The organism is Paenibacillus sp. 2RAB27 (assembly GCF_052115445.1).
Lineage (GTDB): Bacteria > Bacillota > Bacilli > Paenibacillales > NBRC-103111 > Paenibacillus_E.
The window spans coordinates 1-52,421 of the sequence record NZ_JBFRGR010000037.1; the positions used below are offsets into that span (position 1 = coordinate 1).

Below are 52,421 nucleotides of genomic sequence, written 5' to 3' on the forward strand. Positions count from 1 at the left end.
CTCCTTGATATGTTATTTGGATCTGTCGCTGGCCAGCAACTGGGATCCTTTTAACATCATACCAAGGAGTCTTTTTATTTTTCAAACCTCGTATTTCTACAAAATAGGAATGCTGCCCGTTAGTTGAACAAAGGCCGCAACCGGCTAATCCCATGAAGAATTCAATTGCTTGACGTACTCTTTAATAATCCGAATCACGAGACACAAATGTGTATTGTATTATGAAAAATGACCCTCAAATATGCATCGTTCAATTACCGCGGAGAAGATATCATCATTATGTCTATCAATGGAAAACAATACAACTTCTTGTCTTTTGGAAAAGACAAGAAGTTGTATCCATAAAATAAAAAAACCGCGTCATTCGCGGCTGATAATGCATAAATGTTTTTGTCCTCTTACATTAGCGTAGCGACATTAGGATTTAGTTTTGAATCCACATCAACTCTGTTTACATATTTGATTGTAATAAAATTAGAACTATCTGCTCTGTGAAGAATTTCTATTTTTGAACCTGATAATAACTCCACTTCAAACCCGTTATTATTAATTTGGCGATAGTTTTGAATCGTGCCTTTATCTTTTAGTTTGTTCAACTTTTCCTGATAGAAAGATTTAAAATCACGATCGTCTACATAAGACAAATAAAACGGCGAACAAATATTTGATTTTCCTTTAAATACAGTTCTTTTAGGAAGAGGGATTGCAATGTTTTTAAGTTCTTCTTCATATTCGCATTCAAATACTTTGCTTGGGAACAAATAACTTTTCACATAGTTATTATATGTTCCATTCCAAAAGTAACATTGAAAAATAATAAAAATAGGTATCGAAATAATCAAAAGAATAAAAGGAACTTTTTTACTTTTGGCTCCTTTTAAAATCACAATAAGAATAAACAGACCAATAATCATAATAATTGTATAAGGTATGTATAGAAAAATATTCCATGTCATTCTGTTTCTTCCTTTCAAAAATATATTATTATTGATCCTCCCACTTAATGCTCCTTCGAGTATAAGATTTGTAGTATTTTCCACAACGCCATTGCAGTATCCTGCCCTTTAGCTTAATCAAAATGGAGCAGTTGCCACAGCAATCTGCTCCATTATTCGTTCAACTATCGTTATCCGTTCCATTGCATATGGACATTTCAAATGTGGGTCAACTTGGATTAAACAAGCTATTAACCTTGTTCTACTTCCTGCCAAATGTTGAACTTGTTTCCGTCCGGATCTTTGAACTTGAATTGCAAACCACAGTTTCCTTGGTCGTTTAGCGGCTCGACGTAGACTCCACTTTCGCGAAGTCGTTTATGGACCTCTACAATATTCTCAACCTCGAACGTCAGAGAGAACATTTCATATTCGTCGCCTTCCCATTGATCCGTCATGAAGTTTGCCGTTCTCTTCTCTTTCGTTTCCAAAAGGAATAACCATTGCCCGTTGCCAAGCACAAGGATGGCTCCGTCGGCAGGCCCGCGGGGCTTAACTGTAAGTCCTAATGTCTCTTTGTACCACATGGAGGCAATTTCCACGTTAGATACGGGTAAGTAGTTGTGAGAGACTCTCTTTAACATCGGTGCTTTTGCTGCTTGTTGTTCTTTTGTTTTATTTAATTCTTTTTCGGCCATGTAAGCTCCACCTCTCATTATAATTCGTATTTCTATATATAGACGATTCGACTTCATCAAAGCCGTCGCATCCAATTTCTTTTTTCTATTTTTTTTCAACCGCATGATATAAGTTGCCGTCCGGGTCGTAGAAAACAAATTGCTTTCCGACAAAATGATTCGTATGGATCGACTCTGACTTGACTCCGTCACGTTGCAGCTTATACCAAAGTTGTTCTACATCGGACACCTCGAAAGCCAACAAGGGTAAATCGCTTGGCAGATGAGTATGGCACTCCAACAAATACAATTCATGTCCGGACCCTACTAATAGATTGCCACGTCTGCTGATTCCCAGCTGAAAATGACGGACGAACCAGTTTAGAACCGACTCTCGATGAAGTACGGGAATATAGAAATGTCCTGCACTTCTTAATACTCGTTCCGAGACTTTCTGTTCGAATTTCTGATCTAAACGGTGCATTCGAAAAAATTGTTCGAAATCGTCAGCGAGGTGACGCTTAAGCATTTCTCTGGCCCTCCGAATACGGCTTTCTACAGCGGACAGAGAAATATTCAAGAACTTACTAATTTCCCTCATTGACCATTCGCTTAAGTAGTGAAGTATGATTGCCATTTTGCTTGTCTGCTCTAGATTTTGAATGGCATTCCAGATCGTTTCTTGCATTAAACGCTGATCTAACCATGTATCAACATTATTTATGGAGGGGGCGACCTCATCTACATAAGGCAAAGTTCGTTTTTTCTTTTTCACGAAATCGAGGCTTGTTCGACAAACGATGGTATATAACCAACTACCCAATTTAGAAGGATCTTCGAGGGTATGCAGTCGATGATAGCATTTAAGAAAAGCTTCTTGTGTTGCATCCTGTGCTTCATGAAAGTCCCCGATAATACTGATGGCAACGGAAAACATAGCGTTAGAATATTGAAGCACGATCTGCCGATATGCATCGAAATTGCCATTTTGGGCTTCGATTACGAAACAATGATTATAGGACTTCTGCTTATCTTCATCCATACCAATACCGCCTTATAAAGAGTCATAAACATACCTTGTAGACTGTCTAAATATACCAGTAAAAATCCAATTCTGAAAATAGACTATTGATTGTGATTGGAGTAAAACCTACTTATTCAGTTAGATGGTACTGATGAGTCTAGCTGATTCCGCTTCATTGATACTGAAAATATTTCTCCGAATCCAAATCTAATCGAATCGAATTATTTTCACACATGACACCAAATACTTAAAATATATAAAATAAGAATTCATGTCATGTGTAACAATCCTGCCCGTTAGCACAACGAGACTGCCGATCCATACCGGCAGCCGCGTTTTAGTTATTTATAAACGTCTAAAATAATCTATTCATTAGGGCATTCGCCTACTCTAGCCATAATAATCACAGATAGATAATCATGTATCATTTCTCGGGAAACATTCATTTCAATAAGATATAAATCTGCCAGCGTTTTCTTGAACCGCAGAAGCTCTTCTCGATCATATGAACCTGCTGGAACTGGTGTATATTGCACCAAAAAAACAGTTCTTGCAACATCATATAAAAAAATCCCCGTGGCACACATTCATGAAATCTAGAACCAGTGTGATACCATTTGATAATATAATGTTACCTGGATGAAAATCACCATGACAAAGCTCTTCGCAACAAATGATTTATTTATAAAAGTATTTGCAAAGCGACTAAACTATCCTATCCATAGCGTAACGGACAGCATTATACCCATTTGCTAGTAAAAAATGATCGTACCAAATCGAGCTCGGGAATATAATTATATCCACGTTTGGAACGATTTATTGACCATCTTTACATTGTTCATTTTTGCCCAACTCTTTAAATCCGGAATACCTCTATCTTCATCCCTTGAATACCTAAATGCCATATCTAATGGGACGATCTTCCTCCTGTGAGGTAATATCCCGATAACAGGCTTAAAGTACCCCTTGGTCATTATCACTTTAATATCCCCCGAAGTAAATAGAACTCCATTTAATATGATCTTGTCATTGGATAAGCATAACTCGGTAGGTTTCTTGAAGAATGTTCTGTACAATGCGAGTAACAGTACAACTAAACAAAGAAGTATCACCGTTACCGAAGCATAATATACTCCTATCCGATCCCATGATCTCAGTACAAGAATAGATTGACTACATATAATAGCAATCATGCCTAAAATGGTTCCAACCCTTGGAGGACTCTTAACCAGATACTTTATTTCCATCAATATGGCCCCTCCCTTGTTTCAAATCCCTAATCCAAATATACCGCATATTGGAACTATCCTACCCGTTACTTTAATAAAAACAGGGAACAGCTGCCGCGGCAATCTGCTCCCTGTTTATGTGGTATCGTTATCTGAGGGAGTTTAACGAGTAATTGTACTGAGTGTTAGAGTTTCTATCTTCCCACTGTATTTTATAGTGAGTTTGAAAACGTCATCTGTAGTGAGTTTAATGGTAACAACATCTGCATTTGCTTCAGATGACGTGTGAAAACTTCTAACTCCTTGTAATTCCTGAGGATATTGGCTTTCAAACTTAAACCCTTCTCCGCCAACTAATTGATACTCAATTGGTCCGATTTTTGCTTCTCTGTTACCCCCAATATTTTGAATATATATCGAATCAAACAATGAATTTTTAACTTTAAATATTGAAAAGGTGGCAAGCCACTCTTCTCCTTCCCCATAATAAACAACCTCATCTGACTTTTCTTTTAAATTAATATCTGATTCTTTGTTTGTACAACCTGAAATAAATAAAAGAATCGATAAAGCAAGAGAAAATACAATTCGATATTTCATTAGTTCAATAACACCTCCTACTTCTACAATTACCAGTATTCCAAATTATACCATATGGGAAAACGTAATTTTAGTTAGCCTGCCCGTAAGGAGCTGCCGCGACGCAAGCCCCTTAACTATAGTTCCCAGTTAGTTCATCTATCCTTTCTTCAAATAACTTAAAGACAATAAGCCTTTGACAAAACATGCCATACTGATAGCCCAAATTACGCCGATCACAGCAATAGTTACAGAGTTATTTATTGAACTTGCAAAAGCCCTAGTTTCAAGTAATCTTATCCAAGTCAATGCACCAAAAGTGAATAATAGCAGATGACCCAAAAACCACCCAAAGCCATGCTTCTTAAATTTTATCATCAAGCCAATCACTAGCACTACAACAGGAATCATTACAATTAGTAAGCCTACTCTCAGTAATACAGTGACTTCTTCTTCCATAAGCATGAAAATCACCACCCCGATCTTAAACCTAACAAATAATTCCATATATGTAGACTCTGTAAATGCAATGAAAGTTGCGTTAATCTGCCCGATAAGCTTAATAAGCTGCCGATGAAATTTCACGGCAACCTCAAAATTCATTAGTAAAATGCGTTCGCTATTTCAATCCAAGAACCTATACCACATCTCGATTTACGGGACATAAGGGTGAATGGATTCCTAAAAAATGAACCATAAATACGTATTGTTCTGCTACTGTGGAGAACATATCACTTTCATGTTCTCCTTCGGATATCTGTGCAACTTCTTGTCTTTCGAAAAGGACAAGAAGTTGTATCCATAAAAATAAAAACCGCATAAACCGCGGCTTCTTATACATTTATGTTCTTGTCCTCCTACAAAAACTAAACCTGACCTCACGCAAGTTGGGGTATTCGCAGGATGACAAAGAAAGCACGGAGTATCGGGATACATTACGCAAAAAGGCTCTGACCTGTTCCGTTAGAAAGACCGACCTCCACCCCTTAGATAGATGTGACGAAGCTGACGAAGCTTAATCTCTCGTTGGTTAATTGACTAATCAAGATCATATTTTGCAAATGGTAAACTCCTTATTGAACCAACAAAATCCCCATCTGTTTTATTCAATATTTCTCTTTTAATGATTTGAAAAATAATTGACTCCCCCCACTCATCCTTTCCTTTTATCCCATTTGAAGACAACCAGTGTGTGTTTCATCTTTATCTCCTATACTGGGAGCGCTCCTTCAACTATTAGCTCCCCACTCCGTACCGAATCAATGTCCCCATCGTAGTTGATGGCGTCATGTAGCTTTCATAGGCCTCTTCTACACGGTCAATCGGATATATGCCGCTAATTAGCGGCCGAATACAGATGCATTTCTCAGCAAGCAGCCGTATGTATTCCCTTGTGTTACGGCCCTCCGTCCAACGTACATAACCTAATGGATAGTCCATATTTTCCCGTTCATACTGGGCGTCATAACGGCCGGGGCCTCCTGCTCGAGAAATGAGCACCTGAGCTTCTTTCCCGAACATCTTCCCTCTCGAGAATTCAGTGGTTAAATCCCCGACAACTACCACCTTCCCACGATCACGAATCCAATTAAACGAGCTGTTCATAAGCTCTTCACCATTCCCGCTTGCACATAAGAGGACACTATCTGCGCCACTACCTCCCGTAGCTTCCGCGAGACCTGCTTCCAAGTCCTCTTGCTTGTCGTAAGATCGGCTTACTCCACACTGCTTAAGGAACGCCACACGCTCGGTATTCAAATCATAACCAAGGGTGGGATAAGCAGCGGCAGCCGCAATTTGAGCAGTAATATTCCCCAGGATACCTAATCCAACCACGACTGCCGACTCTCCAAATCTCAGATCAGCTGTCCGTAAAGCATGAATGGCTATGGCTCCAAGTCCAGCGAAGGCTGCCTCTTCCGGGCTGACATGCCCGGGTACAATCGCGGTAAGATTAACCGGCACTGACATTAGCTCCGCATGTCGAACATAAGGGCCGCCATAGCAGGCGACCCTTTGTCCCGGATGCAGCGAAGTCACAGCTTTGCCCACTTTTTCTATGATTCCTACGGCGCTGTAGCCTAGTCCGATTGGTTTGTCTTTTGATCTGTTTGCAATCGTCAATTCCGTACCGGGACTGATAGCGGAATATTCAGTACGTATGAGGACGTGACCATCAAGAAGATCCGGCTCTTCTACGTCGATCGTTACGATGGATCCTTCTCTAGCGGCGATGGCTTTCATCATTTTTTCCTCCCAAGTAGTAATTGGTCAGTTGAAGCGCTCTTGCGAAATTCGCTCGGCGAGAAACCGAAGTATTTCTTGAATGTACTGGTAAACGTAGTGGAATTCAAATACCCGGTTTTTTCACTGATCTCGGAGACCGGCATATCGGTGTTCTTCAACAATTCTTTGGCATGTGACAACCTTACCTTGTTCAAATAATCAACAAAGTTGACCCCGAATGTTTTCTTGAAATAATTGGAGAAATACTTCGGAGATGTCTCCATTTTTTCGGCCATATGGTCCAAATGTAAATTGCTCATATAATGCTCTTCTATATACTGGGCAACGAAAGTAGGATTCAGCTTGCTTCTTTGTCCGTTCTTGATCTTGTCTGCAATGACCTTAACCGCTTGGATTAGGGTGCTTTGAATACCCTCATAATGGTAGGCGGCTTCCACTTGCGTATTAAATTCCAATTCCAACGCAAGGATGACTTTCGTTTCGATATTGCTCATTTCAAGATGCTTCAGTAAATAGTAAAACATCGTTTTCGCAACCGGCACCAACTGGTAATGGTGAATTCTCCGTTCTATATTTAAAGCAAAGATCTCATTGATAATCCTAATACATTCGGCAACATTGCCGCTTACAAGAAAGTTGGAAGATTTCTCAATCTCATCAAGAGGATAATAAACCTTCCACGTAAATCGGATAGAATCATAGTCGATAATTGGATCCTCAGAATGGATGTTTCGATAAACAAGGCAATGTGATAAATCCTGATATGCCTTATGGCAGTTCTCCGTTAAAGATGGATAAAGTCGGCTGACCGCAGTCAAGACGAAGCAATCTTTCCACAACTCTGTCTTCTCCTGCAGCACATAAGCGCGTAGTTGTTTAACAGCTAGCTCGCGCTCAGCCTGCTGCCCAAATCCTATCAACACCACAAACCTCAGATTTGATTGATGAAAAACAATCGCCTTTCCCGGTTGCTCACGTAGACCGTTCTGAATAGCTTGGGTATGTTCTTGGATGTTAAATGCCACTTTACCCGAATTGGGATGGAGATGAATAGTGGCTATAATAAAATATTTATTCTGAAAAAATTCAGTGAAATAATGCTGCAGTCGCTGTTCGGTTTCCCTTAAATGGTAACCATCGCCTAGAGCATTCAGAAAAGCGCCTTTGCGCATTTCTGAGTAGATGACATCTATCTGGGTTTTGAAGGATTCGTTCTCGTGCTGAATTTTGGCAATCCCGGTAAAGATGTTCCGAAAGTCCGCTCTTCCTTGATCCCATCCTCCTACTAGCTTGAGAATGTTCCGCACCGGCGTATATAAGTACATGCTGAGCAGAGCGGAAAGTAAGATGGCGCTCACGATGGCAATGATGATAATTTGTCGATTAGCATCCCCTACTGATTTCATATTCGCAAATTTGTAGGGAGCCTTGTTAATATACACAAAGTCGTTATAGTCCGATTTAAAAAGATTGTATTCGTAATTCTTTTTCTTCAGCGTTGCTTCTGGACCCTCTCCGACATTAAGATCATTCAGAACTTCAACGAGATCCCAGCTCTCCTCCGTGTTAAGGATCACATTCCGATTATGGTCCATTACGATCAGCGAAGTCCCCTGCATCATGGCCATTTGATTGACATGCTGGAGCAGCTTATCCGTATTTATAAAAACCAAAACATTCTGATTAGATAATTGATTACTTCCTAGAACGACAAGAAGCTTCCTGAGTGTATCCCCAACTCCGGAAGCCCCTATCTCCGAGTACCTCTCGGATGGAAACACCCGAAGTGGGTGCGTAGTTCCTGCAGTGGATTTCCAAAAATCGGCGTTATATGTTTTGTTGCTGTACTTTTGCCGAAAAAGGTCTTGCATTTGTATCGTACCTGCTGCCGTTATGGCAAGATTGGAATTGTTATTAAATACCACGACTTCTTCGATATAATCGATGGAGGAAACTAACGAACGAATGTCTTTCTGAGACAGATACACTTCGTGCATGTTGAGGATCCCGTCATCACTCTTATCCCAGGTATGGTAAGGCAACTGCTGAATTGAATAAATAATATCGTTAATATCTTTGAAGCTGTCGTCAAAGGAGCGGATCATGTTCTTGACAACCAGTTTGTTGTTTTCACTGACTTGGTTATAAACGCTAGTGAGTGAGTTTTTATAAACCAAATAATTAGAAACAAACATAAGGATCACCATCAAAAGAAGCGCGGAAAAAATTTGTAGAAATCCCTTATTGGCAATCATTTTCATTTTCCCCATCCGTGCACCCCCAACTATATACTTTCTATGAAGCGGGGCTTATCCCTTCTCTGAACCGAGCATAATTCCTTTGGCAAAATACCTCTGGGCGAACGGGTAAATTAAGAGTACAGGTACCATGGATATAAAAATAGTCGCGTTCTTCACAGCTTGAGGCGCAAGTGCCGCCTGATCAACCAATCCTGATTCTTTGGACATGTCAAAGAACAGCATGTCACGCAGAACGACCTGCAATGGATACAATTTCATATCATTCAAATAGATCATCGGAAGGAAAAAGCTGTTCCAATGCCCCATGAAATAAAATAACCCGATTGAAGCGAGCGCCGGCTTAGACAATGGAATGATAATGCTAAATAGAATCCTATATTCAGAAGCGCCATCAATAACAGCTGATTCTCGAAGAGAGCTCGACATTGCTTCATAGAAGCTTTTCAAAATCAGCAGCTCGATCGTCCATATTGCATTTGGAATGACAAGCGCCCACATGGAATCAATCAGATGGAGCTTCTGAACGATAAGAAACGTCGGGATCATACCACCGTTTAGAAACATCGTTAGCACAATAGCTATCATAAAGTATTTTCTCCCGAAAAAGCCGGGTCTCGATAAAGGGTACGCGGCGACGGCCGTCATAAGTAGGTTAATTGCAGTGCCTACCACGGTGTAAAGAATCGTGTTCATATAAGCTCTTGGAATTTTTGGGCTAGCCAATATTTCCTTGTACGCATCCAGATTAAAGCCCTTTGGCCATAGGAAAACCTTGTTCTGTACAATGCTAGCTGTATCGCTGAACGAGATCACCACGATATAAAGAACCGGATAAACCGTCACAATCGCAACGATAGATAGAACCAAGGTAAGGATCATATCGAACAGTGTCCATCTATTTTGGAATGGTTTTCTTTTTACCATAACCCTTTTCCCCCTGCTTTTTTGCTCACGATATTGGAAAACAGCAGCATGAGAAGGGCGATTATCGCTTCAAAAATCCCTACTGCAGCAGCATAGCTATAGTTAGTTTCCAGCAGACCCTTTCGATACACATAAGTCGAAAATACATCGCTAACCTCATATGTCATGGGGTTGTAAAGCAGGAGCACCTTCTCATAACCAATCCGAAACATCGACCCGGTTTTGATAATGAACAAAATGAGGATGGTAGGCATGATGCTGGGAATGGTGATATAACGTATCATTTGAAAGCGCGATGCTCCATCCACCTTGCCCGCTTCGTACAATGTCGGATCTATACTGGCAATCGCGGCCAAATAAATAATCGCTTCGTAGCCCATGTGCTGCCAGATTTCACTGGATACATAAATGGTCCGGAACCATTCCGGCGCAACCAAGAAATAGGTTCCCTTAAAGCCAAATGCATGTAAGACAGTATTCACCAAACCATGTGTCGGGGACAGAAAGTCAACAAGCATGCTGCTGACGATTACGACCGACAAAAAAGCCGGCAGGTAACTGAAAGTCTGCACCATCTTTTTGAACTTCACATTTCGAACTTCATTCAACAATACGGCAAAAATAATTGGAAACGGGAAAGCCCATAGCAGGTTGAACAGCCCAAGCAGCAGCGTATTTTTGAACAACAGGAAAAAATCGGGGCTGTTAAAAAATTGTCGGAAGTGCTTCAAGCCGACCCACTCGCTCCCCAAAATCCCTTGGTACACACTGTAGTCCTTAAAAGCGATAATTAAGCCGTAGAGAGGGCCATATCTGAATAGAATGAAGAAGACGATACAAGGAATAAATAGGATAAGAAGCTGACGATCACGCTTCATATGACTCCAAGTGGACTTAAGGCGAGAACTGGGAATGCGGTTACTCTGCCGCTGCGAAATCTCTGGTTGTGTCGCTCGCATGGGATTTCCTCCTATCATAAGGATAGAGCACCCGGATAGATCCCCACCCGGGTGCCGCTTCCTAGATCATTAATTTAACTGTATTATTTCGCTTCGTCGTAACGTTTTTGCGCAGCATTGTGGGCATCAATAAATTTGGTTGCGCCTAATTTTTCGGCATTTTGCTGCCATTCTTTCCACTCAGCTTCCCCAAACTCTTTTTTCATAACGTACTTCGTACTAAATTCGTTGGCCGCCTTCTCGAGTGATGCCTTAAGCTCCGCCAGTGTTTTAGTCTCCTGATCCGTAAACTTCAGGACAGGATCTGCAGGCTCAAACTTCTTATTTTTCACAATTTTATCTTGGGCTTCCTGCTCTTTCTCGGTAAAGCTGTAGTATACGCTGCGCTTATCTGGACGCAGGTACATGCCTTCAAGCCACAAGCCATACTTCTTCTCTAGGGCTTTGATATCTACGTTGGCTACATCCTTCAGCTCAGGATAAACGGGTTTGTTGTTTTCCATTTTGAAAGTTTCTCCCTCCACACCCATTGTAACAAGCGAGGAGCCGGAAGGACTGGTCAAGTAATCAAGCAGCTTTAAAGCAATTTCTTTATTACTGTTGTTCGCTACAACGATTCCGAAGTTGTCGATTTTCGGAAGGGTTCTAATATTGCCAGTAGGCCCGACCGGATTCCCATAGCGCAGGTTGTATGTTGGATTTTGAGCTTTTACTGAATTAGCGAACGCATCTAATCTTCCGATCCAGTCAAAAGTGACGAACGATTTATCGTTCGTGGTCATTTTCGCCGTCCAGGAAGCATCCGTGTCGGTAATAAACTCTGGATCCAGGAGTCCTTCGTTATAAAGCTTTTTCATAAATTCAAGCATATCTTTGTACTCGGGTTGGGTAGTGGCAAGTTTCCAAACCTTTGCTTTTTCGTCGTAATAAGCAGGTGTGCTCGCTCCGCCTACTCCCCATCCATATGACCAATCCCTGAAAATGAATTCCTTTGTTTTGGAAGCTACAGGATAGGATTGCGGATAGGTTTCCTTCAATTTTTTGAGTGCTTGATAAAACTCCTCGGTATTGCTCCACTCCTTAATACCTGCCTTATCAAATATATCTTTGCGGTACAGGAATCCGTGATTGACGTCACGCTGCAGGCCATAGAGCGGCCAAGCATACATGTTGTTCTTGTCATCAGACCAAGATTTCATGACCCAATTGTTCTCTTTATCATCAACATAAAGTTTTTTGAAGTTCGGAAGATCCTTCAAGTGTTGGCTAATTGGCTCAAGCGCCCCTTGCCCTCCCATCTTGTTCAGCTCGGCCAGCGTCTGTCCGTGAAAAATATCAGGAAGTTTCCCGGAGGCAACAATAACCTTTAACTTGTCTTTGTAGGTTCCCGAGGAATAGGCTTGAATGTCCAGTTTAATGCCTGTGCGTTTTTCAATCTCCTTGACAACCAATGAGTCGCCCAAATTCGGGTTATCGCTAACAAGCATCCAAGTAAGTGTCGTCGGTTTATCAACGATAGGAAGCTTTATTCCTCCAGTATCGCCGTAATTAGCCGTTGGTGCTGCCGATACTGGCGGTGCAGATGTTGGTGAAGCTGAAGCAATAGTGTCCTTAGGTTTATCGCTGCTACATCCTGCGACAAGCAAAGTTACCAGCGAAAGTGTTGAGAGTAAAGCAGTATTCTTTCTTTTCATTTTTCTTCCTCCCTTTAATTTTTTCTTGAGCCTAACAGCAAACAGCTTACTTGCCAATTCATAAACCAATGTAAAACCGTGCTGTGTAAAATTAGCATAAAAGCGCTTTCATTCAGCGTAAACAAAGCGTTTTCAGATGCCTTTTATTTTTCATAGGCATTCACCCCTATTTTCAAAAAAGGCTTATACATCGTGGGTTTGCACCGTGTGGAAAATCATAATACTGTAGAAAATAATAACATTCGGCTGACATTTGGCATTCTATTTATTACTTCCTACTCCTGCCTACTCTTGCTATTCCATCCATTGCAAGTTTGGCGGCTCCGATTAATCCGGCCCGATTACCTAACTGGGCCACCTCCAGCACCGTCTTCTGCCCTGATAGGGCATCCAGTTTCGACCTCAGATAGTCCCACCAAACATCGTGAGAATCGACCAGCCCTCCCCCAATAATAAACTTGTGGGGATCCAGCATATTGCGAATACTAATGATACCGGCAGCTAGATCAGCAGCAAAGACTTCAACTGCTCGGACTGCTCGTGGTTCTCCTTCCGTACACTGCTTTAGAAGAATGTGGCTATTCCATTGGGGTTCGATATTCCTTGCTATCCGGTTGAGAGCTGTCCCAGATCCATACTGCTCAAGACAGCCATTCTGCCCGCAATTGCACGGATGTCCTCCCAGAACCAGCAGGATATGACCGACCTCGCCCGCTCCTCCGTTTGCTCCATGAATAATTTCCCCCTTATGAACGATAGCACCGCCGACGCCGGTCCCAAGGGAAATAAACATAATAGGGCCTGTAAAGAAGGTGTCTCTCAAACCCATCCAAGTCTCTCCAATTGCTGCAGCATTCACATCATTATCGACAAAAGCAGGGAGTCCAAAGCTTCCTTCTACCAAATCCCTCAAGGGGGTCCCCGTCCAACCTGGCAGATTGTCTGTCGCATATAGAACGGTTCCTGCTACCGGATCAATTCTACCTGCAGATCCAATTCCTATAGCCCTCACATCGTCAGTGGAGATTTCCAACAGCTCTTCGATCAGTGTAAACAGCTCTCGAAGAATGCCTTCCCTGCCTTCCTTCACCGGCGTGCGTTTGACGAGTTCGGATTTAACTGTTCCGTCTAAGGACAACAGACCTCCCTTTATAGAGGTCCCCCCCAAATCAACACCTATATAATGTGATGAATTCTCTGTCATATTCGTCAACTGCCTTCCTGCATTGCGGAAAAATATTGCGCAGTTATCCACTGAGGACGTGTAATGGCTGAACCTACCACAACGAAATAGGCGCCATAACCCAGCGCTAATTTGGCATCTTGCGGCGTCGATATCCCACCCTCAGCCACTGTAGGGACATCCAGCGTCTGCGTCAATCGTTTCACCAAGTCTAAATTCGGAAGAGTGGTCTTGCTGTAAGGGGTATAGCCTGAAAGAGTCGTTGACACGTAATCCGCTCCCCATTTGGCTGCATTTACTCCTTCTTCATAGGTAGAAATATCCGCCATAACAGGGATTCCCAGCTGCTTCAGCTCTTGGATCACTTGGGACAACTCAAGTCCGTCTGGTCTGGGACGGGAGGTGGCGTCCAAGGCAACAATATTTGCTCCTGCCTGATAGACGGCGATAGCATCGGCAATAGTCGGTGTAATGTAGATGTCATAGCCTACGTAATCTTTCTTCCAAAGTCCGATGATAGGCAGATCTACAGCCTGACGGATTGCTCGTATATCTTCAGGACTGTTGGCTCTGATTCCCTGAGCTCCCCCTTCAAGGGCAGCCTTCGCCATAACCGCCATATGTTTAGAACCATAAAGCGGTTCATCCTGTAAAGCCTGGCATGAAACCACAAGTCCACCTTTTGTAATTATGCTGGTCATATTCATTCTAAATCTCTCCCTTAATCATCAATCAAAAAGTGACTCATTCAAAAGTCCTAATAGTAATCCCGACGAGGTGATAGCCTGGGTCCATCCGCTTTCCATACAATAGGGCCCCCAACCCGTATCTCCGTTGTTACCGAAGTATTCCTCGATTTTCAAATCATAAGCGCGCATCCACCCTCCATGATAACGGGGATCCGCACTGTTGATTTGGATGCGGCATATATAGGCAGACAAATCATCATATAGAGTCTTATACCTGGGTTGCCCAGTCGCCTTCCAAGCTTCCCAAATGTTCATCAAGAGAAAATTATTCGTGTAGAGCTGGTCGGCAATTCCTTCCCCATTATGAATGAATACGCCGGCATCTTCCTTCCCGAACCTGTCCGGATCCGGATTATCTGCTTCTTCGATCCCTCCGAGGCGGCTCTGATGAGAAAGTAGATATTCAACTATCCGCTCCAGTGTGGAAAGTGTCTCCCCGCTCTCATCGAATCGTCCTAAAAATCCAAGAGGAAGCACAAATCGGCTATACCCCGAGGTTCGGCTGTACATGAAAGTGAGATCTTCGATCCGAGAGGCCAGGTACAAGCTTCCTTTTAACGCTGTATCTACGTACTCCTGTTTTCCTGTCACCAAGTAAGCTTGGATGAAAGCGGCATGTGCGATGCTCTCAAAATGTGGATTTAAGCTGGGAGGCAGTTCCCCGGCTCCTGCTAGACCCAGCTTCTCGAGTTGTCTGCGGAATAATACGATTGGCCTGACTCCATTCCCATTCTGTGTGGAAAGAAGCGTTTCAGCAAGAGGCAGCCCCCGCTCCAGATACTCAGACCTTCCGGTTTTTCTATATAAATAAAGAAGGACTAAGCAAACCCAGGCGTTGTCGTCTGTGAACATTTGATCGGGGTAACGGCCTGGATAATCGTACCACTTAAACAAACCATAGGAAGGTGAATCCTTCTCCATATCCTGAAACCCGTTTTCAAACAAAGACGTCAATAGCTGATGAGACTTATCCAGATAGCGGGGATCTTTCTTCCATGTACCATACAAATAGAATAGAAGAGCCGTATGCGCCGTGCAGTCAGGCCTGCGATCCGAAGAAAGGGCGCCGGTTACGGAATGAATGTTCTCAAATACACCAGCGCTTCCGTCCATGGCAGGGAGAATACCGGAAGTCTCAAACCAACGGATACTGGCTTCCACGGCTTCGTCCGGGGAAGTCCCATTCGAAGTCTTTATAACTTCTGGCCAAACAATCAAAGGGAGCTTAGTTTTTGCCGCTAATGACTCTATGACCATTCCCCAACGGGAATAAGGTCTAAACGCTTCTTTCATTTCGCTAGAATAGAGAGAAAAGGAGCAGTGCACCACCAGGCCTGCACCCAAACGTCTTATGGATAAACCGGGATGTGCAGGAGATGACGTTCGTTCTTCCGCAAAGTGAGTCCCGTGAAACGAGCCAAATTCCAGCAAGGATTTGTTCGGTTCGTCTGGCATAGGAAATCCCAAAGCATAGGCTCCACTCCACTCCAGCAGCGCTCCTTGTTCGAGCCCGAACTCCTCATTTGCTCGTACTACCCTTAATTTTTCAAGCGTTCTGCGGGTCTTGGGGAAATCTTGCTTCCAGCCAAACAGCCTAGAACTAGAAAAATCAAAAGCTTCTAAAAGCTCCGCGTAGAGCAAACCTCCGCCCTCCACAAACCGCCATAAACGGGGCACCATGGGTGCGGGAATAATCGCAGGCTCGTCTATGCGGGATGATCCGATTAACAAGATTGCACCGTATTCTTCGATGTTTATGGATTCCAGTTCTTCCCACGGGAACCATCCAGCACCTTGACACGGGATATGATCGAGAGGATGTTTGGAACAAATTGCAATTTTCATGTGAAGCCTCCATCCTTTTGAATAAAAAATACGTTATTCCTACCAAGACAATCATTTGAACCTGATAAGTCACACGGCATGAATGGAAGGCCAAGTCAGCTCTACTCCAGCTTTTTTCAGCATCTCTTGAAAAGCGGCCAGTTCATTCTCTTGGCTGCGAACTTGATGCGGCTCTAGACCCCGGTCTAAAGCATACGCCGCCAACCACCCTGCTGCCTCTCCAATATTCCATTCAACGGGATGCAGTCGGTAGCAGCCATTCGTTATATGCGTCGTCCCTATATTCTTGCCGGCCGCCAGCAGGTTTCGCATGCGAATCGGCAGTAGAGCTCCCAAGGGAATATGGAATGGATAGCTGGAAACATCGATGTAAGAGCGCAGACCCGTACTCGGATGCAGATCGATTCGATAACAGCCAACTCCGACAGAATCCTTGTAGATCTCCGCTCCCCCTGTTCCTCTGAAAGCTGGGCTAAGATGCTGCTCTAGAACAGTCGTCACGGCTCTAATCCGTCTGGATTCCCTGATATAAGGGGCTTTGGCCAAACCATCTTCAGTTCCTACCACATCTGGACGCAGTCTAAGCCCAGGATACCCCTGCCCGCCGTCCGGGCGCGGAGCCTCTGTCTGCATCCAATAGAGTAAAGAAAGGCTGAGCTGCTTCGCGCCGTGAAGATGCTTCACCCGTTCCTCTTCAGAAACATCAATGATCGATCCTAGCCAATAGTCATTCTGCGGCCAATTGACCAATGTCATATCACTATCGAAAGTGCCTTCGGCGAAGTTTCGTTTGTCGATGATTCTTCTATACTTCCATAAGGAGAACGACTTTTCATCGGGAAAAAAGCTGTATCGGACAGGCTCCAAGGTATGAGGCACTAGCCCCATCCAGCTTAACTGGCGATCCGGCCAGAAATCAGCTTGATAGCCCCGCCAAAAGTCGTACTGCTCTGGCTTGGCAATGGTAAAGTCCTGACCTTCTATATGGTCAACTGCATAGCAGTAAGTGAAAGCTTGCATATCCATAGGATCAGGTGCCCCTGATAAAGCATGTGGCTCTCCCGTCTGATCTACGGATTCAGCCCCTGTTACATATTCTGTTCCACTTAAGGGCAGGAGCTCTCCAGTTTCTGTCGCGTCCAAGAAATAAGGAGCTTGAAGCACAATCTCTCCACCTTTGATCAGCTCCTTCACATGGACGGCTCTAATTCGGTCTCCTTCCGTTTCCACATGAATTGGGACATACCCCAAGAGAATTTCCAGCCGTCCGCTATGCACATAAGGGGCCAGCATATCCCTAAGAACAGCCAATGCTGCTCTAGGTTCATGAGCGATGCTGCTGACAATAGCATTCCCTGGATTGAAAAGAACTGCTGAGGGCGAGCCTGCTGCCAAAGGGAAATTGCGCTTATAATACTCACGGATTCGGTTCCTAAACTCCCTATAAGTTGCCGTACTACCAAACTGTTCTATCCACGGATGCTCATCAGGAGGCACTGCCTGATTCGTCAGTTGACCGCCAATCCAGTCCGTTTCCTCCGTCATAATGACCTTCCTGCCGGCACGCGCTGCCGCAAGTGCCGCTGCACACCCACCTGTTCCCCCACCGATAATGACGATGTCTGCCTTATGTTCATTCCTCATATTCCCAGCTCCTTACCCATTAAGTAGTCAACTGCAGCTTGCTGTAAAGAAGGCGCTCGATCGTACATCAAGAGCGCAGGTACATCTGGAAGGTGCCGCAGGTCATAGTTAGAACCGAAGTGAACGAGAATCACGTTCTTCCTCTCTCTAGCCATTCGATTAACCTCGGATAATACCTCAGGATTCATTAATTTATTGTAAGTGAGGGAAATAAGTAACGGTGCCGAGCTACAGGAATTCATCGCTTCCACGACTTCCTCGTAGCTCTCCAATCTCTTTTCCATAGCAAAGTCCGCATCCATACACAGTTGGTTACGAAATAGTTCAGTCTGCCGATCCCACAATAAACACCATTCCTTCGAACGCTCTCGCTGGGCAGTGAAGATCGGTTTCATTCCATGGACAGGTGTAACCGCCTTCTGGGCCAGCTTAAGGCTGACTTCTTCATGGTCGGGATTCGCCACATAACACCCATGATCCGTTAGCAGCTTTGACGCCATCTTCTCTCTATTCAGGCCATATTTCTGTTTGGCTTCCAAAATGCGGATAACGGATTCCTCGATTCTCTCCATCGAGATACGCCCTGTATTAACTGCTTTAATCACAGCTTCTACCATAGCGTCCTCCTCTTCAGGTGTCTGCCCTGTCGCAAGCAGGATATCAGCTCCGGCTTCAATAGCAAGGATACATGCATCTGGCAAGGAATATTGGGCCGTTACCCCTTTCATGGATAGGCCGTCCGTTACGATTAGCCCCTGGAAACCTAACTTATTTCGCAACCACCCCGTTGTGATCTCCTTCGACAGAGAAGCAGGACGGAGGGATGACTCCCAAGCAGGAACAGCGATATGGCCAACCATGACGGCTTCTACCCCGGCACTAATGGCCTCCCGGAAGGGAGCAAGCTCGAAGCTTTCCAGTCTTTCCGACTGGAAAGAAAGCACTGGCAACGCCAAGTGTGAGTCTACGTTCGTATCTCCATGCCCGGGAAAATGTTTTGCCGTCGCAATCAAACCGTGGTCTTGGTACCCTCTAATAACAGAACAAGCCAGTTCAGCAACAAGCTCCGGATCTTCCCCGAAGGAGTGGGTCCCGATGACCGGGTTATCTGGATTGATATTGATGTCCACTACCGGACTGTAGTTGAAGTTGACTCCCATAGCTAATGATTCCTCGGACGTTATTCGTCCTGATTCATAAGCCAGATTTACATCTCCCGACACCCCAAGCGCTTTATTTTTGGGAAAATGAACGGCTCCGCCCTGAAGCTTGCAGCCTGCTCCTGCTACATAATCCGCGGAGATGAAGAGGGGAATTCCCCTCCCTGTCCCTATAGCCGCTTGTTGAAGCCCATCTGTCAGGGTTCGAACCTGCTCGGGATCAACCAAGCTGTCCATATCCAGAAAAATTCCCCCAACCTTGCGTTTCACAACCAATCGCTTTGTCCGCTCTGAAAGCACAGTCCCTCGGTTGGTCAGAGTGAACAACTGTCCTACCTTCTCCTCCAAGCTCATTGTTGCCAGTATTTCGAACATCTTTGTTTCCCTCCACATACCTTTGGTCCCCTTCTCTTCTGCTTGTTTTACAACCTTTTCATGCTGCTGATTAACCAAGCTATTGGACGCATCTTCTTTATCTCGCTGATGTTCAGCTTGTGCTAAAGCATTTGACAGCTGCATGAAAACAGAGGTCATTATGCTGCCTCCAGCTTTGCCTTCCTCCAGAAGCCTTCTTATGGATTCCATATTGCTTACTACTCGGATCGTAACCGGTACAGTCTTGAGGGTTGCCCCATGAAGACTGACAGTTGCTTGCACTTCTGCTATTCCCGGATTTTTCCCAATTAAAGCTCCATCTCGGACATCAGCCACCGCCGGATCCATTACTGTGATTTGAACCTCACCTTCCGATAATCGAGCTTCTTGACCATTAGCCAGAACACCCTTTACCGTTATTAGCGAGTCCTCCCTGCGCGTGAACTCGTTGCTTCCAACCTCAAGCGTTACGTCCTTGAGCGGAACTGGAAGCCTATACAGCTTCGCACCTAACGTATAATAGACACTTCCGTCACCGCCTAGTGCTAGCAGATTTACCGTACCCTCTACGAAATACCCACCGCAACTAGCACTGCCAACACAAGCATGAACTATTTTCGACGAATAACCATTCTTCAGCCTCCTATCAATTAGTAGTGCCGTAGTGCCGCATCTTCATGCCAAAAAGGAGAGCTTCACCGGATCGATGCGACCTTCCATCGGGACACCTTGAACCCATCTTTCCCATTCGTCTGTTATGAATTTACCGATCTGCAGCAAGCCATTATTGACCGCACCTGCAATATGACCGGTTAGCACCACATTTGGCAGCGTGCGAAAAGGGTGATCTGAAGCCGGCGGCTCAGGTTCCGTCACATCAAGGCAAGCAAAGAAACGGCCCAGCTTCAGATGTCGGATAAGAGCTTCCTCGTGAATGATGGAGCCCCTCGCTGGATTGATCAGAATGGCATCATCCTTCATTAAACCGAGTCTGTCCTCATTAAGTAGCTGATAGGTCTCCGGTATCTCGGGTGCCATGACCGCTACCACATCTGCTGCGGCTAGCAGCTCCTCCAATGGAACTAGCTTAGCCCCCAGCTCCGCTGCTTGAACTTCCGTATAGGTAGGATCACTAAGGAGAATCTTTACATCGAAGCCTTGCAGAAGCTTGATGTAATGCCGTCCTGCATGACCAGCTCCTATTACACCTATCGTTATCCCGAACATTTCCCTTATTCGGCTTCTAACCGAATCCTGCTGAAAACCCCACCAGTCTTTATTTCGCGTGTAATCGATAATCTGCCACATATTTTTCAAAGAAGCGATAGTAAGCCCTAGCGTTGTTTCCGCCACCCCCCTGCTGAGCATCGAAGCGGCGCCAGTCACCTGGATTCCCCGCTCCCACAACTCTGGAGTAACTACAGTTTTTACAGATCCGGCAGCATGAAGCAGTGCCCGAAGATCAGGTGCTTCTGCAAGAAGTTCACTGTCCAGAGGGGGACAACCCCAGGAAGTAATCACAGCGTCAGCCCCTTGGATCAACCGTTTCACCGTTTCGGGGGATGGGTTTCCTTCTTCCTGATTCAGGGTCACTCTTCGGGAGAGTCTGCCCAGCTTTTCTAATTGAGAGGGTGTGAATACTCTTCGGGTTATGCGCATGCCCGGAATAATTGCAAGATGTAAAGTCATAAGCTCTTCTCCTTTCACACGACTGAAGGTAAACGGTTTCATTTAGTAACTTGCTTTTTTCTCATTCGCATATCGAAACTGATATTCAGAAGGCGATTGCCCCGTCTGCTTCTTGAAAGCCTTACTGAACGAGTGAATCGATTGATAGCTAAGTAACTCAGCCACGCGGGTTACTGTGTTATCCTCATCATGGAGAAACTGCATAGCCATTAATATCCGTCTCTTCGAGAAGTAAGCTTGTAGACTGGTGCCCATCTCTTCTCTAAATACATGAGATAAATACGAATAGCTATAGCCAAGAACATCCGCAACACTACTAAGTTCCTTCAAGTCCAAAACTCGTTCATTCATGTATTGAACCGCACGCTCAGCAATCTCCCTTTTGCCTCCAATGGATGGAACCATATGGTCAGATGTATCGATATTACGCTCCACTTGTCCCAAGTAATTGCGATATGCCGCAACCAATATCTGATTTACATAGCTTCCAGCCATCAATAGCAGGTGACGATTTTCGTACCGAATCTCTCTAAGCAATTGATCGAATAAGTCCGCTAACCCCCAGTGGTCCCTGCGGACTGGATCTTTCTTCTCCAAAAGCACGCTATTCATACAAGCGAAGGGATGCTCACCTCTCTCCGAATCATGAAGCTCAAACCGGATGTAACAGATCTGCAGCTCGTCGGTATCTTTTGAGGAGATCATGCAAGTATGAACCGGCATTCTAACCAGGCAGTCACCCTTCCGAATCTGGTATACGCTACCATGAATAGATACGACACCAGATCCCTCTGTCACATACCCTATATCCCAAAACCGATCCTCATGAGGTCCTTGAAACCCGATTGTATCCCGAAACAACCGACGTTCTCCAACCTGCCAAAGGGTGAAAAAATCATAAACAAAAGGTTCCTTCAACCATGCAACTTCCGGTAAGGTCTTATTATGCCGATATGTAAACAACTGGTAGGCCATTCCGTTCCCTCCCCCATGACTTTACTTAGGTGATGGCTCACCTGTTCTAACTCTTATTTTCGTAAAAACTGGGCATTATTGAAATGATGCAATCTTATGATAAACAAGAAAATCTTACGGTTTTGTGAAAACGGTTTCTCTAGTTCCATACAACCGACTCTTAACCTCCCTGATTCCTATTGCAAAAAGGGGCAGTTCCCGAACCGCAAATACATGCGTTTCGGAGACTGCCCCTTTACCGAACTTATTTATTTTTTAGATTTTGCGTACCAATCTGTTACTTCTTTAATCACGTCGTTTCCGCCATCATTCTTCCACTGCTTCACGAAGTTATCGTAGCCGTCTAGCTTTTCTGCTCCTGCGAATACCTTGATAATGTAGTCATTCTCGGATTTAGTGAGCTTCTGGATATTAGTTCCGAGCAGAGGAAGCGGTGGCGCGAAGATCAAAGGATCTTTCTTGCCAAAGGACATCTGCTTCTGAATTTCCTCGAAGGTTTCATACAGCACCGGGTCCTTACGGACCCTCAGCAGCCAAAGGTCTTGGAACACTTCCGGATTCGTTGAGGTCAGGAACCAGTCCGCATTACCGCGCTCATCATTAAATTTCGGAAGAATAGGGAACATCTTTCCGTTCTCTTTCTTGAAATGAACGCCTTCCTCACCGACAGATAAATTTTGGAACAGCTCAGGCTGAACCTTTAAATCTAGGTATTTCATTGCCTCTTGCTTGTTTTTAGAAACCTTAGGAATGGCAATATACCAGCTGATTCCTCCACCTTGAATCATTTGAGCTTGCGTTCCGTCCTTACCCTTAAGCCCCGGTATTAGCGTGATCTTAGCGGTAGGGAAATTTTTCACCATCGCTGTTGTTACGGCTGGGGCCATCCCCCAGCCGTAAGGAATGACGGCTGCTTTGCCGCTGGAGAATTTCTGTTGAACTGTAGCCGCCTTGTTCACGGGCCATTCTGGATCCAAAAGACCCTCGCTGTAAAGCTTACTCATAAACGCCAGGTATTCCTTCATCCCCGGATCGTCAAGGCGGTTAACCAGCTTTCCATCCTTCTCTAACCACTGAGTCGCAATGCCAAAGGCACCGGAGATTTCTGTGATCACACTCTCAAATCCCGCAAACGGAATCATGTCCTTCTTCTTTTCTTTAATGGCCTTCAACAGCTGATAAAATTCATCAAGACTAGTCGGCACCTTCATACCTAACTCATCAAGGATATCTTGGCGTATAGCCAAAGAGCTGCCGACAAAGCCTCTTGGATGTCGTTCTGGAATCCCGTATATCTTACCGTCAACCTTGGCCGCTTCGAAGGACTCCGGCGTATTTATCTTCGCAAGTGTCTGTCCATAATTCTTCAGGAGATCGTCTAATGGTTCAAGTGCCCCTTGAGAGGCAAGCTTCCGATATTGGGAACCTGATAGCTTAAGAATATCGTAAGGCTCCTTATTCGCCATTAACAGGTTCAGCTTGTCGTCAGGATTTTCCAAGGGCAGCGTTTCATATTTTACCTTGTAGCCCGTCTTTTCCTCCAACATCTTCGCAACCGGATCTTGATTCGTGTCAAAGTTTCGTTGGAAACCAAGCTGCCTTAGCTCGGGTTTAGGAGCATCCACCTTGGCAGATGCGCTTGGGCTTGTCCCAGTTGTCCCGGTACCAGAGCCTCCATTATTAGCACCGCAGCCAGTTAGGGCTGCAACAGCTAATGAAACACATATTGACATGGAAATAAGTTTCTTCATCTAATCTCCCCCGTATACTTATACTTGAGAGGATCTAACCTCTCTTCGTTCACTATACCATGGGTCCGTTCATTGGTATTTGTCAGAAGATGCTCTCTATGTTGTCAGGATACGCCTTCTGACGGATGTTTCATGGCAGGGAAACGAATCGTCACCTTAGTACCTAGACCCTCTTCGCTTTCATAAGACAATCCAAACGAATCCCCGAAATAAAGCTTGAGCTTTTCATTGACGTTCTTGATTCCATATCCTGCTCCTTGGTCACCTGTCAGCAGTCTCTTCATCTTTTCCTCCGTCATGCCAACCCCGTCATCTTCCACGATAAATAGCACCAGACCGTCGCAAATTTGGCCTGATATTCGAATCAGACCCCTTTTGTTTTCCTTCTCCCGAATCCCATGTAGAATAGCATTTTCCACAATGGGCTGAAGTACAAGCTTCACTGTCGTCATCTCCAGGATCTGTTGCTCCACCTCTATGGACACTTTAATACTTCCAGAAAACCTTTTGTTTTGAATATCTAGGTAAATCTGAACATGAGCGAGCTCATCATCAATCGAAATAACATCTTTTCCCTTACTCAAACTTAACCGGAAGAACTTTGCCAATCCCCCTACAAGGTAGCTGATGTCCTGGGCCTTATGCTTCATGGCCAACCAATGAATCATATCCAGTGTATTGTATAAGAAGTGAGGGTTAATCTGGGCTTGCAAAGCTTTAAGCTCGGCATTCTTCTTTCGGACCTCTTCCTCATATTTCTCCATGATGAGACGCTTGATGTTGTCCGTCATCCGGTTGAAGTTAACCTGTAGAATACCTATTTCATCCTTACTATCCACGGAAATACGTACGTCCCACTTTTCCTCTTCGAACCTCTTCATCTGCTGGATGAGTAGACTGATTCTTCTTGTGATCCCTCCAGACATGAAGAAGGCCATTATTGCCGCGCTAACCGTAGCTAAGATGAACAGCAGCAGCATATAGCTGGCTATTTGGTCGCTGTACTGCATCATTTCCTCATGTGGAATGATGGCTATTAGCCGCCAATCCGTCCCTTCCACCTTCTTATAAGTAACGAGGGATGCTTTGCCATTAACCTCTAGGTTCTGATAGCCACTATCTCCGCTTCCCTTAATAATCTCCTGGAAATATATCGTTGAAGACAAACTTTGACCGATCGTTTTTCTGTCCAAGCCCGAAATGACATTTCCTTCACGATCAACCAAGTAAACCTCTCCACCATCCGTTATTTCCGTTTGCTTGATGATCCGGTAGATACTATCCTCCAGAACATCCATAGAAACGAGGCCAAGAACGTCCCCAAAGAAGCCCTGAGTTTGCAGGGTGCGCATACAAGAGATAATCTGTTGAGAACCCCTCTGATCCTGATAGTCATGGCTATACGTGGAACGGCAGTACAAACCACCATTCTGCTCAAGTACCAGCTTAAACCACCAAGTGTCCTTGAAATTCTTCATATTAAAAATCGTGCTATTTTCCTTGGCGAATATCCCGGAATCGTTAACAAACAAACGGATGCTGAAAATTTCTCTGCTGTTTTGAGCTGAACGTACCATATCCAGGAGCCGGTTGTAATCGTCTATCTGTTCGGCTAATGGATAATTAACAGGGGACTTCAGCAAAATGTGCTCCAGCTCCTTATTCATAAACAGCATGCTGGAAACGTCCTTCACATTGTTAAGCTTATATGTAATGAATTCGTTAGCTTGCTCGAAAGCACGATCCGTGGATTCTGCGACTTGCCTCTCTATCATCTTAGTCGTCTTATTATAGGAGAACAATGTAACGGCTGCTATGGTTATAGATATCAGCAGCATGTAAGAGAGAAGGAGCTTATATTTAATTCTCAGGTTCCGTAAATATCCGGTCGCAAGCCATTTATTGAGTTTCATGGCGCACTTCCCTATATTCAGATGGCTTGAAGCCCGTAAGCTTGCGGAATACCTTGGCAAAATAATTCGGATCTGTATATCCGACCTTCAGCGCAATCTCATATAGCTTTAAGCTTCTGTCCTTAACCAAATGCTTTGCCTTCTCAATCCTGACTTGCGTGATGTACTCATTAACAGCAATCCCAAGCTCTTTCTTGAATATCAGACAAAAGTAGGTCGGTGTTAAAAAAACCTGCTTGGCTATCATATCGATGGATATTTCTTCATGATAATGATTATGAATAAAAGCAACAGCTTCGCGTATGACTGCCTTGTCTGGCTGAGTCCCGAGATGAGCTAACCCATCCCTAATCGCTTCTAACTGGCTTTGTAGAAAATGGGCAATCGAGTCGAGCTGTCCATTTGCAAATAATCTCCATAATTCGTCGTTATCCAGCTCTGTGATTGCTTCCAAAAACACTTTGGTTAAGATGATATACAACTTAAAGAGTCGCTTGCGAATCCACTCAATGGAAGATGATTCCAACCTTCTCAGCTCGAATACGACTTCCTGTATCAGTAAGGACGCCTCTTCGAATTCCTGACGTTGTAGATGCTTCTCGAATCGGAGAAAGGTATCCTTCTCATGAATCAGTTTCGGCTTCGCTCCCCGACCTGTGTGCTCATGAAGAATTGTCGTATTCCACCCCCTATAGAAGCTAAACTGAAGCGCTTCCGAAGCTTGCTGTACCGAGCCAATTATAGCTTCAAGGCTCCCTACCGTTCCTCCTACACCTGCCGAAAGACGGGTTTGTAGCTCATTCCGTGCATAGGTCGATAACGCATTCATCATCAGAACGATGGTTTCAATTTCCTTCCCATCCGCCAATTTAAATACAGCAGCAAGTACATGATCATATTCGCAACACAAGCCATCTAAGCCGTAAGAACGAAACATTTCCTCGAGTTTCTCTATGAGAGGCATATTTAATCTGCGGTCTTCACCCATAATCATGCAGCATACATAGCGGACATCGCCGGAACTGATAGAGTGGATGGCAAGCCATTCCTTCTCCAACTCCTTAACCGAGCCGGTGCCTGCAAGCAAGGCTTGTAAGGCCTTCCCTGATAAGAAAGGTCTGGACTTGATCACTTGGCGTTCCATGTCCTCCAGCAGCTCTCGATTCCCCCGCTCTTGTCTGCAAGCCTCTGCTGCCATAACCAAAACCTCTTGAAGCTTATCTAGGTCAACAGGCTTTTCCACATAATCAACGGCTTGAAGTTGAATCGCAGATCTTAGATATTCTACGTCTGAATAGCCGCTTAGAAAAATGATCTTGCAGCCAGGCACCTTGTCTTTAATCCCTTTAGCCAATCCAATCCCATCCAGATGGGGCATTCTTACGTCGCATAAGGCGATATCCGGCTGAAGCTTAACAGCCGCCTCAAGCCCTTCCGCGCCATCCTCTGCTTCCGCTACAACTTTCATCCCCAGTTCTTCCCAGGGGATACAAGATCTAAGACCTTCCCGGGTAATCTCTTCGTCGTCTACAATCAGCACTTTTAGCATAACTGGCCTCTTTCCTTTCCTGCTATGTCTTCGTATGATATCTGCGGAACAGGCAAAGGGGGTGCCCCCATAAGGCACTCCCTCTTATCCATCTATTCTATCAAATTAGATAATGATTGCCACTTACAAAATCAACCTTTTACTGATCCTACAAGTACTCCCTTTACGAAATACTTTTGCAGGAATGGGTATACACACAAGATTGGAACGGTAGCTGTAATGATAGAGGCAGCTTGAACAGCCTCCGGACTTCGGTTAAGGTCCTTGCTGATGTCGATCATTCCCGACTGGCCAAGCACATCATTGGTAGCTGCGATCAATTCCTTGAGATATAGCTGCATTGGCTTTAAGTCCGGACGGCTAATGTAAACCATGGCGTTAAAGTAACTGTTCCAGATCAGAACCGCATAGAAGAGAGCAACCGTCGCTAACACTGGCATCGACAACGGAAGCACAATGCTCCAAAGAATTCTCATGTTGGAAGCTCCATCCAATTTGGCCGATTCCTCTAAACTATCCGGCAACCCTTCAAAGTAATTTTTGATCAGCAGCATATAAAATACTTGGATCATACCCGGTAAAATCAGTGACCATAAGGAGTTGATCAGACCCAGATTTTGCATAAGCAGATAATTGGGAATCAAACCGCCATGGAACAGCATAGTGAACACATACAGCAGCAGGATAGCCTTTCTTCCTTTAAGACCGGGCTTAGAGAGCGGATAAGCTGCCATCGTGGTCATAATGAGCGAGAGTGCCGTATAGGTTACTGTAATAAATATGGTTATCCGGAAGCTGTTCATAAATTGACTGTTCCCAAGGACCAATTCGTACGTTCCGATTTGGAAATCTACGGGGAAAATCGTGACCAGTCCAGAGATGACAGCCGCTTCGCTGCTGAAGGACTTAGCGAGCACGTTTAGGAATGGGAACAGCGTGGCCATGCCTAATAGTATGAAGAACAGGTAGTTGCTGATATAGAATATACGCTCACCTGTAGATGCTTTGATCGAAGTCTCTTTTGCCATCACCAGATGCTCCTTCCCAAATATTTTTTGCATAAGAAGTTACCAAGAATGACAAGGAGGAAGGCAGTCACCGATTCGAAAAAACCGACCGCAGTCGAGAAGCTGTAGTCCGATGTTCCTATCCCTACACGGTAAACATACGTCCCAATCGTATCTGCAACACTATATACCACGGGATTGTACATAACTAAAATTTGCTCTGTACCTGCTTCCAGTAGTTGACCCATTTTAAGGATAAACATTAACGTGATCGTGGGGATCAGGCCTGGCAGAGTCACATGGAGCATCTGCTTGAGTTTATTAGCTCCGTCCATTTTTGCAGCTTCATATAGCTGCGGATCAACCCCGGCAATTGCGGCGAGATAGATAATAGTTCCCCAACCCACCTCTCTCCAACCCTCCGACAGTACTAGCAGTGGCCTGAAGTATCCGGCGTGCATGAAGAACGGTATGGGATCACCGCCGAGCTTAACGATAACAGCATTAATGATACCACCATTGACTGAGAACATATTGATGAACAAACCACCAACAATGACCCAAGAGATAAAATGCGGAAGGTAAATGACAGATTGTACGACTCTTTTGAAAGCCATCTTCCGAACCTCGTTTAAAAGAATGGCCAAGACGATAGGCGCCGGGAACAGAAAGATCAGCTTCATTACACTAATAATCAAGGTATTCGATAATACACTTAGGAATTGATCATTGACGAACAGCCGTTTAAAGTGCTTAAGACCGACCCATGGACTCTCGGATATCCCACTGAAAATATTGAAATCCTTGAAGGATATGATCAACCCAGACATGGGGGTGTACTTAAATATGGCCAGAAACAACAGTCCCGGCACGAGCAGCAGGTACAAATCCCAATCCTTCATAATATCTGCAAAAGCCCTACTCCTTTTATTGACAGCCCGTGATTTCGGTTCCACCTTCATTGGCAATTGCATACGCTCCATCCTTTCCTGAACAAGTTCTATTCGTATATCCTTATTTTAATTGGAATGGAAACGCTTTTTTAATATCTTAATCTTATGATTAGGGAGAAAATCTTATGGTATTTCAGAAATAATCCCCGATATCTGGAACAGTTGTGGATTAAAGAGCTGCTGGTACACAAAAAGAGCGGGATGCTTGTTTTTACCAAGTATCCCGCTCTTTTTGAGTTGATATTAAGCATTTAACTTCTCGCAAAAAATTACTTTCCGATTTTAACCTCTCCAGATAGCTCCTCAGTTAGATTAATCAGTGGATGACAAGTTATTAGCTGGTTTAGTTGAATAGCAAAAAAGGACCCTGCAACGGGTAGAGTATCTAAGTTTTATATTTTAAAGGGGGCGACCTTTATTATAGGGATCTAAGAAACACCCCCTTTTGTATTATAATCCGACTTGTTAGTAGAGTGATAATATAAATTTCTGACTCTTAACCACTTTTCCTGGGACGCTTTTTTATTATGGAAGCAACTAAATATATCAGTGGGATACACTCAATGCATAAGGCAAAGTTTGGCCAGATTTTTTGAATAAAATGGTTCAATTCAATTATGTTTTTGGACATATGCATGGCAAGTGCAACCATAATTGCGCCCAATGAGAAAGAAAGCGGTCTGGAATCTTTTAGCTTAAGCAGCTGTGAGATCATTAGCGTCGAAATGTAGAGCAAAACGCTGATTTTTATAAATAGACTTGATAACCAGATCGCCACGATAATGGGATCCAAATTTTCCAAGAAATCTCCGATCCGAATGAAACGAATCATTTCCAGCACAGGATAGGCCAATTCCCCAGAAAATTTCGATCCGAATAACAAGTGACATAACACGAGATTCGTTTCGATAAAAAAAAGGCTTATCACCATTGCCCAGGTTAAAGAACGGAATGTTTTTCCCGAATTGGCTATCCAAGGAAAGATAAAAAGAATCAAAAACGATTCTCCGAACCATGGAATAAACGGATACGATTCATGAAAAAGGCTCCCAGGGTTAATATGGGTGATAAACGCTATCACGCGGTCTGTATTCATTTCCTTACCAATTAAAAATGGTGTGATCCCAGCTATGGCGAAAATGATGAAAAAAAATCCCGACGCACAGCGCAATATAGCTTCCAGGCCAGATCGGACAGCGATTGAAACGACAAAACCAAACAAACCGGCGATCACCCATTCTGGCGTCGTAGCCAAGTAGATCTGAACCATGAAATCAGCAAGTTCCCGCAGTATCAGGCTCGCCAGATGAATAAAGAAAAAGCTAATTACAATCATTATGATGATATTGGGGACCCGTCCAATTAGTTCCTTCCCGTAATGAACGATAAACTCGCTTTCCTTCCGCTTGGCAAGGGTAAAAGAAATGAAAGTTATAAGCATTCCTCCAATGGCAGCAAGTAGGAGGGCTAACCAACCTTGATAACCGGCTGATGAGGAGATGGGGCCTATCAGAAATCCTGTTGTCGTAGAGAAATGAAAGAGAATGAACATCAATCTAAGTTGAAGCTGGGTAATACGCTGCATAACAGCCATCTCCTTACTAACACGCTATAATTCATAAAGGCTGAAAACATATTTAATCAGCTGGTTAGGACTTGGCAGATTCTGAAAAGAGTAGACGGCCATGACATACACATAAGCGACAAATATGCTGCAGCCTGTGATCCAGAAGGTTCTTTTTTTCCGCCCAAGATGCTTTAAAAAGTTCCATTCAAACATGAAAATCCCTAGAAATACGATTGTGATGATAATCATGGTCACCCTACCCTAACTGTTGTGCTGACGTATGATTGAATTTCTTTCAACCCCAGTTCTTTTCACGTGCACATTGGTATCAATGACGAATGTACACATTTTATAATCCACATGCCATTGGTCCTTATGCTTACTCCATACTTGTGGGTACCTCCAATCCAGATGTCGGCCAAATTGAAATACATCGACTCCCATATCCTGGGTTTTATAAAGAGTTCTCGCAATCCGACGCTTCAGTTGCTCAGAAAGAAGTTCCTGGATGCGAATTATTTCCTTCGGGTCTGTCAGATCCATGTCCGATTCCGAGGAATAAATATCATCTTCCGCTTCAATTTTGATATGAAAGCCGATTTTCTCTCCGTCGATGAAAGGTTTGATCGAGGCTCTAGAGGATAGAATAATAAAACTCATCGGTTTTCCGTCGCTCGGCGATTTCAACGAAATCAGTGAGCTTTTCATTCTCCCCTTTAACCAAAGCCCCACTCGCATCCCAGTGACGTCCAAGGTACCTATCATTTTTCCCATTTTAAAAAGCGCTGCCCCGTCAGTCCCGACCCATGTACTTTCTTTTCCCTTCTCACTAAGCAACTTAGTTTGTCCAATGGTAAGAAGACCGGCAATCATATCTCCTCCCGACGCCGAAGCCTCTAAGAAATCCTTCACATTGGTATCCAAGGTCACCTTTCTGTTCGCGAACTCTCGGAGCACTTCTGCTGGAAGCCTTTCAAAAACGGGGGTTAGCTTGGTAACGTCCCTTGCCTTCCCCGGAGCAACCATCAGATAACTTTTCGTATGAAAGTTCGGTTCACGAGCCACAAATTCCAAAAGCGAATCTATCCCGTATTCCGCCGCTTGTTTACCTACTACAATAACACGGCAATGTCCCCAAGTTATTTCTCTCGAGAGATCTGAACGGATTTCCCGGATGGCGACGGGAATGCTTTCAGCGGTTTTTGTCAAAATGGTATACGGGTTTCCACCAGATGGCTCCCCCGGGGATTGCCCTCCGCCCATTCGATTGGGCAAAGGAAAGCCCAGAGATACCTCATAGCTGCCATTATCAGAACGGTCTATGTACATGCCTGTCACGAAAGCACGGTCATTGACTTCAATTCTGGACCAACAGCCCGTTATCATCAGTAAACTGGAGAACAGTAAAAGAAGCCCTATGTGCTTCATTCGTAATTGCATCACCATTAATCACCATCATCATCTTTAAGTATTCTCGTACGTGGTTTAGGATTTTGCCTTTGATTATTTTTGGTTCCGTATAGTCTAGGCCTATTTTTCATCAGCCAAAAGGGGGCGCGGACCAGCACATCCTTCCAATCGCCAAAAACGATAGGTGCCGTTGGAGACAGATAAGGCGTGCCAAAGGATCGGAGTGTGACTAAATGCAAGTAGATCATAATGATGCAAAGAATAACGCCGTATAAACCAAAGCTTGCCGCAAGGAACATCACAGGAAACCGCAGGAGACGGAACGTCAAAGCAAGATCGAAATGTGGGATGATGAACGAAGCAATCCCTGTTATGGAGACTACAATGACCATTGGAGCAGATACAATACCTGCCTGCACAGCCGCTTGCCCTATAACCAATGCACCAATAATCGACACTGTCTGACCTATTGGCTTGGGGATACGTAATCCCGCTTCCCTAAGTGCTTCGAAAACGATTTCCATAATGAACGCCTCTACAATAGCAGGAAAAGGAACATGTTCACGGGCAGCTGCCACCGTCGCCAATAGATTAGGAGGGAGCATCTCCGGGTGAAACGTAGTTACCGCAATATAGATCGAAGGTAACAGAAAGGACACCAACAAGAATAAATATCGAATCCATCGAATCCATGTCCCTGCAACGAATCTTTCATAATAATCCTCTGCCGATTGAAGAAGCATGTATATGGTAACCGGGACGATGATGGGAAACGGTGTTCCATCTACCAAAATTGCGACTCTTCCTTCAAGCAGTGCCGCGCTTAACGTATCAGGCCGTTCTGTATACTGCACTTGAGGGAATGGTGAAAAAGGATTATCCTCAATGAATTCCTCGATATAGCTACTACCAAGTACTGCGTCAATATCGATTCCGGCTATTCTGCTCTTTACTTCATCGACCAATTTCTTTTCACAAATATCTTCGATATAACAAACAACAACGGAAGTTTTAGAATAGGTACCAAATTGATAATGCTCCATTTTCAAAGCCTGGTGCTTAATAATTTTGCGGATCATTGTAATATTAGTCGTCAAATCTTCGACAAATGCCTGTTTGGGACCTCGAATGACGGTTTCTATTTCGGACTGCTCAATCGATCTTTTCTCCACCGATTTCATCGGAAAAAGGATGATTTCCAGCTCATTATCGATAAGAAAAATAATTGTGCCATCAAAAATACGTTCCAATGCCTTGTTCACATCTGTGGTGGATTCAATCATCGAAACCGGAAGCTGCTTCATAATTGCTATTTTATTCAACAGCTCATTTGCAGATAAAGATGTTTCTTCAAATAAAAGAGGTGAAAGTATTTGTTTCTGAAACTGATTTTGATCGATCATACCTTCAATGTAGATGAACGCACAGGCAATACCACTTGGTAATAGGATCTCATAGAATTTAATGTCTGTGTTGTGATTCAACTGTTTGCGGAACCATTGGAGTCTTGCCGTTAAATCGTTGTCAATAATTAGCGGGGGGGCTGCGTAGGTCTGATCAGTGAGTAGCCCTTTTCGCTTCTTAAACCAGTTATGAATAGGCATAACTACTCCTACTTGGATTTTCTTGGTATTTTCCCTTAGAACATGTAATTTTATACACAAGTCTTTGAATTACGATTAATTCGTTGAATAGCAAAAAGAAACCCCAAGCAACAGGCTACGGGTCTAAGTTTTATATTTAAAAAGGGGGGCGAATTTTAGGCTTGATTCATTAATGCCACATGAAAATAAGATTTCAATCTTGTTACACTCACTTAACTTCTCTATGGGGTTAATCCCTTCTATAAAGAGCAATCATTTATAAAGGGTTATTTTACTTAAATGTTTTAATTTTAATTATTCGCTTTCTTTGCACAATTGTTTTGCGGATTGTTTCAATAAATTTAAAACATATCCAAAGAAAAAGATTGTTATGAATGACAGCCATTTTATAAGTGGGATACCTTCCATGAATCAATGATTTATGTAGTTCATCTATTTCTCCTTTATCATTCATTAATAAAATAGTATCTTGGTTTTCTTTCACAATCTCATAGATTTTATATGCAGTGAAAATATTTAAATCATTATAGTATACATCTTGCGCTGGTGTCACATAAGACAAGAATCTGCACATCCTTTCTTTTTTTCTATTATGATTATTCGCCTTTCCACTCAGCAACAAGAAGACGATAAAGTTTTAAATCGTAACTTTCACGCAGAAGCGACCGATGCAAAGTGGGTCAATTAGACGAGCTCACTCGAGTTGTAATATATACCTTACTAGAATAGCATGCTTATCAAAAATTGTGTATTAGTTTTAGGAAATAAAAAAAAACGAACCCTACGAGCTCTCGAGTGCCCCACCACCCCAGTTAAACTGCCCGTTAAAGGCAACCGATCGGATGGCCAGCAAAAAAGTCTCCGACCCTATCCCATAAAACAAAAAAACCGCGATTTACGCGGCCTCTAATGAGATAATGTTCTTGTCACCCGACAATTATATTAGGGGAGGAGGAGGAAGAAATTCGGACAATGTTCTTGTTATCCGACATTTTTAACCGTGTTGTTGTGTGTGTGATGGTGACCTCAAGGGCTATCTGGAAAGGTTTTCTTATTTACGATAGATAAAGAAAAGTATAAACGTTGTTGTTAATCTAGGTTCCAAAGACCACCATGTTTTCCAAGTTGAACGTGCCCAGATTGGAAAACATTATCAGCACCATAGTCATAGTCACAGAAAAAGCAAATTGACCGCTATGTCTCACATCGCGATCCTGAAACGCAGCTTAGCTACGGGTAGCCCCGATATACACGTAGTGGCAAGGGAACTTGGAACAACGATTTGGATCAGCCCACCTTCCTTAAGGAGATTATGCATCTGTCTAAACCCGATGTACTCCGCTGGAAGTCCACCGATTGGGTATCCGGTGAATGGAACGTTCGAAGTGATTAAAAGAAGCCAACAAGCTTGCGCCCCGTTAAAGCGGCATCTACTTGCTGGCTCTATTTATTTACACGAATTGCTTATTCTTCAAAAATATGAATCAGCAGCGCTCCAAGCTCTTGAATGGCTTGCTCCTCTTGCTCGCCGTCCACTTCCAGCGTCACTTCATCGTTCTGTTGAATGCCAAGCGTCAACATACTTAGCGAGCTTTTGCCATTGACCTTTTTCTCTCCCTTGATTACACTCACTTTGCAGGGAAATGTGCCTACCTTTTGAACGAACACTTTTGTGGGGCGCGCATGAAAACCGGATGGATTTAGAACCGTAAATGTTTGAGATATCATGTTAGATCACTCCTTGTCTTCTGTTCTACAAATTGGTTGATTTGGGCTTGACTACTCATTGCTAAAATCTGCTGCGTGTAGCTTGCCCACTCCTGATATGAGATTTCTTTCAATAATGCTCTGGCCGGCAAAATCGAGCTGGCACTCATGCTGAATTCATGTAGTCCCATACCGAGCAAAATCGGAATCGCTCTTTCATCTCCGGCCATTTCTCCACACATACCAACCCATTTGCCTTCCTTGTTCGCAGCTTGAATGACCATCTGTATTAACCGAAGAATGGATGGATGACAAGGTTGATACAAATAAGAAACCGTTTCGTTCATCCGATCAGCAGCCATCGTATATTGAATCAGATCATTCGTTCCGATACTAAAGAAATCGACTTCTTTGGCTAAGAAATCCGCCGCTAACGCCGCTGCCGGCACTTCAATCATAATGCCGACCTCTATGAGGTCTGATACAGGAATGCCTTCTTGTATAAGCTTGGCTTTCTCCTCCAGAAGCAATTGTTTGGCCGCTTGTAATTCCTCCACAACCGCAATCATGGGGAACATAATCTTTAATTGTCCATAGCTGCTTGCTCGCAGAAGCGCTCTTAACTGCGTACGAAAGAGATCCTTTTGATTCAAACACAGCCTTACCGCACGTAAGCCAAGAAATGGGTTGCTTTCTGCGGGAAGCTTCATGTATGGCAGTTCTTTATCTCCACCGATATCAAGGGTTCGTATGACTACTGGTTTATTGTCCATACGCTCCAATACATGTTTGTAAACCTGAAACTGCTCTTCTTCACTAGGCAGAGTTTTGCGACCCATATATAGGAATTCAGTCCGGAATAAACCAATCCCTTCCGCTCCGTTAGCCAGCACCTTCTGCAGATCTTCCACACTTCCGATGTTGGCCGCAAGTTCTACTCGATGTCCGTCTGCTGATAGGGTCGGCTGATCCAGCAGCTTGCGCAGCTGGGCTTTACGCTGGTCATAGTACGCTTTACGAGCCTGATACGTCTCGACCTCTTGTTCATTTGGAGCAATGAGCACAACACCCTCGATAGCATCAATAATTATCTTTGTCCCCGTGACGATCTCAGCTGCGATTTCTCCTGCACCAACGACGGCAGGCACCTCAAGGGAGCGAGCCATGATCGCAGAATGCGAAGTACGGCTGCCGACCTCAGTAACAAATCCAAGCACATAGTCGAGATTTAATTGTGCTGTATCCGATGGCGTCAAATCTTCAGCGATCACAATGCAGGGCTCATTAATAGCCGCGATGGCTTCAAACGATACACCTCGAAGCTTACTCATAATACGTCCTGTGATGTCGCGGACATCAACCGCACGCTCACGGAGCAGTTCATTATCCATGGCGCTGAGCACTTCAATGAAGCTGTTAGCAACTTCATGCAGCTTGAATTCAGCATTCATGCCTTCGTCTTTAATACCTTCAATAATGGCATCTATATAATCAGGATCTTCCAGTAACATGAGGTGGGCCTCGAAAATTTCCGCTTTTGCCGCACCCATCCGCTGTTCGGTCAAATCTTTGATCTCTACCAACTCTTGTTTGGCTTCTTCCACAGCATTACGGAAACGATGTATCTCTAGATCCCTATCGACCGCCTTTCCAGCTACAGGCACGTAATGGTCATTATTTATTCGAAAAGCTTTTGCCAGCGCAATGCCGGGGGAAGCAGCAATGCCGGATAGACGTCGGGTTAACATTTTAGCCATGAGGGAACTCCCCTTTCTTAAGAAACCGCAGTTTGTTTGAATTGCTCATAGTGGGTCAGGATGAACTGGTGAATCTGGTGGTCTTTATCAATGGTCGTATACTTGGAAATGGCTTGTGTAATGCCAATATCTCGCAAATCAGCTTGAATTTCAACAGCTTCAGGATCCGCCGAATCATGAAATAAGAATGCAGCAGCCATCACCATGGTTAAATAAGTAGGGGACATACCTAGTTCATAAGCCTGTAAAGCGGGTCTGACTAGCCGATCATTGGCGGATAATTTACGAATCGGCGATCTCCCTACACGTGCCACTTCATCAGTCAGATAAGGATTAATAAATCGGTTTATAATTTTATCGATGTAAACCTCATGTTGAGCAAGCTCAAAGCCATGCTTCTTGATCAGCAGGGATCCGGTCTCTTGCATAACATGCCGAACCAATGAGGCAATTTGCGTGTTTGCCATTGCTTCTTGAATCGTCACAAAGCCTTGTAGATACCCAAGATAAGCGGCGCTGCAGTGCCCTGTATTTACCGTAAACAGCTTGCGCTCGATGTAGGGTTCGAGATGCTTCACATAATGGATGCCTTCAATCCGGGAGAAGTCCTCCATCATTTGTGATTCATCCACAACCCATTCAAAGAATGGCTCAACGGTAACTTGAAGCGGATCTTCGTTATGCTGAAGTGGAACGATTCGATCCACAGCAGCATCGGGAAAAGCGACAGCAGCATCCGCTTTCGCACGATGTTCTTCTCCTAACAACGCATATACATGCTCTTTGAGCAGTGTACTTCCACCAATTGCATTCTCACATGCGATGATGTGAAGCGGCGCCTCTCCTCTTTCGATCCGCAGTTCGATCCCTTTGGCAATTCCGCCTGCAATATGCTTCAGTATATTAACGCCCACGGCTGTTGTCACCAGATCCGCCTTCGCAACAGCTTCAGCTACGTCCTCTATATGTTTGCCGTTGATTGCCGTAACACCTGAAACCGTGAAGGTCTCTTGCGCTTCATTTGCCAAACGAACCGTATAGGATTTTCTCTCCCGTAGCAACTCAACCAAGCTATCATTCACATCTGAGAAGGTCACCTCATAACCGGCTTTGGACAAAATTAAACCAATGAATCCTCTTCCGATATTTCCTGCTCCAAAATGAACGGCCCTCATGATTCTATCCCGCTTTCAAAAATCTTCACCATTTCCTCTGGCGTCGATGCTTTCATAATCATTTCAATATTCTCGTCTTCGGAGCAAACCATCGCAACATTTGTCAAAATATCCAGATGATCATTTCCGGCGGCTGCAATCCCAATTACCAAGGTCGCCTTCTCCCCATCCCCGAAATCCACACCGTCTGGAATTTGAACTATGGACAGTCCTGTTGAGACAATTAAGAATTTGGAATCCTGCGTACCGTGGGGAATAGCCAGACCATTACCCATATAGGTGGATAAGGTTTGCTCTCTCTCCAGCATTTTATCGATGTAAGCTGCTGATGCATGACCGGCGTCTACTAATAATTGCCCGGCCATTCGAATCGCGTCGAATTTATCTTTTGGTTTCGCATTCAGTTTTACTTTTTTGGTTGATAAGATATTCATTACAGATCTCTCCCCATATCCGATTTATTTTTTATTTTCTAGAAAAATAGCAAGCTCTTGGGATAAATAATGCTTGATCTCCGTCTGGCTGCCCGATTTCAATAGTTCGATCATCTCAGGAATCAAAAGGAAAGAGCTTATCTCACTAAGCACCTCCAAGCTTTCCTTGGAAAGCTCCTGAGGACCGAGCATAAGCAGCAGTTGTCTCACGTCTGATTTCATTCCACGTTCTAACGGCAAGTCTTCTGTTAATCGAAACAACGTGAAGGAAGGCTTCTTTACCTGCTCACTTCGAATGTGAAAAAGTGCAAGACCTGTATCAGGGATCACCTGAGTGCTCAACTTTTCCCTTGCAAGCAGAAGGTCAACGATAGGCTCTACATCTTCAATTACTCCAGATTGTCTGACATAACCGCATATAACCTTCAGTGTCTCTTCTAAACCTTTAAAAACTTGCTCAATGTGATACACCATAAATGGATCAATAATGTTAACAATTTCATTAATGTAGAGCTGCGTTCGATGCAATCTATCTGTGGAATCTAATTCCGGCTGCGACGGGCTGGATTTACCAGACTCTTTTTGCAGAGTCACGTTTTGAATAAAAAGCCTTAGCTTCTCAGCTTCATCTCTCGTTAATAGCGGACTCAACTTCATATATTGATCGGGCTTGAGCGGTAAATCTACGGTCGATATAATCAAATCGTATTCCTTCTCAGGAATACGCGCTGCTTCAAACCATGAAGCATGACCGATGATATCGATTTGCGGAAGCTCCTTCGTCAGGCGTACAGCCAACATTTTGGACGTTCCTATACCGCTTGTGCAGACTAAAATAGCCCTCACATTACGTTTGAATTGTTTCTGTCTCTCAATCGAAGCACCGAAATGCATAACCAGAAAACCTACTTCTTCATCCGGTATCGCAATTTCCGTGATGGTTGTATTAACCGACTGCCTAATGGCATCGAACAGGATTTCATAATCTTTTTTAATTTGTGTCAACAGCGGATTGCGAATCGTCGCTCCTGCGAGAAGCCGCTTAATCGCTGACTCCAAATGGGTGAGCAACCCTTCCCGTAAGGAACGATCGTCACTGAAAGGCACTCCCAGACTGCTTTCCATCCTGCGGATCAGCTTCCGCACCATTCCCATATAGCTTAACTCATCTATGGGTAGCAGCTGATTAGGATGCGGATTTGATTTGGGTTTGAGCAGGTCGGCCATGTAGGAAATTTCAGATATCGATAAGGTTATCGGAATGACATTTGTCAGCTGATCAATGGTATGGTTCAGCAGCTTGCTTTGACCAAGCGAATGATGTTCAGGATGATTTTCAATTTGTCTGCCTAACTGAATTCTGGCAATAGCAATCGACAGCTGAATGAGCAGATGCGTATAATCCGCCTCGGATAACTCGCTTAAGCCCTCATCTTCGGCATCCCACAAGGCGGCTTCTACCTTCGTAAAGTTTTCTTTGCCTATCAGCTCTAGCAGGCGCTGCGTTACCAAGGAGTGCGAGACGACGCTTTTACCAAATAGATCCGATTCATCAAGACCATTTTTGGCAAGTTGAGCGATCATCCTGCGTTTATTCCCCTCCGTACCGCTCAATTCAACGCCATAGCCTCTTTTGCGCACAAGGGTCAGATTAGACTTCTTGACCCAGCTTTCCAGCTCATCGAGATCGTGGGTGATCGTCGGAACCGTTACAGCTAAATCATGCGCCAAGGTGAATAGCTTGACGGGCTCATCTTCCTTCAGAAGTGTACAAAGCAGCATCAGCCTTCGATCTTCTGCTGAATATTCTACTGTCATCCGGCCATACAGCATGCGTCGAAACGCTTCAAGTTTCTCAGGCTCCGCTTGGAGTTGAATGCCTTTACCCGATTTCTTTTGCAATCCTAGTCCATACGCTGCCAAGATCATCTCCAGCTCGGACAGTTCTCTGTGAACGGTCCTGGTGCTTACATTAATTTCGGCAGCAATTTCCCCTGCTGTAATATCATCCCTTTGATTCATTAACAGCTCAATAATTTGACGATGCCTGTTGGAGAGGCTCATGATTATTCTCCTCACGAACAAAATGGAGATAACGCCGGCAAAGTGCCAGCGTTAGATGGGGGTATTTAGCTCAATCGCTTTACAAGTTCATCATATTCCGGACTTTTCATGAAATTCTCGATCGAAATATGTTCAGCTTGCGGAGCTTTATTACGTGCTCGATCCGTTAAGGATTTATGTGTGATAACGATATCTGCATCAGATGGAATTTCACTGATTGCGGTGTTGACGACCGTGACGTCGACAGCCGCTTCTTTCAATTTCTTTCTTAAAATAGAAGCTCCCATTGCGCTTGAACCCATGCCTGCATCACAAGAGAACACGATTTTCTGTACGTCTGCTGCCGGTTTCGATGTGGAACTAGCCACTTGTTGTTCTGCTGCTGCAGCCGCTGGGGCTTGCTTCATTTCTTTCATTCTTGCTGTAGCTTGTTCCAAATCCTCGCTTTCCGTTTGCTTCGATGTTTTCAACAACAAAGCGCCAACCGCGAAAGAGACAATCGTAGAAGTGATTACGCCAGTGAAAATCTGCAGCATACCACCTTTCGGAGCCATAGCGATGTAAGCAAAAATGCTTCCAGGTGAAGGTGGTGCAACCAGACCCGCATTGAAAAGGGAAAACGTGAACGTTCCCGTCACGCCGCCTGCAATTACAGCAAGAATGAGACGCGGATTCATCAGAATGTAGGGGAAATAGATTTCATGAATCCCGCCAAAGAAATGAATAATGGCAGCACCCGGAGCGGAGAGTTTCGCTGCACCACGTCCCACTACCCAATATGCAAGCAGGATGCCAAGTCCCGGACCCGGATTCGACTCGAGCATGAATAAGATCGACTTCCCTGTTTTGGAAGCTTGATCCAGCGCAATAGGACTCAGTACACCGTGATTAATCGCATTGTTCAAGAAAAGCACTTTTCCCGGTTCAATCAGTACGTTGGCTAGCGGAAGCAAGCCTGCATTGACTAAAGCTTGCACCCCGGAAGCAAGGGCTTTGCTCACAACCTGTACCGCAGGGCCAACAACGCTGTAAGCCAGAACAGCAAGAATTGCCCCTATGATACCGGATGAGAAATTGTTGACGAGCATTTCGAAGCCTGATTTAATTTTACCCTCAATCGACTTATCGAACTGCTTGAGTACCCACGCGGCAAACGGACCTACGATCATTGCCCCCATGAACATCGGGATGTCGGTTCCAATGACGACCCCCATTGTCGTTACGGCAGCGATGACACCGCCGCGCGTTCCGTGAACCATCGTCCCTCCCGTATACCCGATTAGGAGCGGAAGTAAATAAGTAATCATTGGACCTACGAGCTTAGCCAAATATTCATTTGGAATCCAGCCAGTAGGAATAAATAAAGCCGTAATCAGTCCCCAAGCGATAAATGCCCCAATATTCGGCATCACCATGCCGCTTAAGAAACGACCGAAACCTTGTACTTTCACCCGGATTCCACCGGAAGATACTTGCTTTTGTGCAGCACTCGCACTCATTAGGATAACCTCCCTTTGTTTATTTCATGTTCTTATCGTAATGCAAAAGCGCTTACATATTCAATCAAATCAAAATGTCTTTTCGTCATGAATAATGTTGACATCATTTTAACCTGCCGATGGAGTGAAGAAGGTCATTATATTCCATAGAATTACTTCATTATCCTCCCGTTACTTTAACGGTTAACGGCAGCCGATCGAATACCGGCTGCCGTTGTGTTGTGCATGAACTATAGTTCTTCGTAGCATAGCGACCAAATCAAATATGCGTGTTTATAAACGCTTAATTAGTAAGGACACCTTTTTGGTGTTGTGATAGTAATCATTAACAGCATCTTTTTGACTAGACTGAACTTCATCATCATTTACAGCAACCAAACATGTATCTCAACATACCACGTTGATTGGGACCCATTATTTAATATAGTGACAGTAAGATTTGGTGGATTTCACTATCGTCATGTAATAGGATGAAAGGACCGTCATCGGTAGTGAACTCTTTCATATCGGCTGCCTTTCCATCAATCGATAACGTTGTTTGTCCACTGGACTTTTGTAATACATTTGTGACAGTAATGTGGTACTCAGATTTTCCGAAACGGTAGATTACGGCAAACTCCGGCCATTCTCTTGGTATACTTGGGCAGATAAACAACCTTTCTCCTCTACGGCGCAGACCGAGAATCCATTCAATGCCGGCTTGGTACATCCAACCTGACGCACCTGTATACCAAGTCCATCCAGCACGACCTTTATGAGGCTCCTCTGTATACACGTCAGCAGACATGACATAAGGCTCACCCACATATTTTCGAACTTCAGATGACGTTTTCGTATGCATGATAGGGTTCAACATGTGGAATAGTTCAAAAGCTTTGTCTCCTTCACCAAGCCCACACCAAGCAATGATGCTCCAGATTACACCGTGTGTGTATTGACCTCCGTTCTCACGGATCCCCGGAGGATAACCCTGAATGTAACCTGGACTTGGATCCGTTTGATCAAACGGTGGATACAGAATATGCGCTACCGACAAGCTGCGATCTACAAGCTCACGATCAAAAGAACGCATAGCCTGCAACGCTTTGTCTGCCTGCGACAAACCTGAAATGACGGACCATGATTGTGCGATTGCATCAATTCGACACTCCGCATTATGGATGGAACCAAGCCATTCTCCAGAATCGGTGAATGCTCGTCGGAACCATTGGCCGTCCCACCCTTTTTCGTTAAGTGAATCTGCCAGTTTGTCCTGTATCCGCCTGTAATTTTCTGCCCGCTCGTGCTCACTGCGTTGTTCACATAAATTAGCCATTCCATACAAAACAAGACCCAAGAACCAGCCGAGCCACACGCTTTCGCCTCGTCCTTCAGCGCCAACACGACTCATCCCGTCGTTCCAGTCTCCTATTCCGATCAGCGGCAGCCCATGCTCACCAAACCGTAAACCTCGGTCGAGTGCACGAAAGCAGTGATCTAAGATCGTACCGCTTTGCTCGGACAACACGGTCGGCTCATAGCGTTCATGTTCCTTTTCACTTAATGACTCGCTTCGAAGATACGGAACGATTTCGTTCAATATGCTCTCATCTTCGGTATGTTCCATGTACCTGACCACAGCATATGGTAGCCACAACAAATCATCAGAAAAGCGAGTACGGATACCGCGGTGCGTTTCCTCATGCCACCAATGTTGTACATCGCCTTCTTCATACTGGTGGCTGGCGTGAAGTAAAATTTGCGCACGTGTTAGGTCAGGACGACTATGGAGCAACGCTAGTGAATCCTGCAGTTGATCCCGGAAACCGTAAGCCCCACCCGCTTGATAAAATGCAGAACGCGCCCACATCCGGCATGAAAGTGTCTGGTATAGCAACCAGTTATTCAACATGATATCCATCTCAGGACAAGGTGTAGAGACCCTAATCGTGCCCATTGCATCATCCCAAAACTTTATCACATCCTCGTATGCCTGATCGCAAACAAGAGTTTGACGATACTTCTGTGTAAGCTCCGCCGCGGTTTCACGAGAATCCTCACAGCCTAGTAGGATGTAGACAATTTGTTCAGAATTAGGCTTAATTACGAATTTGGTTTGAATAGCTCCACAACCCTCGTATGTTGGCCCTGTTGTGCCTGACAAGTGAAGTTGGTTCATGACAGCAGGATGATCAATACTGCCGTTCCGGCCAATAAACTCCAAGCGATCCGATGTCCATGTCATGTCCATATTTGTACTAGCAGCTTCCTGATGGTTTCCCTTCTCCCACTCTGCCGATGCTTCCATTTGCGGATGAATCGTTAAAAACGCGGTTGCGTCGCGGAAATTCTCTTGATACGTATTTCGTGCCGTCAGTACTTTATTCTCTGAATCCCATTCCGAGACGATGAAAGAAGCATTCCCTTCACGGTGCACACCTAGTACCCATTCAGCATAATAAGTGACCGATATTTTCCGCTGTTCGGACGTTGTGTTTTGCAATCGCAATTTGATCACTTTAACGGGATCGTCCAGTGGAACGAAAACGGTCATTTCTTGCAGAAGACCATGACTTTCATGATGATAACGCGTATACCCACGACCATATACGACCTTATAGCTGGAAGTTAGCTGCTCGCGGGCTGGTGTCAACGACCAATATTCCATGCTTTCCTCGTCTCGTAAGTAGCATACTTCCCCTTGTTGGTCGATGGAGGGATCGTTTGACCATGGCGTCAATTTACATTCGCGGCTGTTGCGCCACCATGTATACCCTGTGTACAGTTCCGATGTTATACATCCGAATTTCGGGTTAGCCATGACGTTAATCCATGGTGAAGGCAGGTAATTACCGTTTTTAAGAACGATATGGTACTCGCGGCCATCTGCCGTAAAACCTCCCCAACCGTTGAAGAAGAGAAGATCATTCGTTTCAACAGCCTTTGCAGGAGCAAAGCGGTTTGGTGGTGCCGTTATCAGAATCGTCTCATCCGAAGTGTAGCTCGGAATAGATGCTTTTAATTGCGCCTTTAGACTTGGACCGTCAGCTCGCAGCACAATACGGGATACTGCATACAACAATGACTTGTCGCCATCTGCTAATTGAGTGACGGGCAATACGTGAACGCCCCCTTGCCCTGATCCTTGTCCGCTAATGATTTGTTCGACCATGCGCCGAAGGGCTTCCTGCAAATCCTGCTGATATCCCTCGACAGATTCATTCAAAATCACAAGATCGATGAACAGCCTGTTATGACGCAAGTACTCAAATCCAATGATTAGCTTGTTAATAAATGATAGATTTACTGCATCTGAAACCCGTATTATGACTATGGGCAAGTCACCTGATATCCCGTAAGCCCACAATCCCTGCTGTCCCTTTTGATTAACAGCAATACTACTCTCTCGCTCTGGGCGTAATGGTGCCGCGTACAACGTACAACCCGCAAGCAATTGAAAAACAGCAAGATCGGCAATAGATATATGTAAATGCTGAACTTCAATTTGACTCCTCGTCCAAGCAAGCTGAAAAGATCGTTCGATTTGTTGTTTCTGAGACAACTGCTGCACAATATCTATTGCTTGCTCCTTCGACTCTGTTACGCCAGTTAGAGCTGTCAATTCAACTTGTTCACCAGCCTGTAGCGTTAATCGCCGTCGCATGATAAATGCAGGATCAGCCACCGACCCAACCGTGCTGCCAAGTCGGGTTGCGATTCCATTAGGTCTTGATAACGTATATCCCCTACCAATAAACCGTGCACGATCGGTTTCAAATTCTACCGGCCCAAGTGGCCTGCCGCCAGTCGTTAACGTGTGGAACGCCCATACGGATTTTTCTCCACCATCTCGAGGACGCTTACGTGCAAGCAGGCACTCTGCATCAGCTTCAAATTGTGTTTCAATAAATAGCTTAGTAAAAGCTGGATGCGCTTTATCCGCATTATGAGGCGCTAATGCGATTTCGAGAAACGTCGTCACCTCAAGAGTCCGAGCTTCACTCCCCTTATTGACAATGGTTAAACGACGAACTTCTGCGTTCGAATCAGGCGATACACAGATTTCAAGTGTCGTGTGCACATCCCCATCTTCACATAAGAACGTAGATCGATCTTGTGCGAACTGCGCCAGTTGCTTATTTGACGGCAAGCGACATGGTTGAAAAGTCGGAGACCACACTTTATCCGATATGACATCCCGAATATACATATAACTTCCCCAGTTGTCCGTCACTGGGTCTTCCCGCCAGCGGGTTACATCCATGCCTTCAAACCGTATGAACCCGCTGCCGCTATTAGAGATCATCGTGGTAAGTGTCCCGTTCGAATGTATATTTATTTCCGGTACTGCCGTATTGGCAGAGTCATATTCCCGCAGAGGAGCTATATGAGCCGGTTTCGGTTTTTCGATTCGTGACTGACCGGATAATTCACGATTTATTATGGTATTCCGTGGTGGAATCCGCTCTTGTAACAAGAGTTCCGCAGCCTGCACCCGTTTATCGCGATGAAAATGATCATACATTTTACTCGGCAGCAATACATTGGCAAGCGTCAGTAAACTCATTCCCTGGTGATGTGCCATAAAACTTCGAATGATCTTGTAAGTATCACCTTCAGGCATACGTCCAGGGGTAAAATCAATGGCCTCATAATAGCCATATTGTCCGCGCGCGCCTAGTTCCTCCATTCGTTGCAAATCGTTCAAGCCTTTACTCAGGGCAAAAGGAAGTGCCATGACTGTCGCATACGGCGCCAGAACCAAATCTTGCTCAAGACCGCGTTTGAAACCTAGGCCCGGGACACCGAAAGCCCGGTATTGGTAATTCATTTGATAATCAAACGCGTAATAACCGGATTCCGAGATACCGAAAGGGACACCCCGTTCATGCGCATATTCGATTTGTCGGTTCACGACACCTCGATACGTACTTTCCCAGATCGTGTTCCGATAAGTGCGCATAATCAGCCCTGGCATCAAGTATTCAAACATTGTACCGGACCATGAAACCAGAGAAATCTGATTCCCTTGCCTTTTTACCGTTCGGCCGAGCGCATTCCAATGGGATACAGATATTTGCCCTAGTGCAATCGCAACAAAGCTTGTCTGTCTAGCCTCGGAAGCTAAGAGGTCATAGAGAATGTTATCCCGCTGGTTCGAAGACGCATGGAAACCCAGTACGAAAAGTTTGGCCTTATAATCATAAAGCGGTCTGAAATCTGTCTCTACAATCAATCTTTCGAGACGATCTATCAGCTTGTAGCCGAGCTCTAACCAATCACTAAAGGCTATTTTGGGTGATGAGTTCCTATCTTGCTTCACTTCGTTAAAAACATGAGGATCTTCTTGTCCGATGTATGTCACTTCTTCAGGACTTGTTTGATCGAGCTCAACGGAAAACTCAACTTGTAAGCCCGAATTGCCAGCAATACTTGACGTAAATGGATTTTTGCTTCGTGTGAAATCATTCTTTAGCCAATGGGCTAATCCTTGCTTAACTGTCATCAAACTAGCCACGAAATTCCCCGAATCCACTGTTGAGACATAGGCCGGCGGCAGTACATCAAGGGAAATGGTATCGTACCAGTTATATAGATGCCCGTTCCATTTGTCTAACTTTTCGACGGTGCCCACAGTCCGTTCTAAACGCTCCACAAGCTCGGGAGTATCAATAAATCCGAAATCCCGAGCAGCTAAGGCAGCTGTCAACAAGAAACCAATATTGGTTGGAGACGTGCGATGCGCAACGCCATTTGGAGGATCCATTTGCACATTATCCGGTGGCAGAAAGTGATCCTTAGGCCCTGCATAATCCTCATAAAATGCCCAAATTTGTTTAGCCAACACACGCATTTGTTCCTCTTCCACAGGTGTGAATTGCAGTTCATCATGTGGAATTGGCTGGTCCAGCCAGCGGACAGCGAGAGGAGCTAATGCCCAAATTAAACCAAGCGTGAAACCCAGCCATCTTAACGCACTTTCCTGCTGCAGTGCTACCGCTATGGCAAAGAGGATAATCAATGCATATCCGCCACGTGATCCTAGAAGTAACGCCTGTTGTTTTCCCTTATTGTTTCGTTCAATTTGAGAAGAACTTGTCCATTCAAGCATACGACGTTTGCTAATTGACAGTCTATATAGAGTCTTGCAGATCGCATCGAGAAGAACCGCACTTTGAAATGGCAAGGTTATTATATTCATTAGCACGTGTAAAGCTGTAGATAATACCCTCCGTGGATGCCAAATGACTGTCTTCATGTGAACAAGTTGCTTGATAATCGGCAATAACATGGTTGCAAGAATGAAAAGAAACCAACTTATCGAGGATCCAGGCAGGACACTTAAACCAAGTGAGAATAGTACGAGATAAGCAATTGGAAGTAAGCTGCGGCGTAAGTTATCGATGATTTGCCAACGTGTAATGGCAGACAGATCGACGGGCCTTAATGTTCCTCGACGGTCGCATACATGAGGAAAAAGCCAACAGAGCATCTGCCAATCTCCTCGGACCCACCTGTGCAATCGCTGCTGATAAACTAGAAACTTTGATGGGTGGTTATCGATCAGTTCAACATCCGATAGCAGAGCTGCCCGCAAAAAGCCTCCTTCAAGCAAATCGTGGCTAAGCACGGTATTTTCCGGTATACGTTCACATAAAAGCTCTGCAAATATATCCACATCAAAAATACCTTTTCCCGTAAAAATCCCTTGTTCCATTGCATCCTGATAAGGATCTGAAGCGGCAAAGGCGTACGGGTCCAATCCTGGCTCCGAACAAATGTAAGCAAGCCTCGATTGCATGGCCGACTCATAACTAGTTCCAATCCGGGGTTGCAGTACTCCGTATCCTTCAATGACCCTAGTTCGCGCTTGATTTAAGCGTGGTCTGTTGTAAGGAAGATGCAGCGTACCAATCATTCTCTGTGCGCTACCCATCGGAAGCTGTGTATCCGCGTCCAAGGTTATTATGTAGCGAATTGGCGGTAGTTCTGCCGTATCACCTATCAGAGAGTCGAAACTCGTCATCTTGCTCCCTTTCAGCAACTCGACGAATTCTACCAATTTTCCGCGTTTTCGTTCCCATCCCATGAATACTTCATCCACAGGGTTCCACCTTCTGCGCCGTTGGTAGAAATGAAAGGTTGCTCCTTCTGGGTTCGCATACATTCGGTTGAGTGTCGCAATTTTTTCTTTCGTAAAAGTAACAAGTGCTTCGTCCTTTTGAAGCGTTTCCTCCGCAGCATCAGTAAAATCACCCAAAAGAGCGTAATGTATGTTCGGATCACGGTTGGCCAAATAATGAATTTCCAGACGATCAACAAGCTCTTCCGCTTCCTCTGTAGTCGACCAAATCGCCGGAATGACGACCATCGTGGTTGCAGAGGAAGGTACTCCGTTCGAAAAATCATAACGCAGTAAAGGCCGAGGGCGTATCATTCGCTCAATGCCAAAGTGGAGCCACGTAATGACCCATTCGCTTACCGGAAGAGAAAGCATAAGCAAAACAACGGCCCACCCTAACGATGTAAAGCCTCTTGTTCCGCCAATCCAAGTACCAAAGGCAAAAAGTGCAAGCATGAACAGTCCGATTAACAGAGATAAATAGGTACCAGTTGATCTTTTGGCAATACCTATTCCACGCACTTGTCTAGCTTTGCTGCATAATCGCAAGGCATGCTCTAACTTCTTGATTCCAGCTGGTTCAAATAAAAAATAAGCCACAAACGTCGATCGTGGTAAGTCATTTGCCTGCCCTTTTTTTTCACTCCACCGTTCATGCTCTTCCTTCGAAAGAGCTACTGCATGTCTTGCGATCAAATTTTCGGGTATGCGCATACGATGTGCTAATTTTTCAACTCGATTAAGGATTTCGTTCCTGCTATAAGAATCAAGAAGCGAATAGTCACCCGTACTATCATGACGAAACGTTTGATCTAACAAGCTAATGCGTTCAAATAAGCTATTCCAATCCATACGCTCATTTTTTCGCAAGCTGCTGATTAAATTACCTGCCTTAACCTGAAAGGAGGATTGAAGCTGATACTCGTACGATACAATGCGGTCCAGATCAATAGAACTATTCTCTAATTTGCAAACTAACCATTCCCGCACTGTCGCTGAATCCTCTGCCCACTCCCGCAAGTGACTAATCAAATGGACGATCCATGGACCTGATAGCGGTACTTGTTGCTCTACTTCTTCTAAGACTGCGTTAATCGTCTCTGGATTTAACTTGGTAGGTTCTATTCTTGAAAGTAACTGTTCAACTTCTACGCAAACCTCCCGACGTTCCCGGACAAGTGCCATCGTTTCAGATAGCCTTCCTATCAAAGACATCCTTAGTATGAGTGAGATGGAACAGGTTTCAGCAAGTTTCAACGCCGATACTTCTTGATATGCGTTCATAAAGGATACAAGGGTTTCCTCATCCAATATACCGTCAACTTGCTCCAAATAATCCTCACAAAGACACTGGATTCGTAACATACCCTTCTTTTGAAGAGAAGGTAAGTAATCAAAAGAGCGGTTGGTAAAATTAGCTTTTACTTCTATTGCTTGTTCCTCAATAAATTCAGCATTATCAAGCAGCCATTCTTCCGCTGGTAAGGCACAACTTGCGGGACTGTTTTGCAACGATATAACAAAATCCCTTAAACTCTCTATGTTTTTCTCAAATTGATTCCATATGTATTTGGGATCGATTCGCACTAACATTGGCGTATGCTGTAAGGCAAGTTCTCGCGCTCTTTGACAAATTTTATCCGTATTATTTACCATTGGCCCCTCCGGAGATCAGTTTATACAATTTCTTGTCTTACTGTCGTCCGGTATCACGAGAATTCCGGGACAATGAAATTATCCCCAGTTTTGTCTAATATCATTAGTAAAATTTATGTTTGCATGACTGTAAACCTTTTTAAGTCATTTCAATTGCTAATTAACGCACCCTATCGGTACTGATGATAGCCAGCTGACTGCACTGTGAATATTATCGAATTCACGATAAAGCAATTCAGTTGAATCTTTCTTTTCAATAGATTGTCCTACGTCGATATTAGAAACTGTTTTCTCTGGAAAGACGATAGCTATAATTTCTATGCCAGCGTCTAATAATCTAGGAAACCATTCGTCAGACAACCATTGTGTCTCCTTTGCTATAAACAGACTATGGCTTTCATCGAATAATGCTTTTTTTGCCTTTTTTATCGCTGCAAGTTCAACTAATTTATTAAGGGGGAGGCGAAAATCTTCCTCATGAGCTAAATAACTCCAGCGAATCACTACAGATTCAATCACATCATCCCAAAAAATATGAGCTTTATCAGAAAAGTAATAATGTAAAATGATTAATCTCTCCTTTCACCTGCTGATCGAATAACAGTTACTATCGCGATAGTAGTATTAGCTTCTCAGAATCAATTTATTATTTTAACTGGTGCTTGCTGAAGTACGTTATTCATATTATTAAAACACTCCTTCATGATTTTTCGAAAATAAAAAGGCCGCACGTATATGCAAGCCTCATCTTTAATACTTAGGGTTATCAACGTCGAGTTGCAGACGCGAGCTCCGCAATAGTTAGAAGCTGGATTGTTTCGATCTCCTGTTCAGCACGCATGCTACAGATCCAATCCCGTTTCATACAATGAAATATAAAATATCGTCTCAGTACGAACGCTTTAGCACATTTGTGTATTTATTGTTTTTTCTTAATTTGTAATGTTTACCATAAATATGATCGTATTCTGCTATACTGCCCTTCCCTCGGTTTTAAGGGTTTATCTCACTTTTACTCACTCATTCGCAGGATTCCGTTTCCCTGGATAACAGTTGTCGTTCTGAAAGTAAGCTTATTAAACTCCGTCGTTCCAATTTTGGACATGCGGGAACAGAAGAAAGGC

37 protein-coding genes are annotated in these 52,421 nt (G+C 44.3%); all 37 read right to left on the reverse strand.

From position 1 onward, the window contains the following. Window positions 1–398: 398 nt before the first annotated feature. Window positions 399–956, reverse strand: a complete 558-nt coding sequence (locus AB4114_RS30185; RefSeq protein ID WP_441991718.1) for a hypothetical protein — start codon at window positions 954–956, stop codon at window positions 399–401. A gap of 230 nt (window positions 957–1,186) precedes the next feature. Beyond that, a complete protein-coding gene (locus AB4114_RS30190) occupies window positions 1,187–1,633 on the reverse strand; it encodes a VOC family protein (RefSeq protein WP_441991719.1) in 447 nt (148 codons plus the stop codon). An 85-nt stretch (window positions 1,634–1,718) separates the two neighbouring features. Further along, a complete protein-coding gene (locus AB4114_RS30195) occupies window positions 1,719–2,654 on the reverse strand; it encodes a sigma-70 family RNA polymerase sigma factor (RefSeq protein ID WP_441991720.1) in 936 nt (311 codons plus the stop codon). A 540-nt stretch (window positions 2,655–3,194) separates the two neighbouring features. Then, entirely contained in the window at window positions 3,195–3,314 is a 120-nt protein-coding gene (locus tag AB4114_RS30200) for a phosphotransferase (RefSeq protein WP_441991753.1), read from the reverse strand. Window positions 3,315–3,430: 116 nt separating this feature from the next. Beyond that, window positions 3,431–3,883 carry a hypothetical protein gene (locus AB4114_RS30205; RefSeq protein ID WP_441991721.1) on the reverse strand — a complete coding sequence of 151 codons (453 nt, stop codon included), beginning with the start codon at window positions 3,881–3,883 and terminating at the stop codon, window positions 3,431–3,433. A 144-nt stretch (window positions 3,884–4,027) separates the two neighbouring features. Next, window positions 4,028–4,465, reverse strand: coding sequence for a hypothetical protein (locus tag AB4114_RS30210; protein ID WP_441991722.1), 438 nt, complete (start codon window positions 4,463–4,465; stop codon window positions 4,028–4,030). A 138-nt stretch (window positions 4,466–4,603) separates the two neighbouring features. Beyond that, window positions 4,604–4,909 (reverse strand): hypothetical protein, encoded by a 306-nt coding sequence (locus AB4114_RS30215; protein ID WP_441991723.1) that lies wholly within the window; start codon window positions 4,907–4,909, stop codon window positions 4,604–4,606. Window positions 4,910–5,680: 771 nt separating this feature from the next. Next, window positions 5,681–6,688, reverse strand: coding sequence for a zinc-dependent alcohol dehydrogenase (locus AB4114_RS30220; RefSeq protein ID WP_441991754.1), 1,008 nt, complete (start codon window positions 6,686–6,688; stop codon window positions 5,681–5,683). Beyond that, window positions 6,688–8,961, reverse strand: coding sequence for a helix-turn-helix transcriptional regulator (locus tag AB4114_RS30225; protein WP_441991724.1), 2,274 nt, complete (start codon window positions 8,959–8,961; stop codon window positions 6,688–6,690). Before AB4114_RS30225 ends, AB4114_RS30220 begins: the two co-directional genes overlap by 1 nt. Before the next feature lie 39 nt (window positions 8,962–9,000). Further along, complete coding sequence (locus AB4114_RS30230) at window positions 9,001–9,876, reverse strand: carbohydrate ABC transporter permease (protein WP_441991725.1); 876 nt, start codon at window positions 9,874–9,876, stop codon at window positions 9,001–9,003. Further along, window positions 9,870–10,835: an ABC transporter permease gene (locus tag AB4114_RS30235; RefSeq protein WP_441991726.1), complete on the reverse strand. Its 966-nt coding sequence runs from the start codon at window positions 10,833–10,835 to the stop codon at window positions 9,870–9,872. The genes AB4114_RS30230 and AB4114_RS30235 overlap by 7 nt, the downstream gene beginning before the upstream one ends. Window positions 10,836–10,918: 83 nt before the next feature. Next, complete coding sequence (locus AB4114_RS30240) at window positions 10,919–12,529, reverse strand: extracellular solute-binding protein (RefSeq protein ID WP_441991727.1); 1,611 nt, start codon at window positions 12,527–12,529, stop codon at window positions 10,919–10,921. Between the two features lie 268 nt (window positions 12,530–12,797). Next, window positions 12,798–13,733: an ROK family protein gene (locus AB4114_RS30245; RefSeq protein WP_441991728.1), complete on the reverse strand. Its 936-nt coding sequence runs from the start codon at window positions 13,731–13,733 to the stop codon at window positions 12,798–12,800. Window positions 13,734–13,738: 5 nt separating this feature from the next. Next, the gene (locus AB4114_RS30250) at window positions 13,739–14,419 is read right to left on the reverse strand and encodes an N-acetylmannosamine-6-phosphate 2-epimerase (protein WP_441991729.1); all 681 of its coding nucleotides are present in this window, start codon (window positions 14,417–14,419) and stop codon (window positions 13,739–13,741) included. 21 nt (window positions 14,420–14,440) lie between these two features. Further along, complete coding sequence (locus AB4114_RS30255; protein WP_441991730.1) at window positions 14,441–16,306, reverse strand: hypothetical protein; 1,866 nt, start codon at window positions 16,304–16,306, stop codon at window positions 14,441–14,443. 69 nt (window positions 16,307–16,375) lie between these two features. Beyond that, complete coding sequence (locus tag AB4114_RS30260) at window positions 16,376–17,950, reverse strand: FAD-dependent oxidoreductase (RefSeq protein WP_441991731.1); 1,575 nt, start codon at window positions 17,948–17,950, stop codon at window positions 16,376–16,378. Then, window positions 17,947–19,833 (reverse strand): glycoside hydrolase family 3 N-terminal domain-containing protein, encoded by a 1,887-nt coding sequence (locus AB4114_RS30265; RefSeq protein ID WP_441991732.1) that lies wholly within the window; start codon window positions 19,831–19,833, stop codon window positions 17,947–17,949. Before AB4114_RS30265 ends, AB4114_RS30260 begins: the two co-directional genes overlap by 4 nt. A gap of 327 nt (window positions 19,834–20,160) precedes the next feature. Continuing rightward, the gene (locus AB4114_RS30270) at window positions 20,161–21,174 is read right to left on the reverse strand and encodes a hydroxyacid dehydrogenase (RefSeq protein ID WP_441991733.1); all 1,014 of its coding nucleotides are present in this window, start codon (window positions 21,172–21,174) and stop codon (window positions 20,161–20,163) included. A gap of 42 nt (window positions 21,175–21,216) precedes the next feature. Next, the gene (locus AB4114_RS30275; RefSeq protein ID WP_441991734.1) at window positions 21,217–22,149 is read right to left on the reverse strand and encodes an AraC family transcriptional regulator; all 933 of its coding nucleotides are present in this window, start codon (window positions 22,147–22,149) and stop codon (window positions 21,217–21,219) included. A 248-nt stretch (window positions 22,150–22,397) separates the two neighbouring features. After that, the gene (locus tag AB4114_RS30280) at window positions 22,398–23,900 is read right to left on the reverse strand and encodes an extracellular solute-binding protein (RefSeq protein ID WP_441991735.1); all 1,503 of its coding nucleotides are present in this window, start codon (window positions 23,898–23,900) and stop codon (window positions 22,398–22,400) included. A 104-nt stretch (window positions 23,901–24,004) separates the two neighbouring features. Further along, a complete protein-coding gene (locus tag AB4114_RS30285) occupies window positions 24,005–25,813 on the reverse strand; it encodes a cache domain-containing sensor histidine kinase (protein WP_441991736.1) in 1,809 nt (602 codons plus the stop codon). Next, window positions 25,800–27,362 (reverse strand): response regulator, encoded by a 1,563-nt coding sequence (locus tag AB4114_RS30290; protein ID WP_441991737.1) that lies wholly within the window; start codon window positions 27,360–27,362, stop codon window positions 25,800–25,802. The genes AB4114_RS30285 and AB4114_RS30290 overlap by 14 nt, the downstream gene beginning before the upstream one ends. A gap of 131 nt (window positions 27,363–27,493) precedes the next feature. Next, window positions 27,494–28,390: a carbohydrate ABC transporter permease gene (locus AB4114_RS30295; RefSeq protein WP_441991738.1), complete on the reverse strand. Its 897-nt coding sequence runs from the start codon at window positions 28,388–28,390 to the stop codon at window positions 27,494–27,496. Next, window positions 28,390–29,343 (reverse strand): ABC transporter permease, encoded by a 954-nt coding sequence (locus AB4114_RS30300; RefSeq protein ID WP_441991739.1) that lies wholly within the window; start codon window positions 29,341–29,343, stop codon window positions 28,390–28,392. Before AB4114_RS30300 ends, AB4114_RS30295 begins: the two co-directional genes overlap by 1 nt. Window positions 29,344–29,818: 475 nt before the next feature. After that, the gene (locus AB4114_RS30305; protein ID WP_441991740.1) at window positions 29,819–30,907 is read right to left on the reverse strand and encodes a GerAB/ArcD/ProY family transporter; all 1,089 of its coding nucleotides are present in this window, start codon (window positions 30,905–30,907) and stop codon (window positions 29,819–29,821) included. A 24-nt stretch (window positions 30,908–30,931) separates the two neighbouring features. After that, window positions 30,932–31,138, reverse strand: coding sequence for a hypothetical protein (locus AB4114_RS30310; RefSeq protein ID WP_441991741.1), 207 nt, complete (start codon window positions 31,136–31,138; stop codon window positions 30,932–30,934). A 12-nt stretch (window positions 31,139–31,150) separates the two neighbouring features. Continuing rightward, the gene (locus tag AB4114_RS30315) at window positions 31,151–32,329 is read right to left on the reverse strand and encodes a Ger(x)C family spore germination protein (protein ID WP_441991742.1); all 1,179 of its coding nucleotides are present in this window, start codon (window positions 32,327–32,329) and stop codon (window positions 31,151–31,153) included. Window positions 32,330–32,334: 5 nt separating this feature from the next. Then, on the reverse strand, window positions 32,335–33,903 hold the full coding sequence (locus tag AB4114_RS30320) for a spore germination protein (RefSeq protein WP_441991743.1): 1,569 nt from the start codon (window positions 33,901–33,903) through the stop codon (window positions 32,335–32,337). Between the two features lie 271 nt (window positions 33,904–34,174). Continuing rightward, on the reverse strand, window positions 34,175–34,465 hold the full coding sequence (locus tag AB4114_RS30325) for a hypothetical protein (RefSeq protein WP_441991744.1): 291 nt from the start codon (window positions 34,463–34,465) through the stop codon (window positions 34,175–34,177). Window positions 34,466–35,367: 902 nt separating this feature from the next. Further along, window positions 35,368–35,631 carry an HPr family phosphocarrier protein gene (locus AB4114_RS30330; RefSeq protein WP_441991745.1) on the reverse strand — a complete coding sequence of 88 codons (264 nt, stop codon included), beginning with the start codon at window positions 35,629–35,631 and terminating at the stop codon, window positions 35,368–35,370. After that, window positions 35,628–37,367, reverse strand: coding sequence for a phosphoenolpyruvate--protein phosphotransferase (ptsP, locus tag AB4114_RS30335; protein ID WP_441991746.1), 1,740 nt, complete (start codon window positions 37,365–37,367; stop codon window positions 35,628–35,630). Before ptsP ends, AB4114_RS30330 begins: the two co-directional genes overlap by 4 nt. Window positions 37,368–37,384: 17 nt before the next feature. Beyond that, window positions 37,385–38,542 carry a mannitol-1-phosphate 5-dehydrogenase gene (locus AB4114_RS30340; protein ID WP_441991747.1) on the reverse strand — a complete coding sequence of 386 codons (1,158 nt, stop codon included), beginning with the start codon at window positions 38,540–38,542 and terminating at the stop codon, window positions 37,385–37,387. Continuing rightward, a complete protein-coding gene (locus AB4114_RS30345; RefSeq protein WP_441991748.1) occupies window positions 38,539–38,976 on the reverse strand; it encodes a PTS sugar transporter subunit IIA in 438 nt (145 codons plus the stop codon). Before AB4114_RS30345 ends, AB4114_RS30340 begins: the two co-directional genes overlap by 4 nt. Before the next feature lie 24 nt (window positions 38,977–39,000). Next, window positions 39,001–41,040: a BglG family transcription antiterminator gene (locus AB4114_RS30350; protein WP_441991749.1), complete on the reverse strand. Its 2,040-nt coding sequence runs from the start codon at window positions 41,038–41,040 to the stop codon at window positions 39,001–39,003. Between the two features lie 65 nt (window positions 41,041–41,105). After that, window positions 41,106–42,539 (reverse strand): PTS mannitol transporter subunit IICB, encoded by a 1,434-nt coding sequence (locus tag AB4114_RS30355; protein ID WP_441991750.1) that lies wholly within the window; start codon window positions 42,537–42,539, stop codon window positions 41,106–41,108. A 418-nt stretch (window positions 42,540–42,957) separates the two neighbouring features. Continuing rightward, entirely contained in the window at window positions 42,958–51,297 is an 8,340-nt protein-coding gene (locus AB4114_RS30360; protein ID WP_441991751.1) for a GH36-type glycosyl hydrolase domain-containing protein, read from the reverse strand. Window positions 51,298–51,453: 156 nt separating this feature from the next. Then, complete coding sequence (locus AB4114_RS30365) at window positions 51,454–51,816, reverse strand: hypothetical protein (protein ID WP_441991752.1); 363 nt, start codon at window positions 51,814–51,816, stop codon at window positions 51,454–51,456. Between the last annotated feature and the right edge of the window lie 605 nt (window positions 51,817–52,421).

Bases quoted from the DNA above. Each gene is read 5' to 3' on its own strand.
- AB4114_RS30190 (WP_441991719.1), bottom strand. From the start codon at position 1,633: ATGGCCGAAAAAGAATTAAATAAAACAAAAGAACAACAAGCAGCAAAA.
- AB4114_RS30295 (WP_441991738.1), bottom strand. From the start codon at position 28,390: ATGGCAAAAGAGACTTCGATCAAAGCATCTACAGGTGAGCGTATATTC.
- AB4114_RS30350 (WP_441991749.1), bottom strand. From the start codon at position 41,040: ATGAGCCTCTCCAACAGGCATCGTCAAATTATTGAGCTGTTAATGAAT.
- AB4114_RS30310 (WP_441991741.1), bottom strand. From the start codon at position 31,138: ATGATTATCATCACAATCGTATTTCTAGGGATTTTCATGTTTGAATGG.
- AB4114_RS30320 (WP_441991743.1), bottom strand. From the start codon at position 33,903: ATGCCTATTCATAACTGGTTTAAGAAGCGAAAAGGGCTACTCACTGAT.
- AB4114_RS30265 (WP_441991732.1), bottom strand. From the start codon at position 19,833: ATGGATCCGGCGGTGGCTGATGTCCGAGATGGAGCTTTAATTGGGAAA.
- AB4114_RS30245 (WP_441991728.1), bottom strand. From the start codon at position 13,733: ATGACAGAGAATTCATCACATTATATAGGTGTTGATTTGGGGGGGACC.
- AB4114_RS30290 (WP_441991737.1), bottom strand. From the start codon at position 27,362: ATGCTAAAAGTGCTGATTGTAGACGACGAAGAGATTACCCGGGAAGGT.
- AB4114_RS30185 (WP_441991718.1), bottom strand. From the start codon at position 956: ATGACATGGAATATTTTTCTATACATACCTTATACAATTATTATGATT.
- AB4114_RS30250 (WP_441991729.1), bottom strand. From the start codon at position 14,419: ATGAATATGACCAGCATAATTACAAAAGGTGGACTTGTGGTTTCATGC.
- AB4114_RS30215 (WP_441991723.1), bottom strand. From the start codon at position 4,909: ATGCTTATGGAAGAAGAAGTCACTGTATTACTGAGAGTAGGCTTACTA.
- AB4114_RS30315 (WP_441991742.1), bottom strand. From the start codon at position 32,329: ATGCAATTACGAATGAAGCACATAGGGCTTCTTTTACTGTTCTCCAGT.
- ptsP (WP_441991746.1), bottom strand. From the start codon at position 37,367: ATGGCTAAAATGTTAACCCGACGTCTATCCGGCATTGCTGCTTCCCCC.
- AB4114_RS30285 (WP_441991736.1), bottom strand. From the start codon at position 25,813: ATGAAACTCAATAAATGGCTTGCGACCGGATATTTACGGAACCTGAGA.
- AB4114_RS30360 (WP_441991751.1), bottom strand. From the start codon at position 51,297: ATGGTAAATAATACGGATAAAATTTGTCAAAGAGCGCGAGAACTTGCC.
- AB4114_RS30220 (WP_441991754.1), bottom strand. From the start codon at position 6,688: ATGAAAGCCATCGCCGCTAGAGAAGGATCCATCGTAACGATCGACGTA.
- AB4114_RS30275 (WP_441991734.1), bottom strand. From the start codon at position 22,149: ATGGCCTACCAGTTGTTTACATATCGGCATAATAAGACCTTACCGGAA.
- AB4114_RS30225 (WP_441991724.1), bottom strand. From the start codon at position 8,961: ATGGGGAAAATGAAAATGATTGCCAATAAGGGATTTCTACAAATTTTT.
- AB4114_RS30355 (WP_441991750.1), bottom strand. From the start codon at position 42,539: ATGAGTGCGAGTGCTGCACAAAAGCAAGTATCTTCCGGTGGAATCCGG.
- AB4114_RS30270 (WP_441991733.1), bottom strand. From the start codon at position 21,174: ATGACTTTACATCTTGCAATTATTCCGGGCATGCGCATAACCCGAAGA.
- AB4114_RS30345 (WP_441991748.1), bottom strand. From the start codon at position 38,976: ATGAATATCTTATCAACCAAAAAAGTAAAACTGAATGCGAAACCAAAA.
- AB4114_RS30230 (WP_441991725.1), bottom strand. From the start codon at position 9,876: ATGGTAAAAAGAAAACCATTCCAAAATAGATGGACACTGTTCGATATG.
- AB4114_RS30340 (WP_441991747.1), bottom strand. From the start codon at position 38,542: ATGAGGGCCGTTCATTTTGGAGCAGGAAATATCGGAAGAGGATTCATT.
- AB4114_RS30300 (WP_441991739.1), bottom strand. From the start codon at position 29,343: ATGCAATTGCCAATGAAGGTGGAACCGAAATCACGGGCTGTCAATAAA.
- AB4114_RS30260 (WP_441991731.1), bottom strand. From the start codon at position 17,950: ATGAGGAATGAACATAAGGCAGACATCGTCATTATCGGTGGGGGAACA.
- AB4114_RS30280 (WP_441991735.1), bottom strand. From the start codon at position 23,900: ATGAAGAAACTTATTTCCATGTCAATATGTGTTTCATTAGCTGTTGCA.
- AB4114_RS30305 (WP_441991740.1), bottom strand. From the start codon at position 30,907: ATGCAGCGTATTACCCAGCTTCAACTTAGATTGATGTTCATTCTCTTT.
- AB4114_RS30255 (WP_441991730.1), bottom strand. From the start codon at position 16,306: ATGAAAATTGCAATTTGTTCCAAACATCCTCTCGATCATATCCCGTGT.
- AB4114_RS30205 (WP_441991721.1), bottom strand. From the start codon at position 3,883: ATGGAAATAAAGTATCTGGTTAAGAGTCCTCCAAGGGTTGGAACCATT.
- AB4114_RS30210 (WP_441991722.1), bottom strand. From the start codon at position 4,465: ATGAAATATCGAATTGTATTTTCTCTTGCTTTATCGATTCTTTTATTT.
- AB4114_RS30330 (WP_441991745.1), bottom strand. From the start codon at position 35,631: ATGATATCTCAAACATTTACGGTTCTAAATCCATCCGGTTTTCATGCG.
- AB4114_RS30235 (WP_441991726.1), bottom strand. From the start codon at position 10,835: ATGCGAGCGACACAACCAGAGATTTCGCAGCGGCAGAGTAACCGCATT.
- AB4114_RS30195 (WP_441991720.1), bottom strand. From the start codon at position 2,654: ATGGATGAAGATAAGCAGAAGTCCTATAATCATTGTTTCGTAATCGAA.
- AB4114_RS30240 (WP_441991727.1), bottom strand. From the start codon at position 12,529: ATGAAAAGAAAGAATACTGCTTTACTCTCAACACTTTCGCTGGTAACT.